The sequence below is a fragment of the Pseudomonas orientalis genome, assembly GCF_001439815.1.
Classification (GTDB): Bacteria; Pseudomonadota; Gammaproteobacteria; order Pseudomonadales; family Pseudomonadaceae; genus Aquipseudomonas; species Aquipseudomonas orientalis.
In genome coordinates this window covers 113314-170984 of record NZ_JYLM01000012.1, presented here as the reverse complement: position 1 = coordinate 170984, position 57671 = coordinate 113314, and the positions used below count along the sequence as shown (strand labels likewise).

Annotated in this window: 46 protein-coding genes (2 of these 46 only partly in view); 13 read left to right on the top strand and 33 right to left on the bottom strand. The window is 54.2% G+C overall.

Features of this window, described 5'->3' with window-relative positions:
• The 6 genes from TU82_RS29285 to TU82_RS24315 form a co-directional block, all read right to left on the bottom strand.
• Nucleotides 1-482: the start of a hypothetical protein gene (locus tag TU82_RS29285; RefSeq protein WP_231982716.1), read on the bottom strand. 763 nt of this gene lie to the left of the window's left edge; 482 of the gene's 1245 nt are visible here — the first part of the coding sequence; the start codon lies at nt 480-482; the stop codon falls past the left edge of the window.
• 383 nt (nt 483-865) lie between these two features.
• Entirely contained in the window at nt 866-2821 is a 1956-nt protein-coding gene (locus TU82_RS24335; RefSeq protein ID WP_057725788.1) for a hypothetical protein, read from the bottom strand.
• On the bottom strand, nt 2818-5190 hold the full coding sequence (locus TU82_RS28355) for a sensor histidine kinase (RefSeq protein ID WP_072024061.1): 2373 nt from the start codon (nt 5188-5190) through the stop codon (nt 2818-2820). Before TU82_RS28355 ends, TU82_RS24335 begins: the two co-directional genes overlap by 4 nt.
• Before the next feature lie 15 nt (nt 5191-5205).
• On the bottom strand, nt 5206-6033 hold the full coding sequence (locus TU82_RS24325; protein WP_057725786.1) for a phosphoadenosine phosphosulfate reductase family protein: 828 nt from the start codon (nt 6031-6033) through the stop codon (nt 5206-5208).
• Nucleotides 6011-9469, bottom strand: coding sequence for a hypothetical protein (locus tag TU82_RS24320; protein ID WP_057725785.1), 3459 nt, complete (start codon nt 9467-9469; stop codon nt 6011-6013). Before TU82_RS24320 ends, TU82_RS24325 begins: the two co-directional genes overlap by 23 nt.
• Nucleotides 9462-10367: a DUF4007 family protein gene (locus TU82_RS24315; RefSeq protein ID WP_057725784.1), complete on the bottom strand. Its 906-nt coding sequence runs from the start codon at nt 10365-10367 to the stop codon at nt 9462-9464. The genes TU82_RS24320 and TU82_RS24315 overlap by 8 nt, the downstream gene beginning before the upstream one ends.
• 1027 nt (nt 10368-11394) lie before the next feature.
• Between TU82_RS24315 and TU82_RS24305 the strand changes: the two genes are divergently transcribed.
• The 3 genes from TU82_RS24305 to TU82_RS24295 all read left to right on the top strand — a co-directional run bounded on the left by TU82_RS24305 (nt 11395) and on the right by TU82_RS24295 (nt 13900).
• A complete protein-coding gene (locus tag TU82_RS24305; protein WP_057725783.1) occupies nt 11395-12951 on the top strand; it encodes a tetratricopeptide repeat protein in 1557 nt (518 codons plus the stop codon).
• Nucleotides 12948-13208 carry a hypothetical protein gene (locus TU82_RS24300; RefSeq protein WP_057725782.1) on the top strand — a complete coding sequence of 87 codons (261 nt, stop codon included), beginning with the start codon at nt 12948-12950 and terminating at the stop codon, nt 13206-13208. Before TU82_RS24305 ends, TU82_RS24300 begins: the two co-directional genes overlap by 4 nt.
• Nucleotides 13209-13567: 359 nt before the next feature.
• Nucleotides 13568-13900 carry a hypothetical protein gene (locus tag TU82_RS24295; RefSeq protein ID WP_057725781.1) on the top strand — a complete coding sequence of 111 codons (333 nt, stop codon included), beginning with the start codon at nt 13568-13570 and terminating at the stop codon, nt 13898-13900.
• Between the two features lie 272 nt (nt 13901-14172).
• Here TU82_RS24295 and TU82_RS24290 read toward each other — a convergent pair whose 3' ends face one another.
• Nucleotides 14173-15507, bottom strand: coding sequence for a hypothetical protein (locus TU82_RS24290; protein WP_057725780.1), 1335 nt, complete (start codon nt 15505-15507; stop codon nt 14173-14175).
• Nucleotides 15508-15633: 126 nt separating this feature from the next.
• Here TU82_RS24290 and TU82_RS24285 point away from each other — a divergent pair, with 126 nt between their 5' ends.
• Complete coding sequence (locus tag TU82_RS24285; protein WP_231982717.1) at nt 15634-16965, top strand: RES family NAD+ phosphorylase; 1332 nt, start codon at nt 15634-15636, stop codon at nt 16963-16965.
• Nucleotides 16966-17438: 473 nt separating this feature from the next.
• Here TU82_RS24285 and TU82_RS28780 read toward each other — a convergent pair whose 3' ends face one another.
• Entirely contained in the window at nt 17439-17642 is a 204-nt protein-coding gene (locus TU82_RS28780; protein ID WP_156421696.1) for a hypothetical protein, read from the bottom strand.
• 238 nt (nt 17643-17880) lie between these two features.
• Between TU82_RS28780 and TU82_RS28775 the strand changes: the two genes are divergently transcribed.
• Entirely contained in the window at nt 17881-18705 is an 825-nt protein-coding gene (locus TU82_RS28775) for a TniQ family protein (RefSeq protein ID WP_156421695.1), read from the top strand.
• A 60-nt stretch (nt 18706-18765) separates the two neighbouring features.
• Here the strand turns inward: TU82_RS28775 and TU82_RS24280 are convergent, their stop codons facing one another.
• The 20 genes from TU82_RS24280 to mnmG all read right to left on the bottom strand — a co-directional run bounded on the left by TU82_RS24280 (nt 18766) and on the right by mnmG (nt 40852).
• Nucleotides 18766-20238, bottom strand: a complete 1473-nt coding sequence (locus TU82_RS24280) for a TnsD family Tn7-like transposition protein (RefSeq protein ID WP_057725778.1) — start codon at nt 20236-20238, stop codon at nt 18766-18768.
• Nucleotides 20239-20261: 23 nt separating this feature from the next.
• Nucleotides 20262-21707 carry an ATP-binding protein gene (locus TU82_RS24275; RefSeq protein WP_057725777.1) on the bottom strand — a complete coding sequence of 482 codons (1446 nt, stop codon included), beginning with the start codon at nt 21705-21707 and terminating at the stop codon, nt 20262-20264.
• The gene (locus TU82_RS24270; RefSeq protein ID WP_057725776.1) at nt 21700-23871 is read right to left on the bottom strand and encodes a Mu transposase C-terminal domain-containing protein; all 2172 of its coding nucleotides are present in this window, start codon (nt 23869-23871) and stop codon (nt 21700-21702) included. Before TU82_RS24270 ends, TU82_RS24275 begins: the two co-directional genes overlap by 8 nt.
• Nucleotides 23864-24763 (bottom strand): TnsA endonuclease N-terminal domain-containing protein, encoded by a 900-nt coding sequence (locus TU82_RS24265; RefSeq protein WP_057725775.1) that lies wholly within the window; start codon nt 24761-24763, stop codon nt 23864-23866. Before TU82_RS24265 ends, TU82_RS24270 begins: the two co-directional genes overlap by 8 nt.
• A gap of 264 nt (nt 24764-25027) precedes the next feature.
• On the bottom strand, nt 25028-26860 hold the full coding sequence (glmS, locus tag TU82_RS24260) for a glutamine--fructose-6-phosphate transaminase (isomerizing) (protein ID WP_057011543.1): 1833 nt from the start codon (nt 26858-26860) through the stop codon (nt 25028-25030).
• A gap of 10 nt (nt 26861-26870) precedes the next feature.
• Complete coding sequence (locus tag TU82_RS24255; protein WP_057725774.1) at nt 26871-27638, bottom strand: DeoR/GlpR family DNA-binding transcription regulator; 768 nt, start codon at nt 27636-27638, stop codon at nt 26871-26873.
• Between the two features lie 228 nt (nt 27639-27866).
• Entirely contained in the window at nt 27867-29234 is a 1368-nt protein-coding gene (gene glmU, locus TU82_RS24250; RefSeq protein ID WP_057725773.1) for a bifunctional UDP-N-acetylglucosamine diphosphorylase/glucosamine-1-phosphate N-acetyltransferase GlmU, read from the bottom strand.
• Nucleotides 29235-29357: 123 nt separating this feature from the next.
• Nucleotides 29358-29774, bottom strand: a complete 417-nt coding sequence (locus tag TU82_RS24245) for a F0F1 ATP synthase subunit epsilon (RefSeq protein ID WP_003195825.1) — start codon at nt 29772-29774, stop codon at nt 29358-29360.
• A 44-nt stretch (nt 29775-29818) separates the two neighbouring features.
• Nucleotides 29819-31195, bottom strand: coding sequence for a F0F1 ATP synthase subunit beta (gene atpD, locus TU82_RS24240; RefSeq protein ID WP_057725772.1), 1377 nt, complete (start codon nt 31193-31195; stop codon nt 29819-29821).
• A 27-nt stretch (nt 31196-31222) separates the two neighbouring features.
• On the bottom strand, nt 31223-32083 hold the full coding sequence (atpG, locus tag TU82_RS24235) for a F0F1 ATP synthase subunit gamma (protein ID WP_003195829.1): 861 nt from the start codon (nt 32081-32083) through the stop codon (nt 31223-31225).
• Between the two features lie 50 nt (nt 32084-32133).
• Nucleotides 32134-33678: a F0F1 ATP synthase subunit alpha gene (gene atpA, locus TU82_RS24230; protein ID WP_003177064.1), complete on the bottom strand. Its 1545-nt coding sequence runs from the start codon at nt 33676-33678 to the stop codon at nt 32134-32136.
• Between the two features lie 21 nt (nt 33679-33699).
• A complete protein-coding gene (locus tag TU82_RS24225) occupies nt 33700-34236 on the bottom strand; it encodes a F0F1 ATP synthase subunit delta (protein WP_057725771.1) in 537 nt (178 codons plus the stop codon).
• A gap of 12 nt (nt 34237-34248) precedes the next feature.
• Nucleotides 34249-34719, bottom strand: coding sequence for a F0F1 ATP synthase subunit B (locus tag TU82_RS24220; RefSeq protein ID WP_003195835.1), 471 nt, complete (start codon nt 34717-34719; stop codon nt 34249-34251).
• Nucleotides 34720-34775: 56 nt separating this feature from the next.
• On the bottom strand, nt 34776-35033 hold the full coding sequence (atpE, locus tag TU82_RS24215; protein WP_002555987.1) for a F0F1 ATP synthase subunit C: 258 nt from the start codon (nt 35031-35033) through the stop codon (nt 34776-34778).
• Nucleotides 35034-35166: 133 nt separating this feature from the next.
• On the bottom strand, nt 35167-36036 hold the full coding sequence (gene atpB, locus TU82_RS24210) for a F0F1 ATP synthase subunit A (RefSeq protein WP_057725770.1): 870 nt from the start codon (nt 36034-36036) through the stop codon (nt 35167-35169).
• A gap of 16 nt (nt 36037-36052) precedes the next feature.
• Nucleotides 36053-36460 carry a F0F1 ATP synthase subunit I gene (locus TU82_RS24205; protein ID WP_057725769.1) on the bottom strand — a complete coding sequence of 136 codons (408 nt, stop codon included), beginning with the start codon at nt 36458-36460 and terminating at the stop codon, nt 36053-36055.
• Nucleotides 36461-36620: 160 nt separating this feature from the next.
• The gene (locus TU82_RS24200) at nt 36621-37493 is read right to left on the bottom strand and encodes a ParB/RepB/Spo0J family partition protein (RefSeq protein WP_057725768.1); all 873 of its coding nucleotides are present in this window, start codon (nt 37491-37493) and stop codon (nt 36621-36623) included.
• 9 nt (nt 37494-37502) lie between these two features.
• Nucleotides 37503-38300 (bottom strand): ParA family protein, encoded by a 798-nt coding sequence (locus TU82_RS24195; protein WP_057725767.1) that lies wholly within the window; start codon nt 38298-38300, stop codon nt 37503-37505.
• Nucleotides 38301-38318: 18 nt separating this feature from the next.
• Entirely contained in the window at nt 38319-38963 is a 645-nt protein-coding gene (gene rsmG, locus TU82_RS24190; protein ID WP_057725766.1) for a 16S rRNA (guanine(527)-N(7))-methyltransferase RsmG, read from the bottom strand.
• Nucleotides 38960-40852 carry a tRNA uridine-5-carboxymethylaminomethyl(34) synthesis enzyme MnmG gene (mnmG, locus tag TU82_RS24185; RefSeq protein WP_057725791.1) on the bottom strand — a complete coding sequence of 631 codons (1893 nt, stop codon included), beginning with the start codon at nt 40850-40852 and terminating at the stop codon, nt 38960-38962. The genes rsmG and mnmG overlap by 4 nt, the downstream gene beginning before the upstream one ends.
• A 539-nt stretch (nt 40853-41391) precedes the next feature.
• Here mnmG and TU82_RS24180 point away from each other — a divergent pair.
• The 3 genes from TU82_RS24180 (at nt 41392) to TU82_RS24170 (ending at nt 45364) form a co-directional block, all read left to right on the top strand.
• Nucleotides 41392-41898 (top strand): sigma-70 family RNA polymerase sigma factor, encoded by a 507-nt coding sequence (locus tag TU82_RS24180; protein WP_057725765.1) that lies wholly within the window; start codon nt 41392-41394, stop codon nt 41896-41898.
• A complete protein-coding gene (locus TU82_RS24175) occupies nt 41898-42842 on the top strand; it encodes a FecR domain-containing protein (protein ID WP_057725764.1) in 945 nt (314 codons plus the stop codon). The genes TU82_RS24180 and TU82_RS24175 overlap by 1 nt, the downstream gene beginning before the upstream one ends.
• 89 nt (nt 42843-42931) lie before the next feature.
• Nucleotides 42932-45364, top strand: a complete 2433-nt coding sequence (locus TU82_RS24170) for a TonB-dependent siderophore receptor (RefSeq protein WP_057725763.1) — start codon at nt 42932-42934, stop codon at nt 45362-45364.
• A gap of 6 nt (nt 45365-45370) precedes the next feature.
• Here TU82_RS24170 and mnmE read toward each other — a convergent pair whose 3' ends face one another.
• The 5 genes from mnmE to rpmH form a co-directional block, all read right to left on the bottom strand.
• Nucleotides 45371-46741, bottom strand: a complete 1371-nt coding sequence (gene mnmE, locus TU82_RS24165; RefSeq protein WP_057725762.1) for a tRNA uridine-5-carboxymethylaminomethyl(34) synthesis GTPase MnmE — start codon at nt 46739-46741, stop codon at nt 45371-45373.
• 79 nt (nt 46742-46820) lie between these two features.
• Nucleotides 46821-48503 (bottom strand): membrane protein insertase YidC, encoded by a 1683-nt coding sequence (gene yidC / locus TU82_RS24160; protein ID WP_057725761.1) that lies wholly within the window; start codon nt 48501-48503, stop codon nt 46821-46823.
• A 2-nt stretch (nt 48504-48505) separates the two neighbouring features.
• Nucleotides 48506-48751, bottom strand: a complete 246-nt coding sequence (gene yidD, locus TU82_RS28350) for a membrane protein insertion efficiency factor YidD (protein WP_010207715.1) — start codon at nt 48749-48751, stop codon at nt 48506-48508.
• Nucleotides 48744-49151, bottom strand: a complete 408-nt coding sequence (rnpA, locus tag TU82_RS28345) for a ribonuclease P protein component (protein WP_372238030.1) — start codon at nt 49149-49151, stop codon at nt 48744-48746. The genes yidD and rnpA overlap by 8 nt, the downstream gene beginning before the upstream one ends.
• Before the next feature lie 13 nt (nt 49152-49164).
• Nucleotides 49165-49299, bottom strand: coding sequence for a 50S ribosomal protein L34 (rpmH, locus tag TU82_RS28340; RefSeq protein ID WP_003213577.1), 135 nt, complete (start codon nt 49297-49299; stop codon nt 49165-49167).
• 585 nt (nt 49300-49884) lie between these two features.
• Between rpmH and dnaA the strand changes: the two genes are divergently transcribed.
• From dnaA to TU82_RS24130, 5 genes are all read left to right on the top strand, one after another.
• Nucleotides 49885-51390 carry a chromosomal replication initiator protein DnaA gene (gene dnaA, locus TU82_RS24150; RefSeq protein WP_057725760.1) on the top strand — a complete coding sequence of 502 codons (1506 nt, stop codon included), beginning with the start codon at nt 49885-49887 and terminating at the stop codon, nt 51388-51390.
• Between the two features lie 38 nt (nt 51391-51428).
• Nucleotides 51429-52532: a DNA polymerase III subunit beta gene (gene dnaN, locus TU82_RS24145; protein ID WP_057725759.1), complete on the top strand. Its 1104-nt coding sequence runs from the start codon at nt 51429-51431 to the stop codon at nt 52530-52532.
• A 20-nt stretch (nt 52533-52552) separates the two neighbouring features.
• Nucleotides 52553-53656, top strand: coding sequence for a DNA replication/repair protein RecF (gene recF / locus TU82_RS24140; RefSeq protein WP_057725758.1), 1104 nt, complete (start codon nt 52553-52555; stop codon nt 53654-53656).
• Between the two features lie 4 nt (nt 53657-53660).
• Nucleotides 53661-56078 (top strand): DNA topoisomerase (ATP-hydrolyzing) subunit B, encoded by a 2418-nt coding sequence (gene gyrB / locus TU82_RS24135; protein WP_057725757.1) that lies wholly within the window; start codon nt 53661-53663, stop codon nt 56076-56078.
• A 287-nt stretch (nt 56079-56365) separates the two neighbouring features.
• Nucleotides 56366-57671, top strand: partial view of a hypothetical protein gene (locus TU82_RS24130; protein WP_057725756.1) — the 5' portion only. The gene runs 632 nt beyond the window's last position; the window shows 1306 of its 1938 coding nt (coding positions 1-1306); the start codon lies at nt 56366-56368; its stop codon lies beyond the right edge, outside the window.

The window sequence follows — 57671 nt, the reverse complement described above, 5'->3', positions numbered from 1 at the left end:
TAGCAAACAGATCCCATCCAGTGCTTTGGGGGTAGTGTGGCGTAGGTCAATAAGACAATGCCCTTGATTGTCTCGCGGCGTTTATCCAGATAACGTTGGTATAGGGTTAGCTGATCTGTATAGGCGACACCATCGTCGTCCAAGTGCACAGTGAATGGCGCCCTGGTTTTATTCTCGATGATGATGAAGATATCCGGTCCCCGACCTACTAGATCGGGTCGCTTGTTAGTCGCGCTTTCATGGCCATGGCCAATGACGTGTTGAGTTTCCCACCTCACCGCGAGCAAATCGTTGGCAGGAGCCCGTGCAACCCTATCGAACTGGAATACCTTATCGACGATTGCCGCTAACTCTTCAGCAAGCGTAGCGTGCCGCAGCCATTCAGCCAAGGCCTCGGTAAGGTAATCCTCAAGTGGGCTGCGCTGCTCGCGCTGGCGGTAACGATAAAGCTGTGAAAGAAATCCCATGAGCGGTTCATCCATGTTCTTGTAGATGCGACCTAATACTAGTCGTTAATCATCGTCATTCGAACTTGCCGGGGCTAGCCGCTAACATGATCCACACTAATACAAATGAGGTATCTATGATTGGCCGACCCTTTCACAAAAGTGTTGCTCCTGTTCATTCACACCGCCTAACCCCAGGTCCTCAAGATTGACATGAATCGCCGTGGCATCGGTTGCTTGGGCCAGCAGCGGGCGTGAGCACACAGGAGGTGCCAGCAGAAACTATCAAATCACAACTTCTCACAAGCTTAACGTCCGATCGCCAAGCATCCTCGGGCAAGTTCATCTCGAAACACATGCCCCGTGGTCAAAGTCTGCCGTTACGGTGGACGCAGCGGGGAAGCTCATCCAGAAAAAAGTTATTTAGTTCTGAAAAGCGAAATAACTAATAATGCATCTTGCTCGGGACTTACATCTCGGCCACCGTTTACTTTCGCATATGCGGTGGTTGACCCTGGTCGGACGAGGACTATCTTAGCGCATTCGTCTTCGGTAAAACCGTCTACGCCTACCATTGGTTTCACCAAGTCGTCCTCAGGTACAACGCCCTCCGCTCGTGAGTGGATCATATACATCAATCTTTCCTCAAAAGCCTCAGCATCCACTAGTTTTCTAAGGATCACAGCGGACGGCAACGTGGAGTTTCGATCCAACCAAGCTTTGATTTTTTTCCGAATCCGCCGAACAGTAGAATCAGATATGATATACAAAGCTTGTTTACCATCCTCAGTGTCAGCGACTGCAGCGGCACACGGCTCAGTAACATCTTCGCTATCCACAGCGATCCATTTCGCACCATTTGATACACAGACACCAACCCCCATAGGTTGGAGCATGTTGGGGGCACGCTGAACACCAATACGGCTTAAATCAGCTGTGATCGCGTGTTGGAGTTGGATTGCATAAAGTGGTCGCAATCGCCCCACACGCACGTAACCTGATTCATCAGTTTCAAACTTGGACATTTCTTCAGCATGCCAAGTGTGAAGCTTTTTCTTATTCCAGTCGATTGAAAATTGCTTTAACGCGTCATTAGGGCTGCTGATGATAGTTGTAGGAATACCACCATCACCCGTAGGCGTCGTTGCAAGAGTGACTTTTTTCACCCGCCCTTCACAGAGAAATATTGTTCTTTCTTTAAGCTTTTCCGGCCGAACCAAATCACAAGCGGGGGTAGCAATAACATACGCTTTTTTAGGATTACCTAAAGCATACTCATCCTTTAAAAAGAAGACATCTCCTAAATAGAAATAGCCATCTTTAGTACTCAACCCTCTAGCGTTTTCGCTCTCCAATCTGAAATTCGAATGCAATATATTACCAGAGTATATTTTACCTGCTGCATAAGTGAGACCAAATCGAGAGCGAGGCAGGCTTTGCAAATTCCAGCCGTCCAGCTCAGCGGCCAGATTCCAAAGTTCTGAAGATGATTCAACCTCGTTTACCAAATACTCCAGCAAAAGATCGGATATGTATGTACCTAAACCGACCTTTTCTATTGCTGCGGTATTATGAAAAAGTACAAAGTAATCGGGCAGATCCAAGCTTCTTAGGGTATTACCTACATTTACCGCCGCTTTAGTTATTGCACTTTCAATAAAGCCAATTCTATCGTGTAAGCGATGTAATTCCGGCATGAAGCGAATATAATTTGTAAATACAGCCCGCATCTCGTCTTCGTCGCGAAAATTTTTCTTAGAAATAGCCTCAAATTGAGAAGCAAAAATCTGAGCCTCCAGAAAAAAACTTTCACGGAAATTTCTTAGGGGAGTGGTTAGCGTTGACATCAAAAAGACAAAAGGCTTACAAGTCGGAAACATTTCTCGAGTTTTTTTATAAACTGTGACAGCATCAGCTGTGGTAATGGGAGCGCCATTTTCACGCAATCTCAAGTCAATAAATACAAGCTGCGGCTCGCACTTACAATCTTGATAATTGTCAACGCCAAACCGCTCAGAGTTTACGCCACTCTTTTCAAGGAACGTTATTAAAGTTTCAAGGTCTGATTTTTTTCCGCTACGATCATTAAAAAAATCTGAAAATAATAACTCACCGGCCTCACCGAATTCTTCTCGTGCGTTAAAAATGGAAATTGTATTTTCAAGTTCTTGAAGAGCTTCTAATGCACCGTCGTCAGTAATCCCTTCAATACCAATAAGCTCTCCCACTTTCTCGAGTGCTTCAATATCAATTCTGTTAATAAAGTGCTGAACGTCTTCTTGAGATAGTCCTTGGGTTGGAGCTAGATCAAAAGCATCATCAATAAAATGTGCGTTTTTTACTCCCACACTTGCAAAAAGCTCCGTCAGACTCATTCCTTTGACTCCTTCAATTCAAGTTCAAATGTATTAAAACGATCGCTTCGATATCGCCCTACATCTACGAGATAAAGCCCGCCACCAAGCATTTCAGCATTCTGCCTTGCAATGTAAAGACCCAACCCTTGACGACGGGAAACGGAAGTATTCTTCGTGGAATAAAATGCCTCGAACACAGATTCTTGACGCGCTGCAGGTATACCTGGGCCATTATCGGAGTATTTAATTCTTAGTGGCGACTCAAGGATCTCTATAAATATCTCACCTTGAAAATTGGTATGCTCGCATCTAAATACGTCGATCCAGTAGATTGAATTATTAATTAAGTTTTCAAGAATTTGCACCATATGGCCTTCAATTATGAATGCAGAGGCCATCTTAGAATTGGCGGCAATAGACGCAGATATTCTATGACGTTCAAATTGAGCAGTATGAGCATCTAGAACATATGTCAGCACATCACATATGTTAATATTACTACGTCTCTGCCTTGCGCTCACGGACAGAGGCTCTAATGTATGAAGCCTTTTCTGAATAACCTTTATTTGCTGACCAAGCACCTTGAAAGCAGCAGAAGTTTCCTCATCCACACTCTTCTTCCCGATACGTTTCAGAGTAACCTGAGTCAACTCTGTCGCACGGGTTAACTCGTGAGCAATAACCTCGACCATTAACCCGACACCCGCCAATTGGGTCAATCGATCCTTCTCCTCTTCAACTGTACTAATTCTTAAAACGGCACGCGCGTGCGCTTCCTTTACCTCGAGGAAAGCATCCTTTACTTGCTCCAAAAGCCTGGCATCACCGTCAAAATCTCTTCTAATAGCCTTTAGGGTCGCCTTGGTTCTTTGCTCCAGCGTATCGACGGCAGAGCTTTCTTTGATAGAATCAAAACTTAATTCAGTTTGGCGCTTCTGTACCTTACCTGCATCATTAAGATAATCGTGCCACCATCTAGAAACTACGATATTTAACAGTTGGACCAAAACTTCACTCTCTGGACAATCCTTTAATCCTTGCCGATTGGTTTGATCCAATAATTTGGGGTTGTTATTCCGTGAGATATTAACACGCCCGATTAACTGCTTAGTATTCAGTTTATATCCACTGGCGGCGAGTGCCTCGCGATCAAGGCCCAACCAATCATCCCCCGCGTCACCATACGGCAGTACTCGATATCCATCGCGAAAAAGACAAATTCCAGTCCATGCTTTGATTAAAGATCTTACCGCTTCTCGATCCCCTACACCCTCCATGGCTTTCAATCTTTGCCTATTATACCAATAAAACTCAAAAGTGAATGGGCCGAGTGTCTTTAGTATAGAGTGTGGTTGGCCACTCTGTTTTAACCCCGATTGGGCATATAGGTCGCTTAAGTCAAACACATGCTCAGTTTTTGGCCCGTCATATAGGCTAGACTCTATATTCACAGTCAATTTCGGTGAGCCCGAGACTATTTCATACCGGCCAGAGCACTTACCGTGAGCGTTATCTAACAATCCCTTGGCAACTACTTTAACCTGATCAACTGCAGTGCCGTTAAATTCAAGTCGAACTTGAAAGCGACGTTTTTCGGCCCACGAAAAAGGGTCCATCATCCGTGATATCTGGGTTCTAGCGATATTTAATAGCCGATCAGCCGTCCACGCTGCCGAAATATCCGAAATTATCACTCTAGTGAATGAAACCCCACGCTTTTTACGCTCACCGAACTCTGGCGTAATTTTTACACTGCTGGCAGGCTTATCATAGGCACGTTCAAACTCACTCCAATCAATAACCAATATATTCGTTCGATCATCTTCGACAGTTGCGGTCTCAATGCGCAAATGCTTTCCTAGGCGCATCGCAGATAGGCGTCCAACACCTTTCTCACCAAGGTAAGGTGATTTTTCATTACCGGCGCTCAGCGAGTCATTTACTGCTTTCGCTCGACTCGTTGTACCTATTGTTAAAAATACGTATTTAAGGTCATCGTGAGACATTCCGTGACCGGAGTCCGAAACTACAATTCTATTACACCACCTATAAGCTTCAGTAATCTTTAGCTTAAAATCCGCGATTGATTTTGCACTCTGCACGGCCGCCACAAATTTTTCTTTTAATTCGTCGGGAGCATTAATTAGTATACGATTTATTGTCTCTGCCTTTAGTATCTCAAGCGTTACTCCATCGCGGCTTTCGATCATATCTAACACAGTCGACACATCTGATGATCTAATAACAATCTCAAATACAACATCGACACCTGTCGTAGATTTTGCATCTATCGAGTTTTTTATAAGCTCGTATAAGGCTACGGCATCTGACGAAATCAGATCAGCCCCTAGATGCAAAATAGTCCTTGCAGTTATTTCAAAAGACATGATTTTAAATTCCTTTTATAACGAGCAGACTAGACACCCCTGATCATCATCGTCATCCGGTACCTCAGTCGAGTCAAGATCTGAAAATACTGCAATTAATGTTGAGTTGTCCTTACGCTGAGACATTCGTTCTACCCGAAGGGCATGGTCACGCTTGATCTGAGCCATACGCTCCGGCTGTTCAAGCTCCGCAAGGCTTTCTCCTTGACTCCAAGTAAAGAAGTTACCTGTTTTTTCAAATGGAACTTCATACTCTTTAGCCTTATCGTACAAATCAGGGTGTGTTTCTTTTAACTTCACCCACTCGATTTTTTGCTGATAGAAGCAAAAGTAGCATCCAGAGCGTGTTCTTCCCCACTTTGTGTAGGGGGGCATCCCAACCCCAGAAACTCGAAGAATCTCTTCAATATCGCGCAGGATCAACCCGTCTTCCTGGAACGGATAAACAGCTTCGATATTTGTCTTATGGCTGATGTACCCCGTGCGATTTTCATCAGCACGGAGCCCAACATAATTGATTATTGGTTGGTCGCCGCAAAAGTCCTCAAAAGGCTTAAGCTTGAGCATTTTCGTGCACCAACGACGATGATTGGAGGGAATCATCCCTCCATACATGTCATACCAGTGGTCGAAACCGAGATCAGCATTCAAACGATGCAACGGCTTCCCGAGGTAATTTTCCAGGCGCTGCAAATAGTCATAAGTCTCGGGCAGCTCTTTACCGGTATCGCTGAAGATGTACTCCATTTCGGGCACACGATCTCGCATGTAAATCGCTAACGCTGCGCTGTCCTTGCCCCCTGAAAGGCTAAGGATGTGTCTAACCCGCGGTTCGTTGCTCATCGCTTAGCTCATTCTCATCGTGTTCGGTGGAGCCCTGCTGCAATTGCAGCAACGCTTGAGCAAGGGCTGACGCGGCCAAATTCAAATTGCCGCCCACTTGCTTAGTGAGGGTCTCTAGCAGGCTATTGGCCATGATCTTGGTCTCATGATCAGAGGTCAATAGCATCGCTGCCTCTTCGCCACTGGGGAGAGTCAAAGTCACCCCGACGAAGCGTTGCGCTTGACGCTCAAACTCGCCTTTACGCATAGCGACCCTAAGCCAGCGCTTGTAGCGCCCGCATAGCTCAAGGACGGACTCCGCAAATATCGGAGCGTCACTGTCTTTCCAGATATCTAAGGGTCTATGAACTACAACACTCGCAATGGAATCCATCCACTTGTCGTCAGTCAGGGTGATGTCCGAACAGCGCATGATGAAGGCTTTAAGATCTACCTCGGCAAGAGACTGCGCGGTATCGGCGCACTCTTCCTGGAGCTGCGATCGAAGGGCCTTCAGAGGGCCTGTGATCTCAAAAGCCTGAGCCATGGAAAAGCTAACCTCGTCCTGCAACCGTCGGTATGCCATACCAAGCTCAGTGAGGCTTTTAGCCAGCAGATCGGGGAAGCTACTAGCGTCCTTCCCCTTCCCAGCCATCACCACGCGCGGCATATCAATGGCGAGCAAAGAAACCGGGTCGGTTGCTCTTTTGATTACGTCGCGAAGGGCTTTGGTTTGGTTTGTAAGTCGCAGTGTCTCTTGCGAATATTGCGGGAGACGCCCGTACCAGCGGATCAGCTCCCGCGCAGCATCCAGGTAAGATGCGTTCAACCCCAACTGCACACCTACCGCTCCAAATGCCTTTGCATAATCTTTGATCAGATCTTTGCGCTCTGCTGCAATGTCGAAGCGGCGGAAGCTAAAGGTGTGAGGGCTCCTGAACATCCGTTGCTGATGATCGGAGGTCAACTCCAGTATCAGACTTCCTCGTTCGAAAATCGCGCACGACTCCTTGTTAACAAGAAGGTAAACCATGAACCACACGCTGGCCGGCCCATTTCGGACCCCTAGCGGCGGTAGTGCCAGACTTGAAATGACCTCAGCAAAAGTGACCTGCCCGTCAATCATCAGTTGCTTATCAAGCTCAGCCCAAACTTTACGTATGCCGGCAGGAGAATTACCGTCCGGTGCCGTTAACAACCAACGGCCGCCAGCCCCTTTACGATGCAGTCCAGTGGATTGAAGCAGAGAGCTGTAGAGCAATCGTTCGGGTGGGAAGTCGACGATACCTAGCAGCTCTGAATCAGCCTTTTTATCCAGCAGGTCAAATAGACGCTGCCGAGCTGCATTGATTGCAGATGAGGGCTTCTCTTTGTTGATCAATTCGTTATTGATCGCCGGAGCCGCCTCGTAAACCTTATCGAACAGCCAAGAGGCGGCTTGACTAAGGTTCATTGCTCCGCTATCGGCGATCACCTTTCCTTTATGCCAATACTGCATATCGGACGACCCTTTTGCTTGCCGGTTCAGCAATGCCAAGACCAGTCGGCTAACACGCTCACGTGCCGTGCTGAACCTCGACTCGACATAGCGCTCAGTCCAGGGATCCAAATGACTAAGCTTGACCTGGTCATGAACCATCAACCAGCGGGAGTATTCAATGAGAGCATTACGCTCATCCGGACCGACTTTGACAATTGCGGTAAGCGATAAAACGTCGTCAGTAGAGCGAGCTACCTCTTCAGCAGCACCGACTAAAGCAGACGATTCGGCGTCTGCAAATATCAGCCCCACGCTGCCATCATGGCGACCATGATTACCGATGGACTGCGCAATTCTATCCGACGTGCCTGCAGTCACTCTTACCGAGCGGATTGTTCCTGTCTGCTGATAGTGACGACTTGCAATAACGCTTCTTTCAGATAGGGCTTGTGAAACGCCATTGAACATCAGTTCATCAGCCGAGCGCTGCATCGTTTCCTCGTATAAAGCCTCGACGTTGATAGCGTGACTGACGGCAAAACCATAATCATGACTCGCAGGACGATGTACTAGGATTCTTTTGGCAGTTAGCTCACTCAAAGCTTCAGAGATAGCTCCAAGGTCTTCCCCCATAGCAAATCTAAGGAGCTCAACGGTCAACACCACATGGAGGACTTGAGCGACCAGCTCGATGACGGCAATCGACTTGAGTAATTCAAGCTGTAAAGCCGTCATCTCCGCGTCATTACGCTCTACGACAGAGCGAGCGAAATCCCAGCGTCGTTCAGCTTCAAGATCACGGAAGCGAAGCCCTACCCCTGTCGTGAGGTAGTCAAAAAGCTCGCTCATTCCATACCAAGAAGAATGGTCGACAATATTATGCTCCGCGAAGTCTCTCAGCGCTCCGGACTCATATCCACGCATGAATGCATGAAATGAACGCTCGCTCTGACCAAATCGCTTAGATATGACCGCTAAGCAAGCCAGAGCTGCTGGGTGCAATGGGTACAGGCGCTCTGCCTGAGCGAACAGCTCACTCTCACCAGTTCCGCGGAAAAAGTTGAAATCAATTGCTTGCTTGTAGATGCTCCGGGCATCTTTTTTCAGGGCAACCGACTCAGTAATGGTTCCATCCGCGCCTAGGGCATGAAGAGCGAAATGCGCATACCGTTCGACCGGCTCATCAAAAGGCACTTCATCGAAGCGTGCTGAGACCTTATGCCACTCATCGGAAAGCGTCCGACCTACACCTGTGGCATAAGCATCAAAGTGCTGGTGCAGCATTGATATGACTAGTAGACCATCGTCCGTAGGATGAGATGCGACCTCAGCGATTTGCTGCAGAGACATCAAATCGCCGGCTTCCGGATTTAGAGCTGCGTACTCGATGAATTTGCCAAGCTCGTCAATCAGCAATAGGACACCGGAACATCCAGCACCTTTGGTGATTAGAACAAAGTCATTCAGCAATCTACTCGTCGCTGCGTTAAGGGGTACGTCACGATAGGTCTGAGCTTTCGTATCCAACTGGCGCTTAAGCTCAGTAGCCAGCTTGCTTTTTGGCAGGTGCTCAAGCGCTTCGAGAATAGACTGTGCTAACGCGTCACCCAACGATACGCGCGAACCGCTTATTGCCAGTGCAAAGCGATTTTGCCCTTGTGGGAAAAGCTCAGCGACTTCTGTAGAGGCCTCAATGAGCTGTTTGTAAATTGCATGAGAGCTCTTTTGCCCTTCTAACAAACGGGCGAGCAGCAACCCTAGCGCCGACTTACCACTGCCGTAGGGCCCAATGAGTTTCCAGGCGCGTTGTGCGCTACCCGACTTCAACGCGCCGCCAATCTGGCGAAGCACTGCCAAGACAGCAGGAGTGATCAGATAACTATCGAGCGAATCTTGTGACCGCAAATCCCTAGTCAGCGAAATGGAGCGCAGGAATTTGGAGTCCAGCTCAAGGTGATCTATCAGTCGGTCAGACATTCGATTCTTCTCCCACACCCAGCAAGCAATCAGCCCAAGCGGGCGCTAAAGTTGTATCCAGAATAATTTGCTGGGTATCAGCGGTATCAATAAATCGCACAACGCCACCAAACTCTTTTTCTACACCTTCTATCAAGCTACTCACTTGAAAGTTATCCAACCTGAAAACGCTACCGGGACTGAATTCACCATGAACAATCTTGGTGAGACTGAGAGAGTTGGTATTTTGACGTTCGAAGTAATCAATCAAGGAAAAAAGGAAAACTCTTGGAGATAGACCTAAGGGAGCATTTCTACCTACTAGGTAAACAGTTCTGCCGTCGTCGGCAGTGACCTCTTCAAAAAGTCCCAAATCTTGCAGTGGACACCACGAGGTATCATCACCTGCAGACTCTTCCCGCTTGTACGAATGCAGGAAAATGCTTGAATGCTGCTCAAGGGTGGAGACCGCCAGCTTTTTGTTACTAGCGGATGCCTGATTCTCGAGACCCGCGATGAGTGTCTTTCGATCAAAACGGGAATACGTTGCGCTCCCGAAGACCAAATTCCAAACTGCAATCTCCGCGTGAGATGAAATCCACCAGTGAAGCAGCCAAAGCGACTCAGGCTGTTCGAGGAAAGGGTCCCAACCATCTTTCGAAAGCAGCAAGCTTCCAATCGGACCGGATTGCAGGCCAGAAGAATCGCGGCCATCGACTATCCCGAAAGCCTCACCCCAAAATTGAATCGACTTGACCATGTTGCGGCCAATGCCCAGCGTAATCGTCGCCTGAGCTTCATCCTTCAGCGCAAGGGGGTTGCTGATAATTGCTTGGTGTAGCTTTGGCAGCCATCCGTAACGGCAAACGAAGGACTCATGTCCCGAGAAGCGCTCATCTCGTCGTTGAATGCTCGACATCAACCTTTCCTCCCTGGGGCCAATTTCTCCGAAGCAGCTTGGTCGTTGCTCTGAGCTGCTGGCTCGATAATGATGCGTTTCGTGGCGGCATCAAAGTAAATATCTACTTGGTCGCCTTCGTGTAAGCCGGCATTCCTCAGCAATTGCTCGCTAAGCGAAACGCGCCCTAGCTTCTGGATCCTGCGGGTGTCAAACAAAACCTTCATCCTACTTACCCCAAGCCTCGTGGCAGGCTTTATCAATACTCGTAGGATACTTTATTGGGGGACCTAACACAGGGGGACCGCCGCCTAAAGATGCTCATTTTCCCTGTCTTTTGTCAGTTAGACTAATCTCGTCCTCAGGCTTGGGACCATGGTCACCGATCTCTGACATGGCAGCAGGTCACGCGATCGACGCCCGTCTAATCGCCATTGCACCGTCCCCAGTAGCGATATAAAAGGAGGTTTCTGTGAGCTGTGATTGTGAGGTTCAGCTGCAGCGATCTCTCAATGCGGCAACGGGTGAGTCGATCCAATAAGCGAAACGAGGGCAGGGATTTGCTCTGCTGCACGTCCTATCAGGCAAAACACCCGGTTGCCCATCCATTTCGGATCATCAAACGCCTATCCCAAACAAAGTTCCGTGGGTTGGTGAAAACCCGAGTCAGACCACCTTGTTTGCTTAGTCGAACCTGTGGGTGGCGCGAAAACACGTGATAACCAGTCCTTTGAGGTCGACTTTGCGTTGAAAACTTAATCCACTTCTCTGGTGCATTTAGATCGGCGAATGATCTTGCCCCACGTCAACGACTGGAAGGTAGATTCGCGGTATGGGAGCCAACCTAACACTTAAATTCTCAGTTGATTCACCACCCAATCTGCTCTACGCTGCTGAGCACAGGCTAAGCGGCTCGAAGAGCTTAAGGTGAGCCTGGGTCCCTCCCACCGAATCTCCTTCCACATTCCAGCATCTCGGGCTGCTCGCCCAAGTCTTGCTATAGATCTAACTCGATATCTGGGGAGGGGGATTGATATCGGAGTTAAAAATGATCAGCAGCAAAGAGCAGTTCAGTTCCTTCGTAAACGCAACATACCGATACCTTCAAACTCGCGGTCTTCCCTCAGACGTCAGGCTCAGTGCTGTACGTGAACTGATGGCCAAGTCAATCGCAAACAAGCCCAGCAACAAGCTGATAGAACACCTAGAGAACTGCCCTATTCCGGTGGACGGAACGCTGTGCAAGCGAGTTGCGTCAGCAATCCAAGAGGCTTATGGGTTGGAGATGCCAAGCCAGGCTTGGCGCTGGCCTCTTCCTGCCAACTTCAAGCTGAATCCATCCGAACGCATTTCGATCTGGCAGGAAGCCTTCCAGGCTGCTTTCGACGAACAAAACATCGACGGGATGTGGCGCGACACCTTTTTTTCAATAGAACCATATATCAAGCCCATGGGCGATGGCTACTGGGCGGTGTGCAACCGATCTCCAGTGCGCTTCGGGGTTTGCTGCGATGTGCTTGGCGCAAAATGGGTAGCACATCGTCCCACTGACAATTCGATCGCCGATGACAGGTCAGGCAGAGGTGAGGGTGATCTCAGCTTCCAACTGGGTCTGACAGCGCTCTGGAAAAATGACTACAAGCTTGCCTTTGATCATCTTCAAAAAGCAGCCGACCTGGGTCATCCACTTGCAAACTTCAATCTGGGATGGATGTTTAGTGAGGGCTTGGGTATGGCCCAAGACTTCACGCGCGCATCGATCCATTACCAGGCGGCTGCCGACCGCGGCATTTCGATGGCCCATCACAACATCGCCCGTATGCATCTGGCAGGGGGACCAAACTTTGCCAAAAGCATCCCCGATGCCATTCGGCATTTTGAGCTGGCAGCGGAAGGCAAGGTAGCAGCATCCATTGGCTGCCTTGGCATGATCTATCTGAATGGAAACGGCGTACCTGCTGATCATAGCCGGGCCGTCAAGCTACTCGCCCAAGCGGTCAAGCTGGGAGATGACCACAGCGTGAACGCGCTTGCCACTGTACTAGATATGGAAAATGGCGGGGTATCGACTCCCGAGACGTTCGCTATGTACCGTATAGCGGCGCGCTCGGCTCGCGAGTTGAACCAACTCACCCCTATTTATAATTTGGGTCTGTGCTTCTTATCGGGCAATGGGATCAAGCAGAATCTGACGAAAGCCCGTCGGCTTTTCAGGATCGCAGCAGTGGCTGGCGAACCTGACGCAGCCTTCAACCTTGGCCTGATGTATCTCAATGGGGAAGGCGCGACTCTCGATCCTGCCGAGGCAAAGCTCTGGTTTGAGCGCGCCGCTGATCACGACCAAATGGAAGCCATCAACGCCCTAGGGTCCATAGAATTCAACGGGCTGTGCGGTGATTGCAACTACTCGCGGGCGTGGGAGCTATTCTCAAACGCCGCTGACTTAGGATCAGCTTTTGCGATGGTTAATCAGGCCCGCAGTCTGGTGTTCGGTTTAGGAGTGGAGCGCGACATGGGCCGCGCATCAGACCTGCTTTACAGGGCGGAAGATCTCGGTGCACCACATGCGCGGGAAGCCCGTATCCAATGGGAGGTACGCACATGAGCAACGTATCTTTCGACATTGCTCCCGAGGAACCGGAAGAGGACGCAGAGAGCTTCTTTTGTGCGGACTGTGAAAGGGAGTTCGTGGAAGGCGAGTTCGAATGGGTCGATGCCGAATTCGATCCAGATGACTGCCGCTGCCCAGAGTGTCAGTTCAGTCATGATCTGCAGGGGCAATCTTGTGACTTCTGCGACGAACCGGCTGAGCACGCACTCGGATCAACGTTCTACTGCACCGAGCATTTTGATGAGCTGTGACTAGGGGCCGACTGATAACCTCCCCTAGGCTTCAATAATTCGAGGTACAAGGTCGTCCCCAGTCGGCCTTGTACCTTGAAACGTTGAGCGGCAACTGCGGGAAAGTGCTTGCCGATGGGCCCATCAAGGAAAGAAATCGTGGTTTCCCCTCCTCCGAAGAAAAATAGCGCCTGCCATCCTTTTGAGGCGTCTATTCAGGAAAGGAGCCATGTCGGGATTCGGAAACATCACTCGCCCGCTGTGCTCGGCGGACGCGTGAGGACACCTTAAATAGCCGTATGGATCATGGCCGTTGTGCCGCGCCCACTGGATCAAACTGGTAGAGTTAGGCTAGTTAAATAGCATCCACAGGAAATCACATGAGCCCAGAATTGACTGAGGAAGAGATGCGCATAGCACTCTTCGGTAACACCACGCCAGCAGAAAAAATCAGTGTCGCGCCGGTAGAAGCGTCCCAGTCGGACATCGCACCCGCTCAACTAGTGGACCTACATCAGAAGAAAAAGGTCGCTAAGGCGTTCACGCCCCGTCTTAAGGTAACTCTGCGCGTTGGCAATGAGTTTGAGGGCAAGACATACGAGATAGTCCATGAAGCGGATACCCTGAGTACCCTTCTGGCAGAGCAAGAAGCGTTCAGAGTAGCCAAAATAAAATATCGATACGTGGAAGTGGTATCGATTAAATCAATGTAAAAGGCAGCCAACGGTAGCTAATTGTCGCAATGATTTCCGAAAAATCGCGTTGCTGGAACATTGCAAGGACTTGCCCACACATTTGCATTCAATCTGACCAATCATTTGCATCGGATTTTACCAGTACGATTCGTAGACATTCCGGGCAAAGAACGACCCAATGCGGACATTCGCGATACACCGCATAAACGCCCTTTTCTTGACCTTTCTTCCCGCAAGTTCCATTCCCCATACCGCCGTGTGCAATTCAGTCCCGTGGCAAAGCGGCATGGTCACGGCTTGGGAGGGAGGTTCTTCACGCCGCGATTGAGCAAGTCGAGCAGTACGATTTCGCGGGACTGCTGTGCTTGCGCTAGGCCAACCAAGGCGTTTGCCGCTTTGCGTGCAAGGCGACGCGCCAAGACCCGCTGTTGGGTGGAGATGATACGACCTTCAGGGCGCCCGTGAACGTAGGTACAACGCATGTCGTAAAGGTCCAGATACTCCTCTGCTGCGCCCGGCTCGACTATGGCGGCGCTCAGTCTTGCCGCAACCCTACGTGTCGGCGATTCGTCGTAATTATCGCCTGTCAGTCGCAACTTGCGTCTGTGGTCTGCCTCCGCGCCAAACGCGGCCTCGATCATGATGAGGTGCGCCATCACTTCATCGATGCCATCGGAAAGGAACGCACGAACCAGGAAATGCTCCACCGGCGTTGAGAAAAGTTCCGATGCCTGAACACTCGCTGCTTGCATTAGCCCCCACCTGGCTTCCAGTGCCTGCCGTACATCCTTGGCGGTTGCCCAGGTTCGCAGCCACATTGGGCACTCAGATTCCTCCCATTCGTCGTGGTCCACTTGGTAGGAACATGGTTCCCACGACAGCCGCTCAGGTGGCGGCGGCGGTTGCGGGAAAGCGCATAGGTCATCATCGACGGTGTAGACCCAAGGCAGCTGGAAACCACGCCAGTCCACATCGGTCATCTCTGCCCAGTCTTCCCATGGCGCCAGCAGCAGAAAGAACAGTGCGCTCTCCACCTCCGCGGGGAAGCGCCCGCGATGGGGAACGATCTCGCCCAGATCCTTTCCGATGGGGAGGTCAAGCCAGGAGAACTGGCGATCGCCGGATTCGCTGCGAACAGATACGTCTTCCTCTACGACCAGCCAATGAAACTGGGACAGACGCCGAGCGTCCAGCCGTATGCCGGGATAACAGCGCTCTAAGCGGGGCGCATTGAACAAAACCTCAAGTTCGGCAGCATCGAATCGACCCATACGGGCATTGCCAAACTGGAAGGACGGGAGCTCATCGGCCATATCGAGCGGGCAGAGGTATCGCCGCCTAGTGGTAGTCCGTTGGAACTCGTGAGCTAACGCGGCGGCCACCTTCTCCATTTCCGGCCTGGGCTGGTTGAGTAGATGGGAGGTGCTGCATGGTAGACCCAGCGACCTAAGCGCATTGCCAATGGAGGGCTCCAGCCCGAAGGTGGACTTTCCGCTGCGGTAACGCTTGGTGAGCAATTCCTTAAGTGCGACGAACTCCCGGCTGCTCCAGAGATTATGTGGACCCGGTGGCGGGATGTCCCACAGCGTTTGAAGGGCAGCGACAAGCGATTTATCTGGGGACATGAGTGGCTTCGCCCTCCTTGGAGTGTCTGTTCAAATGATCCCTGAAGGAGGTTACCTTAGCAATCAGCTGCCGCTTTTTGCGGTTACACGCGCGCTGCCAGCTTTGCTAAGTAAGTGTCTCCAGGCATGCATGGGAAAAAGAATCTTCAGGAAGCAGCGATGATTTGTATTGAATGCGTCACTCCGGAAGCTCTCAAGAAGCTGTTCGATACGCACAGTCAGGAAGCTGAATGCAAATATTGCCAGCGCCGTGGGACGGCTATTGAGGCCCAGGTTCTATTTGAATACGTCTATGCCCGGGTTAGCGAGAATATTGCCCGTAAGGAGGATCTCTCGGAATACGAGCTCAGCATGATGTATGGGGCCAGGGTTGAACTGTTCCCCATTGCAGAAATAGACATTGTTCTCTCGGAATGGTTGGATCTCGGAAATGAATCGTATTTCGACGATTTGCGTAACGGCGTTCCCTCCGAATTCAATCTAGATGATGTCGGCGACACTACGCACTTTTATGGCGAAGATGACGCGATGGAGGTGAACTCCTACGAAGGTCTTTGGGACCAGTTCGTTGAGGGTGTGCAGTACACGCACCGTTTCTTCAACCCGAATGCCGGAAAATTTCTCGACTCGGTTTTTTCTATGTTGGTCGCCGATGACGAAGGACTTAAGCCTGAAGCCATCCGGACCATAATAAATGGCGACTTGATGTACCGTGCGCGTCTTGCTAAAGGCTTCAGCGAAGCAGAGAAAATAATCAATGATCCCGCTGGTCAATTCGGCCCAACTCCGAGGTTCATGGCAAGCAGTCAAAGGATGACGCCGAACGGAATTTCCGCTCTCTATTGCGCGCTGGAGCGAGAGACCTGTCTGAGCGAAATCCGCTCCATTACGGGGGATCACGTAGTGAGCGCAGCGCTGACTCCAGTCGCCGAACTGAAGCTCCTGGACCTCACGGCCCTAAACCAAGTTGAACCCCCGGATCTGAAGCTCTTGGACGTGGGGTTTCGTGATGCACTACACCGCAAGGTATTCTTGGGGTCACTTGTGAAAAAGATGTCGAGGCCAAAGGCTCGTAATGATGAGCTGAGCTATCTTTCGACCCAGGTGGTGTTCGAGTACTTACGGCTGCGCTTTGGCAAGCAGGTCGACGGTCTGGTCTTCCCATCCGTGCAGACGGGCGAGACGGGTACCAACGTAGTCTTGTTCCCCGAGGCAAGCCGCCTTGCCTATGTACCGCCGCCGGAGGCCGATGCTGAAAGACTTGGCGACGAAAAGCCCCCCGTTGTGGTCGAGGTAGAATTGGACAATCCGTTTAAGCCACCTACCAAGGTAATTGTTGTGCACGACTCAATTCGGTATCACAAGGTAACGGCGATTGAGACCCAGGCCCGCGAGTATCGGCATATTTACGATATCTTCATGAGCGACGAGACACGCAAGCGGCTGAACTTGAACTAGACAGCAGGGCTTTTGTGCAGAGGCACTGGCGTTGCGGCCAGTGCTTTCTGGCCGACGTTTTGGACGTTTTCTGCCGTTCATGGTTGTTACTGCTGATGCATCATTGACCCATCGGCTACATTTTCGCTGACCCAAGCTTCTACTTCGTCAAGCGTTAGCAGGTCTGACTTAGGACTGAATACTTATGAGGCATTGAATCGCCAAGTCGGCAGATGGTCAATTTTGCATCAGCGTGACATTGTGGGCCATTTCTGCGAAAGCACCACCAAGCGTGCGGATCCTGGTAAATATCCAAATACATCCTGCTGACTATAAATTATAGTCAACAGGATATATTTGGATATTTCCACTGGTAGCTAAGCATCAGCACTGCAGCGCTACGCTCGCGTTCATGAGCGAAAGATGGCGCTACACCGTCATCGTGTGCTCGTGCAATCAACTCGTTTGGCATGCGAAGTACCTGAGTTAACGGGCTAGTGTTTTTTTGTTGAAATTCCTTCCGGTGCCTTGCGGCTACCAGCAAGTAGCCCGACAGGCTCCTCAAGCTCCGTCTGCGCAGTGATACGCATAAAGCGCTGGCCGGCGTCCGGCTTTGAAGCGAGTATGGCCCGGGCTTCGCGAATGAACTGATCGCGCATATGCCATTTGTCAGTTTTAACCTTACGACGTCCCTTCATTTGCATCCTCGCAAGCCAGGTTCACTGATGCGCGCTTATCCAAGCTGATACCTCAAGATCCGCCTGAGCAGACCGTCATCTAAAACATTAGCCACGGCGGCATCATCCCAAAACGCGACCGCTGACGGGCAATAGTCTAGTAAAAATCAGGTAAATCATCAAACGGATAACTATCAAGTAGAATAGCCGGCTTGTGCGCTTGCAGCGCTGCCAGGAAAGGCCGATTACGGAATAACTGATGAAAATTTTTACACCCTTGCCCGGGGAGTATATTGCGTCTGTGCTACAGAGAGGGAACGAGATGCTGGGCCTCAAAACAGTAGCGCTGAAAGACTTTCACATAAAACCATTGCCCAGAAAAGGCTACGGATACGCACCTGGTGATAAATATGAATCTAGAGCACACGCCATATTTCAATTCCCTGATTTCTTTACAGAAAGAAACGTATCTGAAGAAGTTCTAAAAAACCATACCTTGTACCCGCTGACTGCAGCACTTGCGCGAACTAGAAAAGATATTGCTGTAACCCCAGCGGCTTGGAGGAAAATTTGTCCTATTTGTGCATTAGAGGATTTTGAAAACTATGGCACGGCATATGTCCACCGAAGACATGTCCCTACGTCGGTACAAGTCTGTAGCGTGCATGGCTCAAGACTCATGGATAGATGCACAACATGCTTAACGCTAATAAAAAACCATCAGATTTCTAGACTGAGCATATGCAGCCAAAAATATAAATCTCAAGTCGAAGAGCCAGACTCATTCAGCTTCGCCTATTCAAAATTTGTTGCCGACTTGTTGACGTACAATGGTGCCACGCCTATGTCATATAGAACTGATTGGCTGATTATTAATAGCATTCGCTTGAGATATGGAAATGAAATAAACCAAAATGAAGATTTTATAAAAAATCTTATAAAAAACAAATTTGGCGTAGACTTAAGAACCCCTATTTCCAAAACTTACTCAGACAACAATTACACTATACTCGCATTTCTTGGGTGCGAGACTGCCGAAGTATATTTTAATTTATTGCTCAAGAGCGAAACATCTTCTCGATAAGTAAAATAGTTGAGATATATAAGTTATTAACTCTAAAGCTTAGAGTTTATTGGTAGTAAATCATGCGATTGAAAGTATATGTAATACTTCCTTCACAGTGACATGAGGCACCCTGATTCCGGCAAGTCGGTATACAACACTCACAGCGCTTTGCTCAGGCGGAAGATAATGCCTCACCGCCCAGTAGATTTTACGAATTTGATAGTCATGATCAGATTCCAGCATGTCCTTCATCAGTAAAAAGCTTATTGGAAATTTACCTGGCCTCCTCAAAAAATCGTAGCTATGGGCGACTTTCCTGCCCAGCGCCGCGCGGGTGATCTTTTGAGGCCTGCTCTGTGTAGATAGGATCTGATCCCTCGCCACTAGCAGATCTCGAGCTAGCGCTAGATCTCGTGCGTCCCAATCGACTAACTCCGGCCTTAATCGGATAAAGGGATGTGCAGACACGTAATCTGCTAGCCACTCCCTATCATGGCGGTACAGCCACTGATAGCCAGGCTTTTCATGACATTTCATATTGAGGCTGCTTGAAAACACTGCCCGACGCGCCTGGACTTCGCCGTGATCGATAGTGGTACCAGGGTCATTGCCTTTATGTGCTTCTTCGTTGCAAGTATCAGCTTGAGGATCGAAAGCCCTTAGCTGTTCGAGGTCTGTCTCAAGGAGCCAGCAAAGAAAATAAAATTTCAAAGGCTGTATGACCCTCTCGCGGGGGCGCAAGACTGTAAATACCCAGTCACAGGAGTGGCAGATCTCCTGAAACTCATTAGCGAGAGAGCTAAGTAAAAGACTCGGCGTCAAGAAAGCCCGTAAAGCCTGCTCCTTAATCCTGCCGGACTTGAGAAATCCCATCTTCTCCAACCGGTATCCCAGGAAGTTACCAGCTAGGAGCCTCTGCACATCCGTAGGATGATTGAGAGCCCATAACTGCATCTGACTTACGATATCAACTGCAGATTCGGCAGGAGTCTCCATGATCTGGGAACCTACTGCCTCTCCCGGGAGCAGCATGCAACGCCAATCGGCTCCATCCGGAAATGTAATTGCGCGGAGTGCCTTCCCATGCAGGGAGCAAACACAAACGCCCATCGCTTGGTGAATACGGTGCCAGTAGGCCGAGCCGCAATTGCGACTGTCTTCAGCAACGCAGCTTTCGCAATATCGAAAGGACGCATGCTTGAGGAAACCTGACGCTGTGAGGCCTAAGCTCATCTTCAGACCAGTTCCGGAATTACCAGCCATCGCGGCTCGCGCGGCACTGCGCTTCGCTTCACTCAAAAAAGGCTCATAGAGAGGTAAAAGCGTAAAACGGTTAATTAGCTCGTTCACCGAATAGGCCCGGGCTAACTCCTGAGATAAGGTCCCCAAGCAGCATGGCAGGATTGAGCCGCAAGTCCGAGAATACACGCCAAATAAATCCTGGCTTGTCCGGCGATAACTGTGGTTTGCCGATAGTCTGTGATAGCGCACCGCTAGGCTGTAGAGCAACTCATCGGGAAACGGCTGAGGAAACCAATGCAAGCGCTCCATTGACTTGGCTCCCGCGATTCATGTCACCAGGCAGAGTTCGGATCCACCCAGCCACGCTGTTTAAGTTGCGCCTCAACATCATCGCCTTTAGAAAAATGGGCGCTTGGTAGTGTCTCGTTGGCAACCGGAACTACTGGCTTGCGGACCGACTTCACAGCCTCTGTTTCAATATGCTCGACGGGTGCAATCGCTGCTTGGGCAATGAGAGAAAGGTGAGTTCTATCGGCACGGCGCGCCAGATCGTAATTCATCATCTGCGCGATCTGGTCCTTTGTAGGCATCATGTCCTCGAAGTCAGCGATCTGCAATGGGTCGCCGCTCCGGAGTGCCTCAACGGGCTTATGGAGGAGCCTCATCTGATTGTCGTACACCTGCTGAAGTAACGCTGGTGAGATAGAGTCGATGCCCTCCCAGATTGCATGACGCTGAGAAAGCATTAGGAGTTTGGCTAAAAAGTCAGTGTTTCCTTGGGTGAGATCGTAGATTTTGGAAAGCAGCCGCCCCGTCAACGGGGCGGGAGTTTTGGTCCAGTCGTAAGCCCAGAGTTGGGACACCAAGTGCGCCCAAAATGGATCATCCTCGGAGAATCTGTCAAAAGCGATCGGCCCCATTCCCGCCGCACGGCGAGCATTTCGTAATACACCTGAAAACAGCGGAAGCATTGCATTTGTGCCGACATAGACCAGTGGGACGCCTGCGTCATTCGATAGTGTCACGAAGAAATTGAGCAGCTTTTCACGATCCTGGCCGCCTCGAGACGAGCAAAGGTGCTGCATTTCATCAATGATAAGCGCGCCAATAGAAAAGGTTTTGCACAGTTGACTGATGTTTTGAAGCATGACACTGATGCTGCGACCAGTAGAGCCTCTGCTGGAATATTTCTCGATGCCTAATGCCGCATCCAACGAAGAGAAGAAAGCCGCACAAAACCCCCGTAACGAGCCATCGTGCGGACATTCGATCTTGAGCCACACCACCTGCGTCTCAATGAATATCTGCTCCTTGTATTTACTGTGGCTGATCACCTGTGGATAAAGTTTGGCAATGGCGTTGAGTGCAGTCGTTTTGCCCATTCCGCTCAACCCGATCAGGGTCATTGTTTCTGCGGTGGACATAAATCCGTGCCCCTTGATTTCGGCAGAAGAAGGCAATCGGTGCTTTACGGTGGACGCATGCAAAGGATTGCGTCCGGTGTACCCGTACCGAATCAACTGACTGAACAAATCCTCCAGTCGCAGGTGGATTTCAAATGGTACGACGACGTCCTTCAGCCTGTTAATCCCATGACCACGAAGTTTCGGGTCCATCGCCCTTTCCGTCTCATTAGGCCGTGCAGGGGCATTTCCGATGCGTCTGACGACATCGACATCCGACAGAATCTTGGGGAGGCACTCAATCAGGGGATTACCATCGTATTGAGGCATGCCTGTCGAGACGTACTCAGCAGGCGCAAAACTGAAGTCACTCATGATTGGCCTCGTTATCCGCGTTGATCACCAGTTTCAGAAAAGCAGCGCTCCTGCCCGAAACAGGTTTTTCGACTACTGGATTTGAAATTTCAACTGCGCCTGGCGAGTTATTTACAAGGCGGAGTTGATTTAGATCAGCGGTATGCAAGTCACGCTCATTCTGAGTTTCTGTGGCACGCTTCGAACGCTTGTCATGCTTAAACTCAGCGTCTGATTCTGGGTTGCCTTGGGCCCTCCGTTTAGCTTTCGCCCGGTTAAGGATTTCCTCTTGACGACTCTGGAGGAGTGCTCCAGTGGAAGCATCTTCATATCGGGCGTCAGGCGAGACCTGGTTCAAAATCTTGATCATATCGAGGACCTCCTCCATACGAAGCCCCGCATACTTAGCACGGTGCTGCGGTACGATGGTCAACGGCTCGAAACCGGCCTCAGACTTGATCCAGCAATTCTCGATCGAGTTTGGATCGTAAAAAACCCTGACGTATCTGGTTTTGAAATTGTGAGAGCGTTCCAACCACTCTGAACGGATAGCCGTTTCACACGTGTACTGCACGCCTTGAAAACTGATACCGCCTCGGCCGATGCGACACTCCTGCGAGGGCAACAACGCAATCTTAAGCTCCGCGGGCGACACGACTTTCGAATTCAGAAGATTGTTTGCCATAGACCAGTTCCACATAGCTATCGGAGTGGGCTCTACTTCCGCAGCGATCATCTCCCGGGTCAGAAGATGAGGGACGCGAAGGCTCTTGTTGTGAGCCAGAACACCGACGATGACCATTTCAGTAAACTCATCGATATCGAAGATGGCATCCAGCTGGTAGTCACGATCACCACGCTCCATTTTCCGAGCATCTACGCCGCCCGGGGAAAATTTCAAATCCAGCTTTTCGTTGATCAGGCGAAACCGGCTCTCAATGATACTTTTCCAGTCCGGCCGAAACGGTGGCAAAATCTTGAGGACCGTACCTAAAGTCTTTGTCATCGTCTCCCCAGCTTCACTGAGCAGCTCGGCTCGATCTGCGACAATTTCAACTGGCAGGTGAGCGCAAGGCCAGTCACCCTCATCAATCTCAATGTTATAGCGCTTGCAAAAATCTTTCTTGGCAGTGCAGGCGTTGTAGATGGCATGCCTAGCGCCATTCCAACTGGGTCCCTCAAGACCCACATGAACGCCTACAATCATCCTGGTGAACGTATCGACCACTACATACAACACTGGCCTGCCAATAAGCCACAGCCGATTGACTCGATGGACCAGATATACGTCAGCAACGGTCGAGTCGATTTCGTACCGATGGCCGGCACCGACCAACCCCTCCGAGGCAGACCCCACTAGCGGACGATGATCTTTGTTGTAACGGATTGCTCCGCCGCGAGTCTTCAATCTATAGAGTTCATCAAAAAAGAGTTTTCCATGATGATTCAGTTGGTGGATGGAGGGATAGCTGCCGCGTATAAGGTTTCCCTTCGAACCATCGGACTTGACCGACCTATAAAATTTATCGAGCATCCATTCATGCGCTCTCTTTAGGCTGCCACATCTGCCACTGGCAACGCGACCATAAGCCAGACGGATATGCCCCACGTGTCGCGCTTCGAGCAAAATTGCGCCACCATCATCCACTACTACGCCACGATATTTAAGCGGTCGGCCAGGAACTATACCGGAGGTACGGTTTTTTGATTTCCCAGGACCTCCACACGCACTTGTATTCCATAAAAAAGCGTTACGTGTCTGCCCCATGCTCCAATACCGATAAAGCAGGCGATAGATTTGTTTTCGGTCTACCCCCATCACCAGCGCATGATTAGCAACGAGAGCTCCAAAGTTAGACGTTAAAATATCGAGTGGAACCTGACCCTCCACTAAACCACGTACTAGTTTCCAATTCTTTTCCCTGCTTATTTTTTCATTCTCGCCAATCTCATCATCGCTTCGAAGCAGATGCATGGGCACCATTTCGAGATTGAGCACCGCCTCACCATTATTTATCTCTTCAACTAAAAGCGACCTTTCAATGCGCCAAGGCTTAGATGGATTCGTTCCCAATTCAATAACTAAGACAAAATCATTCCTTATTCCTAAAACCCTAACTGGTTTCTTCAGAAGCCCAGAGCTCTCACCTGGAGAAACGATACTGTTAACGCCCAGACTAAGCATGGCGGGGTACCTCAATTTTTGGTGCACCGGAAAAGGACGAATCACTAACCCAGACGCGCAACGGCTCGGATAAGCTTATCAAACTATTAGTTAGGTCCGTCTTAAGCCTACCCGTCCATAAAAGAAGATGAAACAGTCGTTTAACATTCATATATTCGATAAAAATTGACCTTGAAGCTTTTTCTAAAAGTGCTTTTAAGGGCAATTGATCAGTCGCACATTCAGCTATATATTCTAGCAGGCTATTAACATTCTTATCCGTAGGCAAAGAGGGATGGATATGTGCATAACTTCTAAGAATAGTTAAGTTTTTTATTTTGATTTTCGAAAGATTTTCATGGAAAACAAGTTTCCATTCTACCTTCCTCATAGCCCAGTACTTTGCTTCGATTTCAAGCTTTTCTGCCATCCGATTCCGCTCCCTGATACCGGCTTCCTCAAATTCCTTTCGATACTTTACAGAACGCGCGGCCAGCCTTTCTTCGCCCTCTGAATCTATGAAAGTGATAAGGAAGTCTGTAGTCATAACGACAGGGATCTGAGTACCCGGGTACACAGGGTGACGGAAGTTTAGACTCGAAGCGATCGCTTGGGTTTCAGCTTGTGTTAAAAGCGGAAACTGCTCGCGAACGTCGATGATAGAGGGATCCTGCTCAAGGATCAGGTGATAGTCACGCTCAGCGTTGGATAGCAGATGATGGCTGCGATGGAATTTCACTCCCGGCACAAGGTGAGACACGCCCCTCGATTGCATATCCCAAATCTTGATCCAGGGCTCATAGGATTCTCTTACGCCAGAGCCACGACCTGATTTGATTTTCCTATCAATCTTCCGCTGAGTCATCAATCTGGAGGTAGCAGGTTTTTTTGGTGCAACGGGCGCAGATGTCATTTCACGAGTCGCTCATTGTTAGGCGATCCACTCGATCAGTACGGCACAGGGCATGTGGCGTGGGGAATTCATGAGCGGGTTTAGCCAGGACAGAAGTGACAGTGGCGAGGTAGATAATGAGCCGTTATTCCTGAACCTGCCACTACCCCGGCAAAAGCGCCGGGATAGAGGCTTGTGACACACTTTACCGACTTGTGACAACCTTTATTATTTTGTGACATCCTTTATTCTTTGGAAACACCCCTTTCGGTACGCCAATCAGGCTTATTCCACCGTCACCGACTTCGCCAGGTTGCGCGGTTGGTCAACGTCGGTGCCCTTGAGCACGGCGACGTAGTACGACAGCAACTGCAGCGGAATGGTGTAGAGGATCGGCGACAAGGTGTCATGGATGTGCGGCATGTTGATCACATGAGTGCCTTCACCGTTGGTCATGCCGGCCTTTTCGTCGGCGAACACGATCAGTTGGCCGCCACGGGCGCGCACTTCCTGCAGGTTGGATTTGAGCTTTTCCAGCAGTTCGTTGTTCGGCGCCACGGTGACCACCGGCATGTCGTCATCCACCAGGGCCAATGGGCCGTGTTTCAGCTCGCCGGCCGGGTAGGCTTCGGCGTGGATGTACGATATTTCCTTGAGTTTCAGCGAACCTTCCATGGCCACCGGGTATTGCGCGCCACGGCCGAGGAACAGGGTGTGGTTCTTGTCGGCAAACAGTTCGGCGACTTTTTCCACGGTGCCGTCCATGGCCAGGGCTTCGCCCAGGCGGGTCGGCAGGCGGCGCAGTTCTTCCACCAGGGTGGCTTCAACGCCTTCGGCAAGGGTGCCGCGCACTTGGCCGAGGGACAAGGTCAGCAGCAACAGGCCGACCAGTTGGGTGGTAAAGGCTTTGGTGGAAGCCACGCCGATTTCGCGACCGGCCTGGGTCAGCAGGGTCAGGTCGGATTCACGCACCAGGGAGCTGATGCTGACGTTGCAGATCGCCAGGCTGCCGAGGAAGCCCAGTTCCTTGGCGTTGCGCAGGGCGGCCAGGGTGTCGGCGGTTTCGCCGGACTGGGAGATGGTCACGAACAGGGTGTCAGGCTGCACCACCACCTTGCGGTAGCGGAACTCGCTGGCGACTTCGACCTGGCACGGGATGCCGGCCAGTTCTTCCAGCCAGTAACGCGCAACCATGCCGGCGTGGTAGCTGGTGCCGCAGGCGACGATTTGCACGTTGCGCACTTTGGCGAACAGCTCGGCGGCCTGTGGGCCGAAGGCGTTGACCAGCACCTGGTTCTGGCTCAGGCGACCTTCCAGGGTGCGCTGCACCACGGACGGCTGCTCGTGGATTTCCTTGAGCATGAAGTGGCGGAACTCGCCCTTGTCGGCGGCTTCGGCACCGTCGCGGTATTGCACGGCTTCGCGCTCGACGGACTGACCGTTGACGTCCCAGATCTGCACGCTTTCACGGCGGATGTCGGCGATATCGCCTTCTTCCAGGTACATGAAACGGTCGGTCACCTGACGCAGGGCCAGTTGGTCGGAGGCGAGAAAGTTCTCGCCCAGGCCCAGGCCGATCACCAACGGGCTGCCACTGCGGGCGGCAACCAGGCGGTCAGGTTGGCTCGCGCTGATCACGGCCAGGCCATAGGCGCCGTGCAGTTCCTTGACCGTGGCCTTGAGGGCAGTGGTCAGGTCGCTGTGGTCCTTGAGCTTGTGGTTGAGCAGGTGGGCGATGACTTCGGTATCGGTGTCCGAAGTGAACACGTAGCCCAGGCCCTTGAGTTGTTCGCGCAGCACTTCGTGGTTTTCGATGATGCCGTTGTGCACCACGGCCAGGTCGCCCGAAAAGTGCGGGTGAGCGTTGCGCTCGCACGGCGCACCGTGGGTGGCCCAACGAGTGTGGGCAATGCCCAAACGGCCTACCAATGGCTCACCGGCCAGGGCCTGGTCCAACTCGCTGACCTTGCCCGGACGGCGCATACGCTCGAGCTTGCCGGCATTGGTGAAGACCGCCACACCGGCGCTGTCATAGCCACGGTATTCCAGGCGCTTGAGGCCTTCGATGAGGATGGCGGTTACATTACGTTCGGCGACTGCGCCAACAATTCCACACATGGTGTTTCTCCTAGATGACTGCCGCGCATATCAGCGTAATGCCGCGGGCTTGGATCTGGTCGCGGGCCTCAGGCGGCAGGCGATCATCGGTGATAAGGGTATGGACGCTGCTCCAGGGCAGTTCCAGGTTGGGAATCTTGCGGCCGATCTTGTCGGATTCGACCATCACCACGACTTCACGGGCGACCTCGGCCATGACACGGCTCAGGCCCAACAATTCGTTGAAGGTGGTGGTACCGCGCTGCAAATCGATGCCGTCGGCGCCGATGAACAATTGATCAAAATCGTAGGAACGCAGCACCTGCTCGGCGACCTGGCCCTGGAACGAATCCGAATGCGGATCCCAGGTGCCGCCGGTCATCAGCAGCACCGGTTCATGCTCCAGCTCGCTCAAGGCGCGGGCCACGTTCAGGGAATTGGTCATGACCACCAGGCCGGGTTGATGGCCCAGTTCGGGGATCATCGCGGCGGTGGTGCTGCCGCTGTCGATGATGATGCGCGCGTGTTCACGCAAGCGCACCACGGCGGCACGGGCAATCGCACGCTTGTAGGCAGAGACCGGTTGAGCCGCGTCGCCCACCAGCTCCTGAGGCATGGTGATTGCACCACCATACCGGCGCAGGAGCAGGCCATTACTTTCGAGGGCGGCCAAGTCCTTGCGGATGGTGACTTCCGAGGTTTCGAAATGCTTAGCCAATTCGTCCACGCTCACTTCGCCCTGTTCATTGAGCAAGGTGAGGATATTGTGGCGACGTTGGGGAGTATTTCGTTTCGACATGGTGTTGATAAGTTTCGTTTCGAAAGATAACGAAGGCAATCAAAACCTATTGGCGAAAGATCGTCAAGCGATGGCTATCACTATTTTTTAAATAACACAGGCAAATGTGGGAGGGGGCTTGCCCCCGATGGCGGTGTATCAGTCACCTGATGAGTTGACTGACACACTGCTATCGGGGGCAAGCCCCCTCCCACATTGAGTTTTGATGCTGGCCAGACTGTGGATAACTCAGGTCTTCTTGATTTTGACCGGGCGTTTCCAGCCATCGATGTTGCGTTGGCGAGCACGGGCCACGGCCAGTTGGGACTTATCCACATCCTGGTTGATGGTTGAGCCGGCGGCGGTGTTGGAACCATCGCCGATCGTAACGGGGGCAATCAGCGAGTTGTTGGAGCCGATGAACACGTCCTCTCCAATCGTCGTCTGGTACTTGTTGGCACCATCGTAGTTACAGGTAATTGCACCGGCGCCAATGTTGCTGCGAGCACCGATTACCGCATCGCCGAGGTAAGCCAGGTGGCCCGCTTTTGCATCGTCGCCCATCCTGGCGTTTTTAAGCTCGACGAAATTGCCGACGTGCGCCCTGGCGCCCATCACCGTTCCCGGACGCAATCGCGCAAACGGACCGGCATCGCTGCCCTCGCCCATCACCGCACCGTCGATATGGCTGTTGGCCTTGACCACCACGCCCTTGCGCAAGGTGCTGTCCTTGATCACGCAGTTCGGACCAATCACCACGTCGTCTTCAATGATCACGCGGCCTTCCAGGATCACATTGATATCGATCAGCACGTCACGGCCCACCGTCACTTCACCCCGCACATCGAAACGCGCCGGGTCACGCAGGGTGACGCCCTGGGCCATCAGGCGGCGGCCTTCGCGCAGTTGGTAGTGGCGCTCCAGCTCAGCCAGCTGCCTGCGGTCGTTGGCGCCCTGCACTTCCATCGGGTCGTGAGGCTGTTCGGTGGCGACCAGCAGGCCGTCACTGACGGCCATCTCGATGACGTCAGTGAGGTAGTACTCGCCTTGGGCGTTGTTGTTGGACAGGCGGCTCATCCAGTCGCCCAGCTTGTCAGCCGGCACGGCGAGAATGCCGGTGTTGCCTTCGGTAATGGCGCGCTGGGCTTCGCTGGCGTCCTTGTGTTCGACGATCGCGGCGACCTTACCGTCGACGTTGCGCACGATGCGTCCGTAGCCGGTGGGGTCGTCCAGCTCAACGGTGAGCAGGCCCATCTGGCCTGGCACCACATGCTTGAGCAGGCGTTGCAGGGTTTCCACTTCGATCAGCGGCACGTCACCGTACAGAATCAGTACGGTGTCAGCGGTAATGAATGGCACCGCTTGCGCAGTGGCGTGGCCGGTGCCCAGTTGCTTGTCCTGCAATACGAAATTCAAGTCGTCTGCAGCCAGACGCTCACGTACCACATCGGCACCGTGACCGATGACGACATGAATGCGTTGCGGGTCCAACTGCCGGGCACTGTGGATAACATGACCGAGCATGGAATTGCCTGCGACCGGGTGCAACACCTTGGGCAGGGCTGAACGCATGCGGGTGCCCTGGCCTGCGGCGAGAATTACGATTTCAAGAGACATGAATGGCTACCAATCCTGGGCGGTCCGGCTTCAGACCAAAGAAGTATTTTGCAATAAAAGAAAAAGGGTAGCCGAGGCTACCCTTTTTAATCAATCACGCGTGAAGTGTAACGGCCAGGCCGCTTACTTCTTGCGGATCTGCTGGAGCGTGCGCAGCTGGGCTGCGGCTTCGGCCAGACGGACTGCAGCAGCGCTGTAGTCGAAGTCTGCGCCTTTTTCGTTCAGCGCCTTCTCGGCAGCCTTGACGGCTTCCTGAGCGGAGGCTTCATCCAGGTCGCCGGCACGTTGCACGGTATCGGCAAGTACCTTGACCATGTTCGGCTGAACCTCGAGGAAACCACCGGAGATGTAAAACACCTCACGTTCCCCGCCTTGCTTGGTCAGTGTGATCGGACCTGGCTTCAAGCTGGTAATCAGCGGAGCGTGACCCATGGCGATACCAAGATCACCCAGGTCACCGTGCGCTGTTACAAACTCGACCAGACCGGAGAAGATTTCCCCTTCCGCGCTGACGATATCGCAATGGACTGTCATAGCCATCTGATTGCCTCAACCTGATGAGCGCCCGTTTCCGGGCGCCAGGATTACAGTTTCTTGGCTTTCTCGATCGCTTCTTCGATGCCGCCGACCATGTAGAACGCTTGTTCTGGCAGGTGGTCGTAGTCACCGTTGAGGATGCCTTTGAAGCCAGCAATGGTGTCTTTCAGGGAAACGTATTTACCCGAGGCACCGGTGAAGACTTCAGCCACGAAGAACGGCTGCGACAAGAAGCGCTGGATCTTACGAGCACGGTTTACCAACTGCTTGTCGGCTTCCGACAGCTCGTCCATACCCAGGATCGCAATGATGTCCTTCAGTTCTTTGTAACGCTGCAGCACGTACTGAACGCCGCGAGCGGTGTCGTAGTGCTCCTGGCCGATCACGTTCGGGTCCAGCTGGCGCGAAGTCGAGTCGAGTGGATCGACCGCTGGGTAGATACCCAGGGAAGCGATGTCACGGGACAGAACGACGGTGGCGTCCAAGTGGGCGAAGGTGGTGGCTGGCGACGGGTCGGTCAAGTCATCCGCAGGTACGTATACCGCTTGGATCGAGGTGATCGAACCTTCCTTGGTCGAAGTGATACGTTCTTGCAGAACGCCCATCTCTTCAGCCAGGGTCGGCTGGTAACCTACTGCCGAAGGCATACGGCCCAGCAGTGCGGATACTTCAGTACCGGCCAGGGTGTAACGGTAGATGTTGTCGACGAACAGCAGAACGTCGTTACCTTCGTCACGGAACTTCTCGGCCATGGTCAGGCCGGTCAGTGCCACGCGCAGACGGTTGCCCGGCGGCTCGTTCATCTGACCGTAAACCAGTGCCACTTTGTCCAGAACGTTGGAGTCCTTCATCTCGTGGTAGAAGTCGTTACCCTCACGGGTACGCTCACCCACACCGGCGAACACGGAATAACCGCTGTGCTCGATGGCGATGTTACGGATCAGTTCCATCATGTTTACGGTCTTGCCTACACCGGCACCACCGAACAGACCGACTTTACCGCCTTTGGCGAACGGGCAGACCAGGTCGATAACCTTGATGCCGGTTTCCAGCAGGTCGTTGCCGCCTGCTTGCTCGGCGAACGAAGGTGCTGGACGGTGAATGCCCCAACGCTCTTCGGTGTCGATCGGACCGGCTTCGTCAATCGGGTTGCCCAGTACGTCCATGATCCGGCCCAGGGTCGCTTTACCGACCGGTACGGAGATGGCTGCGCCAGAGTCGATAACGTCCAGACCGCGCTTCAAGCCTTCGGTCGAACCCATCGCAATGGTACGAACTACGCCGTCGCCCAGCTGCTGCTGAACTTCCAGAGTAGTGTCCGCGCCTTGTACTTTCAGCGCGTTGTAGATGCTCGGTACGCTGTCGCGTGGGAATTCCACGTCGATAACGGCGCCGATGATTTGAACGATACGTCCGCTACTCATAGCTGGATCCTCTGAATATTTGAACCGTTAAACCGCGGCAGCGCCGCCGACGATTTCCGAGATCTCTTGGGTGATCGCAGCCTGACGCGCCTTGTTGTAGATCAGCTGCAAATCGCTGATCAGATCACCGGCGTTATCGGTAGCGTTTTTCATCGCGATCATCCGCGCCGCTTGTTCAGCTGCGTTGTTCTCGACCACCGCCTGGTACACCTGCGACTCCACGTAGCGCACCATCAAGCCGTCAAGCAGCTCTTTGGCGTCTGGTTCGTAGAGGTAGTCCCAGTGGTGCTTGAGTTCCTGATCCGGAGTCGCCACCAGTGGAATCAATTGCTCCACGGTTGGCTGCTGGGTCATGGTGTTGATGAACTTGTTGGATACCACGGACAGGCGGTCAATCCGGCCTTCCAGGTACGCATCCAGCATCACCTTCACACTGCCGATCAAATCATTGATCGACGGCTCTTCACCCAGGTGGCTGATAGCTGCTACGACGTTACCGCCGAAGTTGCGGAAAAAGGCCGCACCCTTGCTACCCACCACACACAGATCGATCTCGACGCCGTTTTCGCGGTTTACCGCCATGTCCTTGACCAGGGCCTTGAACAGGTTGGTATTCAGGCCACCGCACAAACCACGGTCACTGCTCACTACCACATAACCCACACGCTTGACGGCGCGCTCGATCATGAACGGGTGGCGGTATTCCGGGTTGGCGTTGGCCAGATGCCCAATTACCTGGCGGATACGCTCCGCATAAGGACGGCTAGCAGCCATGCGCATTTGTGCCTTGCGCATTTTGCTGACCGCCACTTTTTCCATGGCGCTGGTAATCTTTTGCGTGCTTTTGATGCTCGCAATCTTACTGCGAATCTCTTTTGCGCCTGCCATGTAACACCTATCAGGTTAGCAAGCGGGAGCCTTGCGGCTCCCGCTGCGGCTTACCAGGTTTGGGTGGCCTTGAACTTCTCGATACCGGCTTTCATGCCAGCGTCGATATCGTCATTGAAGTCACCCTTCACGTTGATCTTCGCCATCAATTCGGCGTGATCGCGGTTGAAGTAAGCAATCAGCGCTTGTTCAAAGCTGCCGACCTTGGCGATTTCAACGTCGGTCAGGAACCCACGCTCAGCGGCATACAGCGACAACGCCATGTCAGCGATCGACATCGGGGCGTATTGCTTCTGCTTCATCAGCTCGGTAACGCGCTGACCATGCTCAAGTTGCTTGCGGGTCGCTTCGTCCAGGTCAGATGCGAACTGGGCGAATGCCGCCAGTTCACGGTACTGAGCCAGAGCGGTACGGATACCACCGGAGAGCTTCTTGATGATCTTGGTCTGAGCGGCACCACCCACACGGGATACCGAAACACCGGCGTTCACAGCAGGACGGATCCCGGAGTTGAACATGGCCGACTCCAGGAAGATCTGACCGTCGGTGATGGAAATCACGTTGGTCGGAACGAACGCGGAAACGTCGCCAGCCTGGGTTTCGATGATCGGCAGTGCGGTCAGGGAACCGGTTTTGCCGGTCACTGCGCCGTTGGTGAACTTCTCTACGTATTCTTCCGAAACGCGGGATGCGCGCTCCAGCAGACGGGAGTGGAGATAGAACACGTCGCCTGGGTAGGCTTCACGGCCTGGTGGACGGCGCAGCAGCAGGGAAATCTGGCGGTAAGCCACTGCTTGCTTGGACAGATCGTCATAAACGATCAGCGCGTCTTCACCGCGGTCGCGGAAGAATTCACCCATGGTGCAACCGGAGTACGGTGCCAGGAATTGCAGCGCAGGAGATTCCGAAGCGCTGGCAGCCACGATGATCGTGTTGGCCAGGGCGCCGTTTTCTTCCAGCTTGCGAACCACGTTGGCGATGGTCGATTGCTTCTGACCAATGGCGACGTAGACGCAGAAAATGCCGCTGTTCTTCTGGTTGATGATCGCGTCGATGGCCAGAGCGGTTTTACCGATCTGACGGTCACCGATGATCAGCTCACGCTGGCCACGGCCGACAGGGATCATGGCATCGACAGCCTTGTAGCCAGTCTGTACAGGCTGGTCTACCGACTTACGCCAGATCACGCCTGGAGCAACTTTCTCGACCGCGTCGGTCTCGGTGTTGCCCAGTGGACCTTTGCCGTCAACAGGGTTGCCCAGTGCGTCGACTACGCGACCCAGCAGTTCCTTACCAACCGGAACCTCCAGGATGCGGCCAGTGCACTTGGCGCTCATGCCTTCGGCCAGACTGGTGTATGCGCCCAATACAACGGCACCTACGGAGTCTTGCTCCAGGTTGAGGGCCATACCGTAGACGCCGCCCGGAAACTCGATCATCTCGCCGTACATGACGTCGGCCAGACCGTGAATCCGCACGATGCCGTCAGATACGCTGACGACAGTGCCTTCGTTACGGGCTTGGGAGGTCACATCGAGCTTGTCGATGCGGCCCTTGATAATTTCACTTATTTCGGAAGGATTGAGTTGCTGCATTGCTCTGCTGCCCCTTCAAACTCAAGATTTCAATGCTTCGGCAAGTTTCGCGATTTTTCCGCGAATCGAGCCATCGATAACCAGGTCGCCGGCACGGATAACGACACCACCAATCAGGGATGCGTCCTCCGAAGCTTGCAGGCGCACGTCCCGATTGAGTCGTGCACTGAGAACCTTGGCGAGTTTGTCTTGCTGTTCTTGGTTCAATGCAAAAGCACTGGTCACTTCAACGTCTACCGATTTCTCTGCTTCGGCCTTGTACAGGTCGAACAGAGCGGCGATCTCCGGCAACAGCGGGAGACGGTCGTTTTCGGCAACGACATTGATGAAGTTCTGCACTTTTACATCAAACTTGTCGCCGCACACTTCAATAAAAGTGGCGGCCTTGTCTGCGCTCGTCAGGCGCGGGGCCTTGAGCACGCGCTGCATGGTGTCGTTTTGCGACACTGCTGCAGCCAGGCCGAGCATGGCTGACCAAGAGGCCAGATGCTGGTGGGCCTGGGCGTGCTCGAAGGCTGCCTTAGCGTAAGGTCGGGCCAACGTGGTCAGTTCTGCCATGATCGCCCTCGCTTAAATTTCAGCAGCCAGTTTGTTAACCAGCTCCGCGTGCGCGTTTTGATCGATTGTGGCACCGAGGATCTTTTCAGCACCGCCGACCGCCAGAGCACCCAGTTGGGCACGCAGCGCGTCTTTGACGCCGTTCAGTTCCTGTTCGATCTCGGCATGAGCCGAAGCCTTTACACGGTCAGCTTCGACGCGGGCTTTTTCAACAGCCTCTTCGACGATCTGGTTACCGCGTTTCTTGGCTTGCTCAATGATCTCGGCTGCCTGTGCTTTAGCTTCGCGCAGTTGCTGACCCACTTTCTCGTGGGCCAACTCCAGGTCGCGAGCTGCACGGCTGGCAGCGTCCAAACCGTCCGCGATCTTCTTCTGACGTTCGTGCAAAGCCGCGATGACCGGAGGCCACACGAACTTCATGCAAAACACTACAAAAATGAAGAACGCAACGGATTGGCCAATCAGGGTTGCATTAATGTTCACGCCAACACCTCGCTCATTCGTTGTCCATCACCCCAATCACTCGAAAAGTCGAGTGATCAGCCAGCGAGTTGACCAACGAAGGGGTTCGCGAAGGTGAAGAACAGTGCGATACCAACGCCGATCATGGTCACGGCGTCGAGCAGGCCGGCGACGATGAACATTTTAACTTGCAGCATTGGGACCATTTCCGGCTGACGCGCTGCGCCTTCCAGGAATTTGCCGCCCAGCAGGCCGAAACCAATGGCAGTACCCAGGGCGCCCAGGCCGATCAACAGTGCAACAGCGATAGCGGTTAGACCAACTACAGTTTCCATCTTTCCTCCCGACTTTTACGTCGTATGGTTTAGGTTTTTTAGATTTTAAAGCGGTAAAACAAATCGTTTCATAGCCCTGGAGGGCCACCTTCCCGTTTCACCGGGAAGGACATCAGACTAGTCGAGACTGGTCTTAATGGTTCTCTTCGTGCGCCATCGACAGGTAGACGATGGTCAGCATCATGAAGATGAAGGCCTGCAGGGTGATGATCAGGATGTGGAACACAGCCCACGCCCACTGCAGAACAATGCCCAGGCCGCTAAGCCAGAGCAGACCGCTGCCGAACATCACAGCGATCAGAATGAACACCAGCTCGCCGGCATACATGTTGCCGAACAGTCGCAAGGCCAGGGAAATCGGCTTGGCAACCAGGGTCACGAATTCCAGCAGGAAGTTCACCGGGATCAGCAGGGCTTGAACGAAGATGTTCTTGCTGCCGAACGGGTGCAGGGTCAGCTCGCCGATGAAACCGCCGATGCCCTTGACCTTGATGCTGTAGAAAATGATCAACGCAAATACCGACAGGGCCATGCCCAGGGTAGCGTTCGGGTCAGTGGTCGATACGGCACGGAACGGAATGTGCGCATCGCCGGAGATCAGGATGGCCAGCTGAGGAATCCAGTCAACCGGGATCAAGTCGACGGCGTTCATCAGGAACACCCAGACGAAGATGGTCAGTGCCAGCGGTGCAATTACCGGGCTGCGGCCATGGAAGCTGTCTTTCACGCTGCCATCGACGAATTCGACCAATACTTCAACGAAGTTCTGCAACGCACCTGGCTGACCGGAAGTCGCCTTTTTTGCCGCCATGCGGAAAATCAGGACGAAGATCAGACCCAATGCGACCGACCAGCCCAGAGTATCCAGGTGGAAGGCCCAGAAACCCATTTCCTTGGCTTCTGCTGCGGTGTGGGCAAAGCCCCAGCCGCCGTTGGGAAGCTGACCGAAAGTCAGGTTCTGCAAGTGGTGCTGGATATAGCCCGAAGCGGTTGTTTCTGCCATGGTTGCCTCAAACGCCCTAAGGTTTCGAAAGTCTTGTTTTCATTAGCAGGGGAGCGAACCAGCTGACCAATTGGGTCAACACGAAGACGCCGAATACAGCCAGCGGCGCCAATGGCTTCACACCTGCAAAGGTCAGTGCGAACAGCACTGCCGTCAAAATCAGTTTCCCCGCCTCGCCGGCATAAAAAGACCGGACGATGGCCTGGGCTGCTCGGGCGCCGGAAAACCGAAAGGCCCTGTGAGCAAAATACATATTGGGCAGCAAGGCTATCAGGCCTCCGCAGAGTCCTGAGTATCCGGCTACGACCCCATGCCAGTAACAAAGCGCCAATGCGGCGATCAGCAAAACGACAAGTTGCGCCAATAAAACCGGAAAAACAGCCAAGCGATGGAACGGCAACGTGTTTGGCGTGCGGGTTTCCATCACGCTTGCTCCTCAATGGTCGGCTGCCGGAAATCAATAACTTGGCATACTTTGTGCCGACAAAATGCGCGCAGAGTATAGGGGCGGTTCAGCCCCTATTCAACTGCCGGGTAGTGATTTCCGATCACGCGCTACATGAGCAAATGTTTCTGCGAATGTTTCAACGGATGTGGGCAAGGACGCCTTGGAGCTCATCCAGAGAGTTATATCCGATGACCAATTGCCCTTTGCCTTTCTTGCCGTGGCGAATTTGCACCGCAGAGCCTAGGCGCTCGGCCAGGCGCTGCTCAAGACGCGCGATATCCGGATCAGCCTTGACGGTTTCCACCGGTGCAGGTTTGCCACTCAACCATTGGCGAACCAGGGCTTCGGTCTGACGAACGGTAAGCCCGCGTGCGACAACGTGTCGCGCCCCTTCAACCTGTTGATTTTCCGGCAAACCGAGCAAAGCACGGGCGTGACCCATTTCCAAGTCGCCGTGAGACAACATGGTCTTGATGACTTCCGGCAGCGCGATCAAGCGCAGCAAGTTCGACACGGTCACGCGGGATTTGCCTACCGCGTCGGCCACTTGCTGCTGGGTCAGCTGGAATTCCTGTTGCAAGCGTTGCAACGCGATCGCTTCCTCGACCGGGTTGAGGTCTTCACGCTGGATGTTTTCGATCAGCGCCATGGCGATGGCGGTTTCATCCGGTACGTCGCGCACCATCGCCGGGATGGTTTCCTTGCCCGCCTGCTGGCTGGCGCGCCAGCGGCGTTCGCCGGCGATGATTTCAAAGCGGCCGCCGCCAATGGGGCGCACCACGATCGGCTGCATCACGCCCTGGGCCTTGATCGAGTTGGCCAGCTCTTCCAGTGCCTGCGGGTCCATGTCCCGGCGCGGCTGGTATTTGCCGCGCTGGATCAGGTCCAGCGGCAAGTGCTGCAGCTCACGCTCGTCGGCCTGCACCGCTTGTTCTTCCAGCGAAGTGACGGTCGGACCACTCAGGAGTGCATCCAGTCCACGTCCGAGACCTCGTTTTTTGACGGCCATGGGGATTCCTTAAGTTGGCTGAGCTGCAGCGGTGCGTGAATTGCGACGTTGGCGACGCACCATCTCACCGGCCAGCGCCAGGTAGGCAATGGCGCCACGGGAGGATTTGTCGTAGGCCAGCGCCGGCATGCCATAGCTTGGCGCTTCGGCCAGGCGAATGTTGCGTGGAATCACCGTGTCGTAAAGCTGGTCGCCGAAATGCTCCTTGAGCTGCGCCGAGACATCGTTCATCAGGCTCAGGCGCGGGTCATACATGGTCCGCAGCAGGCCTTCGACCTTCAGGTTCGGGTTGAGCAATTCGGCAATACGCTTGATGTTATCCACAAGGTCGCTCAAGCCTTCGAGCGCGAAATACTCGCACTGCATGGGGATAATGACCCCATCGGCGGCCACCAGGGCGTTGAGCGTGAGCATCGACAGCGACGGTGGGCAGTCGATCAGGATGTAATCGTAATTCTCGCGAATGGGCGCCAGGGCGCTGCGCAGACGGCTTTCTTTCATCTGCATTTCCAACAACACCACTTCCGCCGCAGTCAGATCGCGGTTGGCCGGCAGCAGTTGATAACCGCCGTGCTCGGAATAGTGCATGGCCTGGCCCAGGTCGCACTCGCCGATCAGCAAGTCGTAGACCGAGTTTTCCAGGCCGTGTTTATCCACACCGCTACCCATGGTAGCGTTGCCCTGTGGATCGAGATCGATCAACAGCACCCGGCGCTTGGTCGCGACCAGGGATGCTGCGAGGTTGATGCAGGTGGTGGTTTTACCCACGCCACCTTTCTGGTTCGCTATCGCGAATACCTTAGCCATTCTTGCTTGTGTTCCCAATCATGCCGTGCGGCGCAGTATCAGCAGATGGCGTTGGCCTTGGCAACCGGGTACGGCCAAGGCGTGTTCGCTATCGAGGTGGAAGTCCGCGGGCAATGCTAACAGCTCGTCGCTTGGATGGACGCCCTTCATTGCCAGCCAGCGGGTGTCATGATCGCCCAGGTGGCGAGTCCAGTTGCTGAAGTTCTCCATGCTGCTGAACGCCCGGGAAACAATTCCGTTGAAGGGCTGTTCAGGCGTGAAGGCTTCGACGCGGCTGTGGACAACTTGCAGGTTGTCCAGTTTGAGTTCGAGTTTGACCTGGGTCAGGAAGCGGGTTTTCTTGCCATTGCTGTCCAGGCAGGTCACTTGCGACTCGGGAAACAGGATGGCCAGTGGAATGCCAGGCATGCCGCCGCCGCTGCCGACGTCAAGCCAGCGGCCATTTTCGATAAACGGCATCACGCTCAGGCTGTCGAGCAGATGGCGCGAGACCATTTCGTCCGGATCACGCACGGCGGTCAGGTTGTAAGCCTTGTTCCATTTGATCAACAGGGCCAGGTAGCCCATCAGCAAGGCGTGCTGGGCATCGGTCAGTTCAACGCCCAGCAGGCGCGCCCCTGTGGATAACTCTTCGGCGTGTTGCGAGGTGACCTTTGAGCTCAAGCGCTTTGCTCCAACTGGCGGCCCGCGCCGCGTTTTTTCAAATGAATCATCAACAGCGAAATCGCTGCCGGAGTGACGCCGGGTATACGTGAAGCCTGACCGAGGGTTTCCGGCCGAGTTATCCCCAGCTTGCCTTGAATTTCCTTCGACAGCCCGGAAATCCCGGTGTAGTCGATATCCACAGGCAGCCGGGTGTCTTCACTGGCGCGCAGGCGAGCGATTTCGTCCTGCTGGCGATCAATGTAACCGGCGTATTTGGTCTTGATTTCCACCTGTTCGGCGACCTGTGGATCTTCTGCGCCGCCGCCGGTCACTTCGACCAGGCCAGCGTAATCGATCTCCGGACGGGACAGCAGATTCAGCAAGTTGTATTCGTGGGTCAGCGGCGTGCCGAATTTTTCAGCGATCGCATCACCCTGTTCAGTGCCCGGGCGAACCCAGGTGCTTCTCAGGCGCTGCTCTTCGAGGGTGATGCTCTCGCGTTTTTTGCAGAAGGCTTCCCAACGCGCGTCATCGACCAGACCCAGCTCGCGACCTTTTTCGGTCAAGCGCAGATCGGCGTTGTCTTCGCGCAGGATCAGGCGGTATTCGGCCCGGGAAGTGAACATCCGATACGGTTCCTGGGTACCCAGGGTAATCAGGTCGTCGACCAACACCCCGATGTACGCTTCATCGCGACGCGGACACCAGCTGTCTTTGCCCTGCGCACGCAATGCAGCGTTGGTGCCGGCCAGCAAACCCTGGGCGCCGGCTTCTTCGTAACCGGTGGTGCCATTGATTTGCCCGGCGAAGAACAAGCCGCCGATCACTTTGGTTTCCAGGCTGTATTTCAGGTCACGTGGATCGAAGTAATCGTACTCAATGGCGTAGCCAGGGCGAACGATGTGGGCATTTTCCATACCGCGAATCGATTGCACGATCTGGATTTGTACGTCGAACGGCAGGGAAGTGGAAATCCCGTTCGGGTACAGCTCATGGGTGGTCAACCCCTCCGGCTCGATGAAGACCTGGTGGCTTTCCTTGTCGGCAAAGCGATGGATCTTGTCTTCAATCGAGGGGCAATAACGCGGACCGATACCTTCGATCACCCCGGAATACATCGGCGAACGGTCAAGGTTCGCAGCAATGATTTCGTGGGTACGGGCGTTGGTATGGGTGATCCAGCAACTGACTTGTTTCGGATGCTGTTCCTTGGAACCCATGAAGGACATGACCGGAATCGGCGTGTCGCCGGCCTGTTCTGTCATCACCGAGAAATCCACGGAACGTCCGTCGATTCGCGGCGGAGTCCCGGTTTTCAAACGGCCGACACGCAGGGGCAACTCACGCAGACGTTGTGCCAGGGCAATCGACGGCGGGTCCCCGGCGCGACCGCCGGAATAGTTCTGCATGCCGATGTGGATAAGTCCGCCAAGGAAGGTGCCGGTGGTCAACACCACGGATTCTGCGAAAAAGCGCAGGCCCATTTGTGTGACAACACCGCGTACCTGGTCCTGTTCAACGATCAGGTCATCTGCGGCCTGTTGAAATATCCACAGGTTCGGCTGGTTTTCCAGGGTTTCACGTACGGCAGCCTTGTACAGAATACGGTCGGCTTGTGCACGAGTGGCACGTACGGCCGGGCCTTTACGGCTGTTGAGCACCCGAAATTGGATACCGCCCTTGTCGGTGGCCATGGCCATCACGCCGCCCAGGGCATCGATTTCCTTGACCAAGTGGCTTTTGCCGATCCCACCAATGGCAGGGTTGCAACTCATGGCGCCGAGGGTTTCCACGTTATGCGTCAGCAACAGGGTTTTTACGCCCATGCGTGCTGACGCCAGTGCTGCCTCGGTACCGGCATGACCGCCGCCGATGACGATCACTTCAAAACGGGAAGGGAAATCCACCACGCACCTCGTGCCTGCTTATGTAGGTAATCAGGAATTGTCTATTGAAAGAGTTTGGAGCTTTGGCGGCAAGTATAGGGACTTAGCCCTTCCTAAAGAACCCTTTGCACAAAATTTAACCAGCTGTGGATGGATCAGGGACAATAGAAATTAAAAGAGAGAAATTTATTAAATCTTTGTTTTTATGTTTATTTCTACTGAGCTTATTTTCTGTGGATAGATTGCTACAGACCTTTATTTACTTCGTGTACAGGGATTCAAAAGTCTGTGGTCATGTGCCCATGAGGGGCTTGGATAAGTGCTTTAAGCCTGTGGATTAAACAGCTGGTTATCCACAGACGGGTTTTTACTCAGGTTTCAAGCGTGGTTATCAACTGGGCACAAGGATGGTTATTCACAGGGCTTAATCCACAGAAATTGCCGATTCAGCGCCGACCAAGCCAAGGATTCAGTAAGGACTGGAGGTCAAGACATCTATTGTGGGAACACACGAGGGCAGTTAATAATAGCGATTATCATTAACCCACCTCGTCGCGCCTATGTCCCCTCCTTCACACACGGCAGCTGTGCAGCGCATCTATGAGCAACACCATTCGTGGTTGCACGGGTGGCTCAGAGGCAAGTTGCATAACGCCTGCGATGCGGCCGATGTGGCCCACGATACCTTCGTGCGTATCCTGGGCGGACGCGACGCCGTGCAGATCCTTGAGCCACGGGATTACCTGGCGACTATCGCAAGAGGCTTAGTGATTGATCGCTATCGCCGGCACGCCATTGAGCAGGCTTATAGGCAAACCCTGGCCGAGCGTCCTGAAGCCACCGCCATCAGTGAAGAAGACAAGGCGATCATTATCGAAACCCTGGTGGCTGTGGATAAAGCGTTGTCCAGCCTGGGCGAACGGGCTCGACGGATTTTCATGCTGTCGCAGATCGAGGGGCTGACTTATCAACAGATCGCCGATCAACTGCGGGTGTCATTGACCACCGTGAAGAAGCACATGATCCGTGCCTTGACCGAATGTTCGCTGATCATGGCCAGCCTTTAATGCCCGCCCCCGATCGCAAGACATTCGAGGCGGCCGCCAGTTGGTATGTGCAGTTCCAGGCGCAATCGCCGACGCCCGCCGATCGGCTGGCCTGGCAACAGTGGCTCAATGGCGACCCTTCCCATCAGGCGGCGTGGAACCAGTTGGAACAATTGCAGTGCAGCCTCGGCGCCCTGCCCCAGGACTTCACGCGCCGCGCCTTAACGAGCACGCAAAAACGTCGCCAGGTACTCAAGTGGATGCTGGTACTGGGCGGCAGTGGGTATCTGGGTTGGAATGTTCAGCACCATACGTCCGTGGGTAACGTATGGGCCGACTACCGCACGCCTGTGGGTAAACGTCGAAGAGTCGAACTGGCCGACGGCACCCAGGTTGATCTCAACACCAGCACAGCCATTGATGTGATGTTCGACTCGCGCCAACGCTTGATTCGCCTGCGTGAGGGTGAGGTACTTATCCACAGTGGCAAACGCGGCGCAAACACACCTTTGTATGTGGAGACTCGCCACGGCCGGGTCCAGGCACTGGGTACTCGGTTCACGGTTCGTCAATTGCCGGATTCCACTCGGGTCGGCGTGCTCGAAGATCGGGTGAATCTGTCCCCTGTCGATCAGCCCGACCGTAACCAGACCCTCAGTGCGGGGGAGAGTGCGGATTTTGATCGACACACCGTAAGCCGCACCCAGCAATATGGCGTGGCACAAGCAGCCTGGGCGGACGGTCAATTGATCGTGCTCGATGCCAGGCTCGGCGATGTCATCAACGAGCTGGCGCGCTATCGGCCGGGCGTGCTGCACTGTGATCCGGCTTCGGCTCAACTGCGAGTTTCCGGTGCGTTCCGTCTCGACTCAACCGACGCGGTACTGGCCAACCTGCAAGCGACCCTGCCGATCCAGGTGAAGTACTTCACGCGCTACTGGGTGTCGGTTAACCGGATGGGTTGATAAAAAATAATCCTCAGGGGGGTTATCTTTTTTTTAACACGCACGGCCCTTCAGGTAATCACGACGCTACCTTCAGGGCTTACCCATTTATGCGCCTTTCCATCCAGCTACGTCATCGACTTTCCTGCCACGCCATTACCTGCGGCCTGCTGCTTACCACCGCCGGCGCCGCGTTGTTATCCACAGGGGTCATGGCTGCCAGCACCACCCAGCACTATGTCATCCCTGCAGGTCCGCTGGACAGCGCGCTAAGCCAGTTTGCCGCCAGGGCCAATGTGATCCTGTCCTTCTCTCCCCAACAGACTTCAACTCTGACTACCTCCGGACTGGAGGGTGATTATTCGGTGGATCAGGGTTTCGCCCTGCTGCTGCAAAATTCCGGGTTGCAAGCCGTCGCCCAGGCTCCCGGCAGTTATGGGTTGCAAGCAGCTCCTGCGGGCCAGCTTACCCTCGCACCCACCACCGTGAGTGCTTATCAACAGGATCGATTCAACCAGGATATAGCGGAGGACGCGGGCTATAAGGCGCAGAACAGCCGTGTCGGCACCAAGACCAGTACGCCTCTGTCGCAGACGCCCCGTTCGGTATCGGTGGTGACCGGGCAACGCATCAAGGATCAGAAATCGCAGACATTGACTGAAGTGCTGGGGTACGTACCCGGTATCTTCGCGCCGCCTTTTGCGGCGGGCGACGGGCTGGCGGGGGATCTGTTTTTCATTCGCGGCTTCAACGCGACGGACTACGGCTACGGCCTGCTGAGAGATGGCCTGCGTGTGCAAGGCAATCGGTATGACACCACCAGTGAGCCGTATGGCCTGGAGCGGGTCGAAGTGTTTCGCGGTCCTTCTTCGCTGCTCTACGGTGAGAACGCACCGGGAGGGTTGGTCAACCTGGTGAGCAAACATCCGACCGCCAACCCGCGAGGCGAGGTACAACTGGGGTATGGCTCGAACAACCGACGCCAGCTGGGTGTGGATATCTCCGGGCCGCTCAATGACAGCGACAATGTTCTCGGCCGCCTGGTGATGCTGGGCCGCAAATCCGCCACCCAGACCGACCATGTACCGGATGATCGTATCTATATCGCGCCTTCCCTGACCCTGAATTTCGACGACTACAACACCCTGACCCTGTTGGCCAACTACCAGAAGGACCACACCAACCTGGAACTCGGCCTGCCGGCTGCAGGCACTTTGCTTACCAATCCCAACGGTAAGCTGTCCAAGCACACCATGCTCGGCGACCCGGATTGGAATACCTTTGAGCGCGAATCCTGGAGCACCGGTTACGAGTTCAGCCACAGCTTCAACGATGATTGGCAGTTCCGCCAGAATTCGCGGTACATGCAGTCACGCATCAACCGCCATGAAACCTGGCCGGGCGCACTGAACAATCGGGGCTTCGGCACTCAACTGAACATGACGGCCTACGACCGCTACAACAAATCCATGGTCTATTCCCTGGATAACCAACTCGAGGGCAAATTCGATATCGGCGCATTGGAAAACACCGTGTTGTTCGGTGCCAGTTATGACCGCACCTCGTTCAACCAGGATTGGGACGCCGGATTCGCCGGTACCATCAATGTGTATAACCCGGTGTACCTGCGCGATCCGCTCACGCCGATTGCCGTGCAGAACACCTTGCTCGAGCAACAGATGAGAGGCGTATACGCCCAGATCCAGAGCAAGTATGACCACTGGCTGTTCCTGCTCGGCGGGCGCCAGGACTGGGTCGACAGTGATTTTCGCGACAAGGTTAACAAGGCCAGCAACACTGGCAGTCAAGACCGCAAGTTCACCTATCAGGGCGGGGTGATGTACCAGTTCGACAACGGCCTCACGCCGTATGTCAGCTATTCCACCGCCTTCGTTCCGGTTCAGCAGATTTCCAACGCCGGCGCCCCGTTGAAGCCGATCACCAGCAGCCAATATGAAGCGGGTGTGAAGTACGAGCCGATCGGCTGGGACACGGCGATGACGCTGTCGGTGTACGACTTGCGCAAACAGGACGATACCTACCTGGATGCCACCACCAATAGCTATCGCCAGGTGGGCGAGAGCCGCGCCAAGGGCGTGGAAGTTGAAATCAACAGCAACCTTACGCCAAACCTGAATGTGACGGCGGCGTATACCTACACCGACGCGCGGATCTCCAAGGATACCGCCACCTCTCTGGTCGAAGGGCGCCAGATGACCGGCGTTCCTCGCAATCAGGCTTCGATATGGAGTAAATATCGCTTCCTGGATGGCCAGCTCAAGGGCCTGTCCGTGGGAGGAGGTGTGCGTTATTTCGACAGTACCTTTTCCTACACGGCGCCTACGCTTTACGGGAAGTTGGATGCCGGCAGTGTCACGCTGGTGGATGCCGTGGTGGGGTATCAGATCGACCCGCATTGGTCAGTGGATCTGAACGCCAAGAACCTGTTCGACAAGGAGTACGTGTCTGGTTGCAACGATGCGGGGCGCTGCTATTGGGGTGACAGCCGTACCCTGTTGGGTACGGTGTCCTACAACTGGTAAACCTGGCTATTTACCGATACAGAAGCTGGAAAAAATTCGGCCGAGCAAGTCATCGGAGCTGAATGCACCGGTAATCTCACCTAACAGCTGCTGCGCCTGGCGCAAATCCTCAGCCAGCAGCTCTCCTGCACCCGCCAGGGTCAGCTGTGCTCGTCCGTGCTCCAACGCCGCGCTGGCATGGCGAAGCGCCTCCAGATGCCTGCGGCGTGCACTGAAGCTGCTTTCCGAGGTCTGCTCGTAGCCCATGCAGGCCTTGAGATGGTCACGCAGCAGCTCCAGGCCTTCGCCTGCCGACTTGGCGCTCAGGCTGATAGTCACATGGCCATCCTCGCTGATTTGCATCGCAATGGCTTCACCGGTCAGGTCGGCTTTGTTACGGATCAAGGTGACTTTGGTCGGGTCTGGCCGTTGCTCGAGGAATTCCGGCCACAGCGCAAAGGGATCCACCGCCTCGGGGGCGGTGGCGTCCACCACCAGCAACACACGATCTGCCTCGCCGATGGCTTTGAGCGCGCGTTCCACGCCGATCTTCTCGACCTGGTCGTCCGTATTGCGCAACCCTGCCGTATCGACCACGTGCAACGGCATGCCATCGATGTGGATATGTTCGCGCAGGATGTCGCGAGTGGTACCCGCGATTTCGGTAACAATGGCCGCTTCGCGCCCCGCCAATGCATTAAGCAGGCTGGATTTACCGGCGTTAGGTCGCCCCGCAATCACCACGGTCATGCCGTCACGCAGCAATGCACCCTGCCCCGCTTCGCGCAGCACTGTGGATAACTCATCGCGGACTTTATCCAGCATCGCCAGGACGTGGCCATCGGCCAGGAAATCAATTTCCTCTTCAGGAAAATCAATGGCGGCCTCGACATAGATTCGCAGGCTGATCAATTGCTCGGTCAAGTTATGCACACGCAAGGAAAAGGCCCCCTGCAACGAACGCAATGCATTGCGCGCGGCTTGTGCAGAACTTGCCTCGATCAGGTCGGCAATGGCTTCGGCCTGGGCCAGGTCGAGTTTGTCATTGAGGAACGCCCGCTCGCTGAATTCGCCCGGCCGGGCCAGACGGCAGCCCAGTTGCAGGCAACGCTGCAGCAGCATGTCCAGAACAACCGGACCGCCATGGCCCTGCAGTTCCAGTACATCTTCACCGGTGAAGGAGTTGGGTCCCGGGAAATAAAGGGCGAGGCCCTCGTCCAGCACACTTTCGTCCACATCCAGAAACGGGCCGTAATGGGCGAACCGCGGCTTCAACTCCCGTCCACTGATCGCCTTGGCGGCCGCGCTGGCGAGCGGCCCGGAAATTCGAACGATACCGACGCCGCCGCGACCTTGAGCGGTTGCGACAGCAGCGATGGTTTCACGGGGAGCGCTCATCAGCAGGTTCCAGAATTAAAGTATCGGAAAGCAAAACGCCCCACTAGGGGGCGTCTTGAGTGGTTATCCACAGAGTAAATTACGCCTCGGCTTTTTTGGTAGCCGCTTCGATTTTACGTGTGATGTACCACTGTTGGGAGATCGACAACACGTTGTTGACGACCCAGTACAGGACCAGGCCCGCTGGGAACCACAGGAAGAAGAAGGTGAAGATGATCGGCATCATTTTCATCACCTTGGCCTGCATTGGATCCGGCGGAGTCGGGTTCAGGCGCTGCTGGATAAACATGGTCGCGCCCATGATGATCGGCAGGATAAAGAACGGGTCCTTGATCGACAGGTCGGTTATCCACAGAATGAACGGTGCCTGGCGCATTTCCACGCTTTCCAGGAGTACCCAGTACAGCGACAGGAACACCGGCATCTGTACAAGAATCGGCAAGCAACCACCCAGCGGGTTGATCTTCTCTTTCTTGTACAGCTCCATCATGGCCTGGGACATTTTCTGCCGGTCATCGCCATGCTGTTCTTTCAACGCCGCCAGTTTCGGAGCCACGGCACGCATGCGCGCCATCGACTTGTAGCTGGCCGCCGACAGTGGGAAGAAGATCCCCTTGATCAGCATGGTCAGGAAGATGATCGAGAAGCCCCAGTTACCGACGATGCTGTGGATATGTTGCAGCAGCCAGAAGATCGGCTGGGCAATGAACCACAGGAAGCCGTAATCCACAGTCAATTCAAGACCTGGGGACAACTCTTTCAACACGGCTTGGCTTTTCGGGCCGGCGTACAGAGTAGCGCTGGTTTCTGCCTTGGCACCGGGTGCGACGGTCAACGCCGGGCCAGTAAAGCCAATGATGTAGTTACCTTGGCTGTCCTTGCGAGTTTGAACCAGGTTGGCTTCACCCTTGTTCGGGATCCAGGCGGTCACGAAATAGTGTTGCAGCCACGCTACCCAGCCACCTTGAACGGTTTCTTTCAGCGCGCCCTTGTCGATGTCCTTCATCGACACCTTTTTGTACGGCTCGTTACTTGTCCACAGGGCGGCGCCCAGGTAAGTCGCGGTGCCGGTGGCAGTGCTGGAAGAAGGATCGGAGCTGGCGTCACGCTTGAGCTGGGCAAACAGGTTGCCGCTCCAGGCTTTGTCGCTGGTGTTGTCGATCAGGTAAGTGACCTTCAAATCGTACAAACCACGGGTGAAGCTGAAACGCTTGATGTAATTGACGCCGTCGAGGCTGAATTTCAGGTCGACGTTCAACTGGTTCTGGCCATCAGCCAGTTGATAAGTCTTCTGTTCGGTCGAATAAACCGGACGACCGGCAGCACGAGCATCCGGACCATTGGTGCCGGTCAGGCCGCTTTGCGCCAGATAGGTACGTTCACCGCCGTTATCGAACAGCTGGAACGGAACATCCGGGTGGTCTTGGCGACGGGGATAAAGCGGCAGCTTCAGCTGTGCGATATCACCACCCTGCGGGTCGATAGCCAGGTCAAGCACATCCGTTTTAACGTGGATGAGGTCTTTGTTGGTGACCACTGGCGTTTCTAACGGGGCACTTGTCTCGCCATTCGCGCTGGGAACATCGGCACTCGCGGACGCATTGTTACCCAGCGGGGTGTCCGGAATAGCCGGCGCAGCCTGGTTGGTAGCAACATTCTGAGTCGGCAGGGCAGCCTGGCCGTAGTCCTGGTTCCATTTCAGGACCATGACGTAGGACACGATTGCCAGGGCGACGATCAGGATCGTGCGTTTAATATCCATGATTACTCGGCCATCGAAGAAGAACGGGAGGTAGGGATAGGCGGAACCGGGTCATAACCACCGGGATTCCACGGATGACAGCGACCTAAACGACGAAAGGTCAGCCAGCCACCGCGCAGAAGACCATGATTTTCTATGGCTTCTAACGCGTAGCAGGAACAACTGGGGTAGAAACGACAGTGGCTGGCCATCAGAGGACTAATGGCATAGCGATAAAACTGGATCGGAACGAGGGCCAGTTTACGCATCAGTGCTGTCTACCCCTACAGTTTCGGTGCTGACTGCTGGTGCTGGTTTGTGGGTACGCGCCAGACGTTTCCAGAGCTTGCCGAAATGCTGAATCAATTCGGGGTTTTCTACATCCCCCAAGCCTTTGCGCGCGACGATAACAATATCCCAACCAACCAGAGTGTCCTGGTGGAGGCGAAACGATTCGCGCATCAGACGCTTGAGGCGATTGCGCTCAACGGAGAGCTTGACGCTCTTCTTGCCGATCACCAACCCGAGACGGGGGTGATCAAGATCGTTGTTACGCGCAAGGAGCAGGAGATTTTTCCCCGGAACCTTGCCGGTGGGGGAGTCAAAGACTGCCTTGAAATGCCGGGGGGTTAGCAAACGCTTTTCCCGACTGAAGTCCTGACTCACCACCAGTACCGGATTATCAAACTGCCAGACGCGCACGACCTTTGGCGCGGCGACGCGACAGGACAGCACGGCCGTTCTTGGTAGCCATGCGAGCACGGAAGCCGTGAGTACGGGCGCGTTTGATGGTGCTTGGTTGGAAAGTACGTTTCATGGCGTTGTTACCTGGTTCGTCCACAACGGGCCGGAATGGCCCCCGTTTTAAGAGACCGGCGATTCTAGAGAAAGCAAGCCTCTAGGTCAATTTCCAACCAGCTTTTCCTTTAATTAGATATCTGGAAGGCCCCTCACCCTTTCAACCCGCTTGCCTTCCATGAGCAGTGGCATAGATATAAAAATAAAGAAGGAAGTTATTTAAAGCTTTTCTGTAAAGCTTATAAAAGCTAGGGAGGCGTTCTTCTGTGGATAACTGCCTTCAAGCCTTATTTAACGTGGTGTACAGAGGATGACAACACGGGGGAGAAACGGTGCTCTGCCTGTGCTGCGCTATCGGATAAGCTGTGTGTGGAATGGCTTGTTATCCACAGGCCGGTTACCCACAGACTTTTGCCCCTATTTGTACAACGGGCTCAGGTACGGTTATCCACAGAGCTTATTCACAGACCGCCGGTCGCCTTTTTTTCCGTTAACGCGTTGATTTTGGGTGCCCTCTGAACAACCTTCATGTGGATAAGTGGCCGGCTGACCGCTACAATGGCGGCTGTTTTTGCCTCACCGGCTTTCAACTTAGGGGATATCCGTGTCAGTGGAACTTTGGCAGCAGTGCGTGGAGCTTTTGCGCGATGAGCTGCCTGCCCAGCAATTCAACACCTGGATCCGTCCGCTACAGGTCGAAGCCGAAGGCGACGAGTTGCGTGTCTACGCGCCCAATCGTTTTGTTCTCGACTGGGTCAACGAGAAGTACCTGAGCCGCGTTCTCGAATTGCTCGACGAACACGGCAACGGCATCGCGCCCGTGCTTTCCTTATTAATAGGCAGCAAACGCAGCTCCGCACCTCGCGCTGCCCCGAATGCACCTTTGGCTGCAGCTGCATCGCATTTCCAGGCGGCATCCGTTGCTGCAGCGCCCGCGCCGACGCCCACCAAGTCGTCTGCGCCTAAAAATGCACCCGAGAACGAAGAACCGTCCCGTGACAGCTTCGATCCCATGGCTGGCGCCAGCTCTCAACAAGCGCCGGTTCGTGCCGAACAGCGCACTGTGCAGGTCGAAGGCGCGCTCAAGCACACCAGCTACCTGAACCGCACCTTTACCTTTGAGAATTTTGTCGAAGGCAAGTCCAACCAGTTGGCCCGTGCGGCCGCCTGGCAAGTGGCCGATAACCCCAAGCACGGTTACAACCCGCTCTTCCTTTATGGCGGCGTCGGCTTGGGTAAAACCCACTTGATGCACGCGGTGGGTAACCACCTGTTGAAGAAGAACCCGAATGCCAAGGTGGTCTACCTGCACTCGGAGCGTTTCGTGGCGGACATGGTCAAGGCTTTGCAGCTCAACGCCATCAACGAGTTCAAGCGTTTTTATCGCTCCGTTGATGCGTTGCTTATCGATGACATTCAATTCTTCGCGCGCAAGGAACGTTCTCAGGAAGAGTTTTTCCACACGTTCAACGCACTGCTTGAAGGCGGACAGCAGGTCATCCTCACCAGTGACCGTTATCCAAAGGAAATCGAAGGTCTCGAAGAGCGCTTGAAGTCGCGCTTCGGCTGGGGGCTGACTGTTGCCGTTGAGCCACCCGAGCTGGAAACCCGCGTCGCGATCCTGATGAAAAAGGCCGACCAGGCCAAAGTCGATCTGCCCCACGACGCCGCGTTCTTTATTGCTCAGCGCATCCGTTCCAACGTGCGTGAACTTGAGGGCGCACTCAAGCGCGTCATTGCGCACTCGCACTTCATGGGGCGCGACATCACCATCGAGCTGATTCGCGAATCCCTGAAAGACTTGCTGGCGCTGCAGGACAAGCTGGTGAGTGTGGATAACATCCAGCGAACCGTCGCCGAGTATTACAAGATCAAGATTTCCGACCTGCTGTCCAAGCGTCGTTCGCGCTCGGTGGCACGCCCGCGCCAGGTGGCCATGGCCCTCTCCAAGGAGTTGACCAACCACAGCCTGCCGGAAATCGGCGATGTGTTTGGTGGTCGCGACCACACCACGGTTTTGCACGCGTGCCGCAAGATCAATGAACTTAAGGAATCCGACGCGGATATTCGCGAGGACTACAAGAACCTGCTGCGTACACTGACTACCTGATGACGCCAGCGCAGCTTATTAAGGCAAGGGACTAGACCATGCATTTCACCATTCAACGCGAAGCCCTGTTGAAACCCCTGCAACTGGTCGCAGGCGTCGTCGAGCGCCGACAGACCTTGCCGGTGCTTTCCAACGTATTACTGGTGGTCGAAGGCCAGCAGTTGTCCCTGACCGGTACCGACCTGGAAGTCGAGCTGGTTGGCCGCGTGCAGCTCGACGAGCCCGCCGAACCTGGCGAGATCACCGTGCCGGCGCGCAAGCTGATGGATATCTGCAAGAGCCTGCCGAACGACGCGCTGATCGACATCAAGGTTGATGAGTCGAAACTGGTTGTCAAAGCCGGGCGTAGTCGTTTCACCCTCTCCACCTTGCCGGCCAACGATTTCCCGACGGTGGAAGAAGGTCCAGGTTCGCTGACCTGCAGCCTGGAGCAGAGCAAGCTGCGTCGCTTGATCGAGCGCACAAGCTTCGCCATGGCCCAGCAGGACGTGCGTTACTACCTCAATGGCATGCTGTTGGAAGTGTCCGAAGGCATCATCCGTGCGGTCGCGACTGACGGTCACCGCCTTGCAATGTGCTCGATGCGCGCCGATATCGGTCAGCCGGACCGTCACCAGGTCATCGTGCCGCGTAAAGGTATCCTCGAGTTGGCGCGCTTGCTCACTGAGCCCGATGGCAATGTCAGTATCGTTCTGGGTCAGCACCATATACGCGCGACGACCGGCGAATTCACTTTTACGTCCAAGCTGGTAGACGGCAAGTTCCCGGACTATGAGCGCGTGTTGCCTAAAGGCGGTGACAAGCTCGTACTCGGCGATCGTCAGGCCCTGCGCGAAGCGTTCAGCCGTACCGCCATCCTCTCTAACGAGAAGTACCGGGGCATTCGCCTGCAACTGGCCAATGGTCAGTTGAAAATCCAGGCGAACAACCCGGAACAGGAAGAAGCGGAAGAAGAAGTTGGCGTCGACTACAACGGTGGCAACCTTGAAATCGGCTTTAACGTGAGCTACCTGCTGGACGTGCTGGGTGTAATGACCACCGAGCAGGTTCGCCTGATTCTGTCGGACTCCAACAGCAGCGCACTGGTACAAGAATCCGATAACGACGACTCGGCTTATGTTGTTATGCCGATGCGCCTGTAATCATGCTCAGCAGAAGCTAGATGTCCCTCAGTCGCGTCTCGGTCACCGCGGTGCGCAATCTGCACCCGGTGACCTTCTCCCCTTCCCCCCGCATCAACATTCTTCACGGCGCCAATGGCAGTGGCAAAACCAGCGTGCTGGAAGCCATCCACTTGCTGGGGCTCGCCCGTTCCTTTCGCAGTGCCCGCCTTTTACCGGTGATCCAATACGAGCAACTGGCGTGCACGGTATTCGGCCAGGTCGAATTGGCCGAAGGTGGGCATAGCGCCCTGGGCATATCCCGTGATCGCAGCGGGGAGTTTCAGATCCGCATCGATGGGCAAAATGCGCGCAGTGCAGCGCAGCTGGCGGAAATCCTGCCGTTGCAGTTGATCAACCCCGACAGCTTCCGTTTATTGGAAGGCGCACCAAAAATTCGCAGGCAATTCCTCGACTGGGGAGTGTTCCACGTGGAACCGCGTTTCATGGCCACTTGGCAGCGCCTGCAGAAGGCCCTGCGGCAGCGGAACTCGTGGCTGCGGCATGGTACACTTGACGCCGCGTCACAAGCGGCCTGGGACCGGGAACTGTGCCTGGCCAGCGACGAAATAGATGAATACCGCCGTGCCTATATCAAAGCCTTGAAACCAGTCTTTGAGCAGACCTTGAGCGAGCTGTTGGACCTCGAGGGGCTGACGCTGAGTTATTACCGCGGTTGGGACAAGGAGCGCGAGCTGAGTGCAGTGCTTGCGACATCCCTGCAGCGTGACCAGCAAATTGGCCACACCCAGGCCGGACCTCAACGCGCTGATTTGCGCCTTAGATTAGGCGCTCACAATGCTGCGGATATCTTGTCCCGCGGCCAGCAGAAGTTGGTGGTGTGCGCATTGCGTATCGCGCAGGGGCACCTGGTCAGCCAGGCCCGACGCGGTCAGTGTATTTATCTGGTGGATGACTTGCCGTCCGAACTCGACGAGCAGCACCGCCGCGCGCTATGCCGCTTATTGGAAGACTTACGCTGCCAAGTGTTTATCACCTGTGTAGACCACGAATTATTGAGGGAAGGCTGGCAGACGGAAACGCCAGTCGCTTTGTTCCACGTGGAACAAGGCCGTATCACCCAGACCCACGACCATCGGGAGTGAAGGCATGAGCGAAGAAAACACGTACGACTCGACCAGCATTAAAGTGCTGAAAGGTTTGGATGCCGTACGCAAACGTCCCGGTATGTACATTGGCGACACCGATGATGGGAGCGGTCTGCACCACATGGTGTTCGAGGTGGTCGATAACTCCATCGACGAAGCTCTGGCCGGTCACTGCGACGACATCAGCATCATCATCCATCCGGACGAATCCATTACCGTGCGCGACAACGGCCGCGGTATCCCGGTAGACGTGCATAAAGAAGAAGGCGTCTCGGCGGCAGAGGTCATCATGACCGTGCTCCACGCCGGCGGTAAGTTCGACGACAACTCCTACAAAGTATCCGGCGGTTTGCACGGCGTGGGTGTTTCGGTAGTGAACGCACTGTCCGAAGAACTGATTCTGACGGTCCGCCGTAGCGGCAAGATCTGGGAGCAGACCTACGTTCACGGCGTTCCAAAGGAGCCGATGAAGATCGTCGGTGACAGTGAGTCCACCGGAACGCAGATCCACTTCAAGCCATCAGCTGACACCTTCAAGAATATTCACTTCAGCTGGGACATCCTGGCCAAGCGTATCCGTGAACTGTCCTTTCTCAACTCCGGTGTCGGTATCGTCCTTAAGGATGAGCGCAGCGGCAAGGAAGAATTGTTCAAGTACGAGGGCGGCCTGCGTGCATTCGTTGAATATCTGAACACCAACAAGACGGCGGTCAATCAGGTGTTCCACTTCAACATCCAGCGTGAAGACGGCATCGGCGTTGAAATTGCCTTGCAGTGGAACGACAGCTTCAACGAGAACCTGTTGTGCTTCACCAACAACATCCCGCAGCGCGACGGTGGTACTCACCTGGTGGGTTTCCGTTCCGCACTGACGCGTAACCTGAACACTTACATCGAAGCCGAAGGCTTGGCCAAGAAGCATAAAGTCGCCACAACCGGTGACGATGCGCGCGAAGGCCTGACTGCGATCATCTCGGTAAAAGTACCGGATCCGAAGTTCAGCTCCCAGACCAAAGACAAGCTGGTGTCTTCCGAAGTGAAGACCGCTGTGGAACAAGAGATGGGCAAGTACTTCTCCGACTTCCTGCTGGAGAACCCGAACGAAGCCAAGCTGGTTGTCGGCAAGATGATCGACGCCGCACGTGCCCGTGAAGCGGCGCGTAAAGCCCGTGAGATGACCCGCCGTAAGGGTGCGCTGGATATTGCCGGCCTGCCAGGCAAGTTGGCGGACTGCCAGGAGAAGGACCCTGCCCTCTCCGAGCTGTACCTGGTGGAAGGTGACTCTGCTGGCGGTTCCGCCAAGCAGGGTCGTAACCGTCGCACCCAGGCTATCCTGCCGTTGAAGGGCAAGATCCTCAACGTCGAGAAAGCGCGCTTCGACAAGATGATTTCCTCCCAGGAAGTCGGCACTTTGATCACGGCGCTGGGCTGCGGTATCGGCCGTGACGAGTACAACATCGACAAGCTGCGCTACCACAACATCATTATCATGACCGATGCTGACGTCGACGGTTCGCACATCCGTACCCTACTGCTGACTTTCTTCTTCCGTCAGTTGCCTGAGCTGATCGAGCGCGGCTACATCTACATTGCCCAGCCGCCGTTGTACAAAGTGAAAAAGGGCAAGCAAGAGCAATACATCAAAGACGACGACGCCATGGAAGAGTACATGACGCAGTCGGCCCTGGAAGATGCCAGCCTGCACTTGAACGACGAAGCCCCGGGCATCTCCGGTGAGGCGCTGGAGCGCCTGGTGAACGACTTCCGCATGGTCATGAAGACCCTCAAGCGCTTGTCGCGCCTGTACCCGCAGGAGCTGACCGAGCACTTCATCTACCTGCCGTCTGTCAGCCTCGAACAGCTGGGCGATCATGCGCACATGCAGAACTGGCTTGCGCAGTACGAAGTTCGCCTGCGTACTTCGGAAAAATCCGGCCTGGTCTACAAAGCCAGCTTGCGCGAAGACCGTGAACGTAACGTGTGGCTGCCGGAGGTCGAACTGATCTCCCACGGCCTGTCGAACTACGTTACGTTCAACCGCGACTTCTTTGGTAGCAATGACTATAAGACGGTCGTCACCCTCGGCGCGCAACTGAGCACCTTGTTGGACGACGGCGCTTACATTCAGCGTGGCGAACGCAAGAAGCAGGTCAAGGAGTTCAAGGAAGCCCTGGACTGGTTGATGGCTGAAAGCACCAAGCGTCACACCATCCAGCGATACAAGGGTCTGGGCGAAATGAACCCGGATCAGCTGTGGGAAACCACCATGGACCCGGCTCAGCGTCGTATGCTGCGAGTGACCATTGAAGACGCCATTGGCGCAGACCAGATCTTCAACACCCTGATGGGTGATGCGGTTGAGCCTCGTCGTGACTTCATCGAGAGCAATGCCCTGGCGGTTTCCAACCTCGATTTCTGATCAGGTTGATGGGCACTTAGTGTCGCCAGGAGGATTATTATCCCTTGGATAAAAGAGAACCCCGGCCCCAGTGCCGGGGTTTTGTTTATGTTCGGTAGAGAATCATGGGCGCGAGGAGCGCTCCTGAACTGGCACCGCATCTGGAACGCCAGCGCGAGCCTTTAATCAAACTCATGCCCGTCAAGGTCGTACATCATATGCATCGCAATTATTGGATTTAGTGGAGTAGCAGGCGCTTTGATACTAAGATCCTGCACCTCTATTTTCTGTCGACAAGGAAGCTGACGATGACTGCCTTGCCCTCCTCGCAACCCACCATGCTCCCCCGAACCGCTAGAAACATGGAACAAGCTCGCGCTATCGTGCTTGCTCGGGGATGGAAAGCTATCGGGCCACGTTTCAGCAATCTTCGCTGGGAATACGTCTATCAGGATCAGTGGGGCATCGAGCACGCTCACACGCTGAGCAGATTGCGCGATTTATCCTGTACCAGCCACATTCCGCATATCGGCGAAAAGCTCTGTCGGTTGATCTTGCGTGAGCTATTTCCAAGTCATAACTGGCTTTACAACCGTCGATATGACTGGTTGAAGGAGGCCTCGGACGGTTCTGCATTGGAGTTGGATATCTACTGCCCGGTATTACTACTGGCTTGCGAGCACAATGGCCGCCAGCATCTAACCGATCCTTTCGTGATAGCAAGAGACAAGCATAAGGTTAAAGCTTGTCAAGATAGAAGCGCGGGCAAAGTTACACTGCTGGTGGTTGAGCAGCCTACATATATTACTGTGCCAACCTATTGCGATTTGATTGGCCACGCGCTGGATACTGCGGGGGTCGGTTACGATATCGGAGTGTTGAATAAGCTGAAGTCCCTTGACGGCTCCTCGCCCTATATAAATGCGTTTATCAAGCAGTGCTATTCGGAGTTCACTGACGAAGTATTAAATTACATTAAAGGATTAGAGGGCACGCTACTCAAGGTCAACGGCCACTCATGGAAACAAGGTGGCACGTTGTCCAAGCGTAGCCAATTGCAGATCAAGCTAGCCTGCGGCCACCCCGACATTACGCCCGAAGCGGGTGCAATGTTGACTGCCGAGTCGTGGTGCAAAGGTTGTGCAATTACCGAGCACAAACGTCAGAAGTTCCAATTGCGACTGGCCGCACTTGAACCTAGGCGCGCAGACTATTCAAACATTGGCGTGGATTTGAGTAACGTTCAGCGCACGTCGGATGGGCGCGTGAACATTGTCTGTACACACTGCCTTCATCCATTGCAGCACCGTAGCTGGACATTTCTTGAAAACCTGCAAGCCGGGTGGTGTTCCACGTGCGATCGGCAAGCTCAACGGGAAAAACGCCTGAACGAGCTCGGCTGGCGGGCATTGACGACTGGGAGTGATGACAGCGAGTCGTTCCAGTGTGCTTGTACCGCGGTGTTCAATGCCACCCACAGGCAATTTTGGGAATTCGATAACCGTAGCGAATGCTGCCCGGTGGCGCGCACAGGTTCTACCGCCAACGACACGCCCGTAAAGATAACCCTTGGGCGTCTTGGCTCACTGTTAAGGTCGATCCACCCACAGGGCT

What these genes read in the sequence shown, in the direction of transcription:
- TU82_RS24300 (WP_057725782.1), top strand. Translation starts at nt 12,948, where the DNA reads ATGAGCAACGTATCTTTCGACATTGCTCCCGAGGAACCGGAAGAGGAC.
- TU82_RS24280 (WP_057725778.1), bottom strand. Translation starts at nt 20,238, where the DNA reads ATGGAGCGCTTGCATTGGTTTCCTCAGCCGTTTCCCGATGAGTTGCTC.
- recF (WP_057725758.1), top strand. Translation starts at nt 52,553, where the DNA reads ATGTCCCTCAGTCGCGTCTCGGTCACCGCGGTGCGCAATCTGCACCCG.
- TU82_RS24205 (WP_057725769.1), bottom strand. Translation starts at nt 36,460, where the DNA reads ATGGAAACCCGCACGCCAAACACGTTGCCGTTCCATCGCTTGGCTGTT.
- rpmH (WP_003213577.1), bottom strand. Translation starts at nt 49,299, where the DNA reads ATGAAACGTACTTTCCAACCAAGCACCATCAAACGCGCCCGTACTCAC.
- TU82_RS24265 (WP_057725775.1), bottom strand. Translation starts at nt 24,763, where the DNA reads ATGACATCTGCGCCCGTTGCACCAAAAAAACCTGCTACCTCCAGATTG.
- TU82_RS24320 (WP_057725785.1), bottom strand. Translation starts at nt 9,469, where the DNA reads ATGTCTGACCGACTGATAGATCACCTTGAGCTGGACTCCAAATTCCTG.
- TU82_RS24255 (WP_057725774.1), bottom strand. Translation starts at nt 27,638, where the DNA reads ATGTCGAAACGAAATACTCCCCAACGTCGCCACAATATCCTCACCTTG.
- atpA (WP_003177064.1), bottom strand. Translation starts at nt 33,678, where the DNA reads ATGCAGCAACTCAATCCTTCCGAAATAAGTGAAATTATCAAGGGCCGC.
- TU82_RS24200 (WP_057725768.1), bottom strand. Translation starts at nt 37,493, where the DNA reads ATGGCCGTCAAAAAACGAGGTCTCGGACGTGGACTGGATGCACTCCTG.
- TU82_RS24325 (WP_057725786.1), bottom strand. Translation starts at nt 6,033, where the DNA reads ATGAGCAACGAACCGCGGGTTAGACACATCCTTAGCCTTTCAGGGGGC.
- yidC (WP_057725761.1), bottom strand. Translation starts at nt 48,503, where the DNA reads ATGGATATTAAACGCACGATCCTGATCGTCGCCCTGGCAATCGTGTCC.
- TU82_RS24290 (WP_057725780.1), bottom strand. Translation starts at nt 15,507, where the DNA reads ATGTCCCCAGATAAATCGCTTGTCGCTGCCCTTCAAACGCTGTGGGAC.
- dnaN (WP_057725759.1), top strand. Translation starts at nt 51,429, where the DNA reads ATGCATTTCACCATTCAACGCGAAGCCCTGTTGAAACCCCTGCAACTG.
- TU82_RS24335 (WP_057725788.1), bottom strand. Translation starts at nt 2,821, where the DNA reads ATGAGTCTGACGGAGCTTTTTGCAAGTGTGGGAGTAAAAAACGCACAT.
- TU82_RS24285 (WP_231982717.1), top strand. Translation starts at nt 15,634, where the DNA reads ATGCATGGGAAAAAGAATCTTCAGGAAGCAGCGATGATTTGTATTGAA.
- glmU (WP_057725773.1), bottom strand. Translation starts at nt 29,234, where the DNA reads ATGTCTCTTGAAATCGTAATTCTCGCCGCAGGCCAGGGCACCCGCATG.
- TU82_RS24270 (WP_057725776.1), bottom strand. Translation starts at nt 23,871, where the DNA reads ATGCTTAGTCTGGGCGTTAACAGTATCGTTTCTCCAGGTGAGAGCTCT.
- glmS (WP_057011543.1), bottom strand. Translation starts at nt 26,860, where the DNA reads ATGTGTGGAATTGTTGGCGCAGTCGCCGAACGTAATGTAACCGCCATC.
- TU82_RS28355 (WP_072024061.1), bottom strand. Translation starts at nt 5,190, where the DNA reads ATGTCTTTTGAAATAACTGCAAGGACTATTTTGCATCTAGGGGCTGAT.
- TU82_RS24245 (WP_003195825.1), bottom strand. Translation starts at nt 29,774, where the DNA reads ATGGCTATGACAGTCCATTGCGATATCGTCAGCGCGGAAGGGGAAATC.
- atpD (WP_057725772.1), bottom strand. Translation starts at nt 31,195, where the DNA reads ATGAGTAGCGGACGTATCGTTCAAATCATCGGCGCCGTTATCGACGTG.
- TU82_RS28775 (WP_156421695.1), top strand. Translation starts at nt 17,881, where the DNA reads ATGAAAATTTTTACACCCTTGCCCGGGGAGTATATTGCGTCTGTGCTA.
- mnmE (WP_057725762.1), bottom strand. Translation starts at nt 46,741, where the DNA reads ATGAGCGCTCCCCGTGAAACCATCGCTGCTGTCGCAACCGCTCAAGGT.
- atpG (WP_003195829.1), bottom strand. Translation starts at nt 32,083, where the DNA reads ATGGCAGGCGCAAAAGAGATTCGCAGTAAGATTGCGAGCATCAAAAGC.
- atpB (WP_057725770.1), bottom strand. Translation starts at nt 36,036, where the DNA reads ATGGCAGAAACAACCGCTTCGGGCTATATCCAGCACCACTTGCAGAAC.
- TU82_RS24170 (WP_057725763.1), top strand. Translation starts at nt 42,932, where the DNA reads ATGCGCCTTTCCATCCAGCTACGTCATCGACTTTCCTGCCACGCCATT.
- TU82_RS24315 (WP_057725784.1), bottom strand. Translation starts at nt 10,367, where the DNA reads ATGTCGAGCATTCAACGACGAGATGAGCGCTTCTCGGGACATGAGTCC.
- TU82_RS28780 (WP_156421696.1), bottom strand. Translation starts at nt 17,642, where the DNA reads ATGAAGGGACGTCGTAAGGTTAAAACTGACAAATGGCATATGCGCGAT.
- atpE (WP_002555987.1), bottom strand. Translation starts at nt 35,033, where the DNA reads ATGGAAACTGTAGTTGGTCTAACCGCTATCGCTGTTGCACTGTTGATC.
- TU82_RS24180 (WP_057725765.1), top strand. Translation starts at nt 41,392, where the DNA reads ATGTCCCCTCCTTCACACACGGCAGCTGTGCAGCGCATCTATGAGCAA.
- TU82_RS24275 (WP_057725777.1), bottom strand. Translation starts at nt 21,707, where the DNA reads ATGAGTGACTTCAGTTTTGCGCCTGCTGAGTACGTCTCGACAGGCATG.
- TU82_RS24295 (WP_057725781.1), top strand. Translation starts at nt 13,568, where the DNA reads ATGAGCCCAGAATTGACTGAGGAAGAGATGCGCATAGCACTCTTCGGT.
- yidD (WP_010207715.1), bottom strand. Translation starts at nt 48,751, where the DNA reads ATGCGTAAACTGGCCCTCGTTCCGATCCAGTTTTATCGCTATGCCATT.
- TU82_RS24225 (WP_057725771.1), bottom strand. Translation starts at nt 34,236, where the DNA reads ATGGCAGAACTGACCACGTTGGCCCGACCTTACGCTAAGGCAGCCTTC.
- gyrB (WP_057725757.1), top strand. Translation starts at nt 53,661, where the DNA reads ATGAGCGAAGAAAACACGTACGACTCGACCAGCATTAAAGTGCTGAAA.
- TU82_RS24305 (WP_057725783.1), top strand. Translation starts at nt 11,395, where the DNA reads ATGATCAGCAGCAAAGAGCAGTTCAGTTCCTTCGTAAACGCAACATAC.
- TU82_RS24175 (WP_057725764.1), top strand. Translation starts at nt 41,898, where the DNA reads ATGCCCGCCCCCGATCGCAAGACATTCGAGGCGGCCGCCAGTTGGTAT.
- TU82_RS24195 (WP_057725767.1), bottom strand. Translation starts at nt 38,300, where the DNA reads ATGGCTAAGGTATTCGCGATAGCGAACCAGAAAGGTGGCGTGGGTAAA.